Source organism: Streptomyces sp. NPDC050658 (genome assembly GCF_044457025.1).
In the GTDB taxonomy this organism is placed as follows: Bacteria; Actinomycetota; Actinomycetes; order Streptomycetales; family Streptomycetaceae; genus Streptomyces.
In genome coordinates this window covers 1,530,811-1,581,502 of the sequence record NZ_JBITGM010000001.1, presented here as the reverse complement: position 1 = coordinate 1,581,502, position 50,692 = coordinate 1,530,811, and the positions used below count along the sequence as shown (strand labels likewise).

Genomic DNA, 50,692 nt, shown 5'->3' with positions numbered 1-50,692 from the left:
AGATCTGGAAGCCCGGTAACGGGTGGAGGTGACTGGTACTAATAGGCCGAGGGCTTGTCCTCAGTTGCTCGCGTCCACTGTGTTGGTTCTGAAACCACGAACAACCCCATGCAAGGTCACGCATGGTGCGGTTGACAGTTTCATAGTGTTTCGGTGGTCATAGCGTGAGGGAAACGCCCGGTTACATTCCGAACCCGGAAGCTAAGCCTCACAGCGCCGATGGTACTGCAGGGGGGACCCTGTGGGAGAGTAGGACGCCGCCGAACTATTTTTGAATGGAGACCCCCGCACCGGGATACGGTGCGGGGGTTTTCTGCGTTCACGGCCCTTTTTGTAGGGCAGGGCCGGCCACCCTTCTTTCTTCTTTTAGAGACGGCCGGCCGCCTTCAATGCGAGATAGGCGTCCGCCAGCGCGGGGGCCAGTTCTGTGGGCGTTGCGTCTACGACTGTGACGCCGTGCCGGGTGAGTTGTTCTGCTGTGCGGTGGCGTTCCGTGTGGGCCTGGGCGGCTGCTGCTGCCTCGTAGACGGCTTCGGTCGTTCCTCGGGCGGTGGCCATCTGCTCGATGTGAGGGTCGGCGACCGATGCCAGTACGACCTTGTGGCGCTGTGTGAGGCGGGAAAGCACCGGGAGCAGCCCCTCCTCGATGGGGGCCGCGTCGAGGCTGGTCAGGAGCACGATCAATGAGCCGCGAGTGGCGGTGCGCAGGGCTGTCGAGGTGAGGCCCCGGGCGTCTGTTTCGACGAGCTCCGGCTCCAGTGTGGCCAGGGCGTTGACGACTGCGGGGAGGACCTCGCCTGCGGCTTTGCCTTGGACCAGGGCGCGTACTCGACGGTCGTACGCGAGAAGGTCTACCCGGTCGCCCGCTCGGGAGGCCAGGGCCGTCAGGAGCAGGGCCGCGTCCATGGAGGCGTCGAGGCGCGGGGCGTCGCCGACCCGGCCTGCGGAGGTGCGGCCGGTGTCGAGGACCAGGAGGATGCGGCGGTCGCGTTCGGGGCGCCAGGTGCGGATGGCGACCGTGGACTGGCGGGCGGTGGCGCGCCAGTCGATGGAGCGGGTGTCGTCGCCGGGGACGTAGTCGCGGAGGCTGTCGAATTCTGTGCCCTGGCCTCGCGTCAGCAGGCTGGTGCGGCCGTCGAGTTCGCGGAGCCTCGCCAGCTTGGAGGGGAGGTGCTTCCGGCTGGCGAAAGGGGGCAGGACGCGCAGGGTCCAGGGGACCTTGTGGCTGCCTTGGCGGGTGAGGAGGCCCAGTGGGCCGTACGAGCGGATCGTGACACGGTCGGCCCTGTGGTCACCGCGGCGGGTGGGGCGCAGGCGCGTGGTGAGGCGGCGGCGCTCGCCGGACGGGATCGTCAGGCGGTGGCGGGATGCCTCGACCTCGGTGCCGGGCTGCCAGCTGCTGGGGGGCCAGGCGTCGCGGAGGTGGGCGCGCAGGGGTCGGCCGGAGGGGTTGGTGACGGTCAGCTCGATGTCGGCGGATTCTCCGAGGCGTACGGAGGTGTCGCCCGAGCGGGTCAGGCCGAGCCGGCGGACGGGGGCGGCCAGCGCGAAGTCGCAGGCGCAGGCGAGGGCCAGCGGGGCGTTCACGGCGAGGATGCCGGTCCAGCTCGGGTCCCAGAGGCCTACGGGGAGGCTGCCGAGGGCCGCGAGGAGGGCGGTTCGTCCGGTGAGGGCCATCAGCGGGGGACCGGGACGTGGGCAAGGATCGCGGTGATGACGGAGTCGGCGGTGACGCCCTCCATCTCGGCCTCAGGGCGCAGTTGGACGCGGTGGCGGAGGGTGGGGAGGGCGAGGGCCTTTACGTCGTCGGGGATGACGTAGTCGCGGCCGGTCAGCCAGGCCCAGGCGCGGGCCGTGGAGAGCAGGGCGGTCGCGCCGCGGGGGGAGACGCCGAGGGTGAGGGACGGGGAGTCGCGGGTGGCGCGGCAGATGTCCACCACGTACGCGGTGATCTCGGGGGAGACGGTCGTCTTGGCGACGGCGGCGCGGGCGGCTTCCAGGTCGGCGGGGCCCGCCACGGGGCGTACGCCGGCGGCGCGCAGGTCGCGGGGGTTGAAGCCCTCGGCGTGCCGGGTGAGGACGTCGATCTCGTCTTGGCGTGAGGGGAGCGGGACCGTCAGCTTGAGGAGGAAACGGTCCAGCTGGGCCTCGGGGAGCGGGTACGTGCCCTCGTACTCGACCGGGTTCTGGGTGGCCGCGACGAGGAACGGCTCGGGGAGCGGGCGGGGGGTGCCGTCGACGGTGACCTGGCGTTCCTCCATCGCTTCGAGGAGGGAGGACTGGGTCTTGGGCGGGGTGCGGTTGATCTCGTCGGCGAGCAGGAGATTGGTGAAGACGGGGCCCGGCTGGAAGGAGAACTCGGTGGTGCGGGCGTCGTAGATGAGGGAGCCGGTGACGTCGCTCGGCATCAGGTCCGGGGTGAACTGGACGCGCTTGGTGTCGAGTTCCAGGGATGCGGCCAAGGCGCGGACGAGCAACGTTTTGGCTACCCCAGGGACTCCTTCTAGTAGGACGTGGCCGCGACAGAGGAGGGCGACGACGAGGCCGGTGACGGCGGGGTCCTGGCCGACCACGGCCTTGGAGATCTCGGTGCGCAGGGACTCCAGGGAGGAGCGGGCGCTGCCGGAGGTCCCGGCGTTGTCAGTGGTCGGGTCCGTCATGAAGAACGTACCTCTCTTTCGAGGGCGTCGAGTTGGTCGGCGAGGGCGATCAGGGCCGCGTCGTTGCCGGGAGGTGGGCCGAAGAGGAGGGGGAGCAGGTCCTGGCCGGGGCTGTGGAGCCGGGTGGTCAGGGCGGGGAGCAGGGACTCGGGTGCGTGCGCCTGGGCGGGGGATACGCCGATGAGGGGGGCCAGGCGGGTGCGGGTGGCCGAGCGGAGGGCTGCGGCCGCGCGGTCCCGGGCGTTCGCCTTGCGGTAGAGGCGGGCGCGGCCTTCGACGGTTTCGGAGGCGCGGATGGCGACGGGGAGGCGTTCGGGGACGAGAGGGCCGAGGCGGCGGGCTCGCCACAGGGCGGCGAGGGCTGCGGCGAGGGTGAGTTGCAGGGTGGCCCAGAGCCAGCCGGAGGGGATCAGTTCGAAGAAGCCGCGGTCTTCGGTGTCGGTCGCGGAGTCGTCGGAGAGCGAGGGGAGGTACCACACCAAGTGCGGGCGGGAACCGAGGAGTTGAAGGGCGAGCGAGGCGTTGCCCTGCTGGTCGAGACGGTTGTTGAGGAGGATGTCGGGGGCGCCGAGTACGACGGTGTCGCCGTCCCCGTCGGCGGCCGGGAGCTGCAGGAGGCTGGGCAGGCCGTCGCTGAGGTAGCAGGCCTCGGCGTCCGGGGCGAGGGTGTCGTAGCGGAGGCCGCCGACGTCGGCGGAGCCGGCGCGTTGGGCTGCGGGCAGGGAGCAGCGGGGGGAGAGCGTGGAGTCGAGGCTGGGGGTGGCGTCCGCGGTGACTCCGGGGGCGAGGGTGCCGATCGAGGAGGGGCCGGGGGTGAGGAGGACGGTGCGGCCTCCGGAGTCCTTGGTGGCCGCGTGGAGGCGGGACTGCTGGCGGTCGGTCAGCAGGTCGGGGGAGGTCACAAGGAGCGTGGTGTCCGGTCCCGCGGCGGAGCGGGCCTCTTCGGAGGTGGTGACGACGCGGGTGGACACGCCCCGGTCGGCGAGGAGTTCGGCGACGGCGCGGCTGCCGTAGGGGTCGGCGGAGCGCGGGTCGAGCCGGCCGTGCTGGGCTCCGGAGCGGACCGCGGCGATGGCGATGGCGGCTGCCAGGAGGACGAACAGGGCGAGCAGGATGCCGCGGGTTCGGGTCCAGAGCTGGCGGGGGGTGGCAGCGGCGGAGGTGGTTGTTCGGGTGGTCGTGGCTGGGGTGGTCGCCGGAGGCGCGGTGGCCTTGGTGCCGGTGGTGGGGTCCGGGGAGCGGGTCACTTGAGGGCTCCCTCGGGGGTGGTGAGGGTGGGGCGGGTGTGGGCGAGGGCGTTGTCCAGGGTGGACATGGCCTCGTACGTCGGCTCCGTGGCCGTGCGTCCGCCGTATGTGACGGCGTCGAAGTCCTGGGCCGCCGTGCGCAGTTGCGTGGCGTGGGTCGGGAGGGTGCGGGAGGCCTCGGCTGCCGCCTCATCGGCGGTGCGGCCGGGGCGGGGGTCGAGGAGGGCCCGCTCCTCCAGGGCGCGGACGATGGCGCGCATGCGCTCCTGGACGGCCTGGTTCCAGTGGCCCTGGGCGGCGTGTGCCTCGGCGGCGGCGCGGTGTTCCGCCGCGCTGCGGGGGCGGTCGTCGAAGAGGGCGGGGGTCGAGGAGGGGGCACGGCGCGGGGTGCCGAGGTGCCACCAGAGGGCCGCGACGACGGCGGCCAGCGCGAGCACGATGACGAGGAGGCCGAAGCCGCCGCCCGGGGTCGCCCCCGAGGCGGCGGTGAACAGGTCGTCGACCCAGTCCCAGAAGCGGTTCAGGGCCCGCTGCAGAAGGCTGGGGTCGTTCTCGTGGTACCTCGGCTCGGAGAGTTCGCGCTCGGCGGCCTCCCGCGCGGGGTCGCGCGGGATCGTCACCGGTGGGTCGTCGCCGGTGCGCCGCAGGAGCGATGCTCCTGCCCTGACTCCGTGCAGCACCTCCCCCCTCACCGCATCAGCTCCCGGGTGTGCCGGGGGCGTCGGGGCCACCGGCCTGGAGGCCGGCGGCGCGCGCGAGTTCGAGGTCGAGGGCCTCGCGGCGGATCCGCTGGTCGATGTAGAGGAGCACGGTGACTCCGGCGGTGATCGGGAAGGTGAGCATGGAGCCGATCACCGAGCCGATGCCGCTGACGATCAGGAAGGTCCAGCCGAGTTCGCCGGTGCCGCTGTCGAGGAAGCCGGTGACGCCGTCGCCGCTGACCGCGCCCGCGATGAGGGTGAAAGGGATCACGATGATCGAGGCCACCACGTTGGCGATGATCGCGGCGAGCAGCTGGATGCCGAAGACCCGCCACCAGGAGCCGCGCACCAGCTTGATGGAGCGGGCCATCGACTTCTTGACGCCCTGCTTCTCGAGCATCAGGGCGGGCGAGGCCAGCGAGAGCCGGACGAGCAGCCAGATGGCGACGATCAGCGCGCCGAATCCGCCGAGGACGGCGAGGCTGACGCCGGCGTCGGACGCCCCGGCCACCGCGATCAGCACGCCGGGCGCGATGCCGATGGCGACGACGGCGCTGCCGATGAGCGGGAGCAGCAGGGTCAGGCCGATCAGCCGCGGCAGTTGCGGCTTGGCGTCACGCCAGGCCTCCGCCGTGGTCACCGACTTGCCGAGCACCGCGCGGCTGGTGACCATCGTGAGCAGGGCGGTGGCGACGATCGTGCCGAGCAGAGTGATCAGCAGGACCACGCCGGAGCTGAGCAGGGTGTCGCCGAGCGCGCGGCTCAGTTCGCCGACGGTGGCGCTGGGGTCGTTGAGGGCGTCGGTGCTCGCACTGTCGTTGAGGACGAGCCCCTGGAGCAGGATGACGACGATCTCCGTGAAGACGGCCACGGCGAGGGAGATGCCGAGGACCGTCCGCCAGTACGTGCGCATCGTGGAGACCGCGCCGTCCAGGATCTCGCCGACGCCGAGCGGCCGCAGCGGGATGACACCGGGCTTCGCGGCGGGCGGCGGGCCCTGCCACGCACCCCAGCCGGGGTAGCCGCCGGGGCCGCCAGGGGCCCCAGGACCACCGGGGCCGCCGGGGCGTCCGCCGCCCCATCCTCCGCCGGGCGGGGGCGGTGGTGGTGGCGGGGTCTGGCCGGGGGCCGGTGGGCTCGGCGCGGACCACTGGGCGGGTGGCGGCTGCTCCTTGGACCACTTGGAGCCCGGACCGGTCGGCTGGTCCGCGGGCTCGGCGGGTTCCTTGCCGGAGTCCTGTCCGTCGTCGGAGGGGGCAGATCCGGGCGAGGCCCAGCCCGGAGTGTCGTTCATCGTCGCTCCTTCACGGTGCCCGTCCGCGGTCGCGGCGGCAGGTTGCCAGCCATCGTGCCACGGCGTGCCCCGGTGGTGACCGGGTGCCGTAGTGGCTGCACACCTTCAATTGTCCGACGGGTACGGGGCAGACTGGGCGGATGGCTGATCAGTACGCGCAATCCGGCGAGGACGTACGGCCCACCGAGACCCCCAAGACCCCCGAGACCGCCGCGGCGCGCGCGACTCGCGCGATCCGCTGGGACGAGCCACCGGAGGGCCCTGTGCTGGTCCTCCTCGACCAGACCAGGCTGCCGGGCGAGGAGATCGAGCTGGTGTGCACGGACGCGCCCGCTCTGGTGGAGGCGATCCGGACGCTCGCCGTGCGCGGGGCGCCGCTGCTCGGGATCGCCGGTGCGTACGGCGTCGCGCTCGCCGCCGTGCGTGGCTTCGACGTGGACGTGGCGGCGGACGCGCTCGCGGGGGCCAGGCCCACCGCGGTCAATCTCGGCTACGGCGTGCGCAGGGCTCAGGCGGCGTACCGGTCGGCGCTGGTGGGCGGGGCCGGGCAGCGGCAGGCGGCCGAGGCGGCGCTCGCGGAGGCGAAGGCCGTGCACCGGGAGGACGCCGAGGCGAGCGCGGCCATGGCGGTGCACGGCCTGGCGCTGCTCGACGAGCTGTTGCCGGGCGGCGGGCACCGGATCCTGACCCACTGCAACACGGGCGCACTCGTGTCCGGGGGTGAGGGGACGGCGTTCGCGGTGGCGCTGGCCGCGCACCGGGAGGGGCGGCTGCGGCGGCTGTGGGTGGACGAGACGCGTCCGTTGCTGCAGGGTTCGCGGCTCACGGCGTACGAGGCGGCGCGCAGCGGGATGGCGTACACCCTGCTCACGGACAACGCGGCGGGGTCGCTGTTCGCGGCGGGTGAGGTGGATGCCGTGCTGATCGGTGCCGACCGGATCGCCGCCGACGGTTCGGTGGCCAACAAGGTGGGGAGCTATCCGCTCGCCGTGCTGGCCCGCTATCACCACGTGCCGTTCATCGTGGTGGCGCCGGTCACGACCGTGGACCCGGACACCCCGGACGGGGCGTCCATCGAGGTGGAGCAGCGGGCCGGGCATGAGGTGACGGAGGTCGCGGTGCCGGTGGCCGGGGCGGAAGGAGGAGGGGGGATCGCGGTGGCGCCGCTGGGGACGCAGGCGTACAACCCGGCGTTCGACGTGACGCCGCCGGAGCTGCTGACGGCGATTGTCACCGAGGCGGGTGTGGTGTCGCCGGTGACGGCGGTGGGCCTCGCGGAGCTGTGTGCCAGGTCGCGTGAGGTGACGATCGGATAGGGGGAGGCGCTGAGGCGTTCTGCCGGCCGCGGGGTACGGTGCGGCCGGCGGAGGGGGAGCGGGTGCGGGACTGGGATGACGACGACGATGCCGAGTACCGCAAGGCGGCCGGGTGTGGTGGCTGATGATCGTGGTCGCGCTGGTCTGCGGGGTGGTGGTGGCCGGTCTGGTGATCGCCGCGTTGTCCGGTGTGCTGGGGTTGGCCGGAATGTTGTCCGTCGTCTCGGACTGAATCGGGCGGGGGCCGGAGGCCGGTGCGGCCGATAGGTGCGGGCTGCCGGTGGGCGGTCCCGTGCGGGCCGTGCCCGGTGTCGGCGGCACCGACGGCGGATCACCGCAGACAGTGATGGCCTCGTACGACTATCGTCACAGGCCAGTGACCTCTCTCACCAGCAGCCCAGTCACTGTTACGAGAATGGGATGATGTCAGGCATGAAGGGACGAGTCCTTGTCGTCGACGACGACACCGCACTGGCCGAGATGCTCGGGATTGTGCTGCGTGGTGAAGGTTTTGAGCCGTCGTTCGTAGCTGATGGCGACAAGGCGCTGGCTGCTTTCCGGGAGGCCAAGCCGGATCTTGTGCTGCTCGACTTGATGCTTCCCGGTCGGGACGGCATCGAGGTGTGCCGCCTGATCAGGGCGGAGTCCGGGGTGCCGATCGTGATGCTCACGGCCAAGAGCGACACCGTGGATGTGGTGGTCGGTCTGGAGTCGGGGGCGGACGACTACATCGTCAAGCCGTTCAAGCCGAAGGAGCTGGTGGCCCGGATCAGGGCGCGGCTGCGGAGGTCGGAGGAGCCCGCGCCGGAGCAGCTGGCCATCGGTGACCTGGTCATCGACGTGGCGGGGCACTCCGTGAAGCGGGACGGCCAGTCCATCGCGCTGACGCCGCTCGAGTTCGACCTGCTTGTGGCGCTCGCGCGCAAGCCGTGGCAGGTGTTCACGCGTGAGGTGCTGCTCGAGCAGGTCTGGGGCTATCGGCACGCGGCGGACACCCGTCTGGTGAACGTGCACGTCCAGCGACTGCGGTCGAAGGTCGAGCGGGACCCGGAGCGGCCGGAGATCGTGGTGACCGTCCGCGGTGTCGGTTACAAGGCCGGACCGAGCTGACGTGTCCCGGGACAGTTCCCCCGTACCGCCCGGGGCTCCGGGTGGCCGCTCGGGGCGGACTGGAGGGCCGCCGCGGCGCGGCTCGACGTTCGGGCGGCTCCTCGACGGCGGTCTGCTGTTGCAGGGCGGGGTGCAGGGCAGCCCCGTCCTGAGGCTCTTCGCGCGCTGGGTGCGGCGTCCGCTGCTGCCCGCCGTGCGGCTGTGGCGGCGCAACATCCAGCTGAAGGTCGTCGTCACGACCCTGCTGATGTCGCTCGGTGTGGTGCTCATGCTCGGTTTCGCCGTCATGAGCTCCGTGAACAACGGCCTGCTCAAGGCCAAGGTGAAGGCCTCGCAGAGCCAGGCCGACGGTGGTTTCCGGGCGGCGCAGGACGAGGCGAACTCAGCCCGGCCCAGCTCGGGCCAGGAAAGTGGCACGGCGGACGGCCGGACCACGCCGCCGACGGCCGTGTGGATGTCCGACCTGGTGGAGCAGCTCTCCAGTGGCGGCCAGAGCGCCTTCAACGTGGTGACGCTGAGCCCCACGTCCACGGGCAGCGGCAGCGGCAGCGGCAGTGTGCGCGGACCGCGTGCCTCCGGAGGCGTGGACCCGATCCAGAGCGTGCCGGAGGAGCTGCGCGAGAGCGTCGACAAGGGCACCAGGGCGTATCAGAGCAATACCCGGATCGTCTTCAACGACGGGCGTGAGGCGCAGCCCGGCCTGGTGATCGGCAAGCGGCTCAACGACCTCAACGGCGCCCCTTACCAGCTGTACTACCTCTTCCCGCTGACGCAGGAGGAGGAGTCCCTGGGCGTGGTGCGGACGACGCTCGCCACGGCCGGGCTCTTCGTCGTGGTGCTGCTCGGTGCCATCGCCTGGCTGGTGGTGCGCCAGGTGGTCACGCCGGTTCGGATGGCGGCCGGTGTCGCCGAGCGGTTGTCCGCGGGGCGCCTTCAGGAACGTATGAAGGTCACCGGAGAGGACGACATCGCGCGGCTCGGTGAGGCCTTCAACAAGATGGCGCAGAATCTCCAGCTGAAGATCCAGCAGCTGGAGGAGCTGTCGCGGATGCAGCGACGGTTCGTCTCCGACGTCTCGCATGAGCTGCGTACGCCGCTGACCACGGTGCGGATGGCCGCCGATGTGATTCACGAGGCGCGGGTGGACTTTGATCCGGTTACCGCGCGGTCGGCGGAGCTGCTGGCCGATCAGCTCGACCGGTTCGAGTCGCTGCTGGCTGATCTTCTTGAGATCAGCCGGTTCGACGCGGGTGCGGCGGCGCTGGAGGCGGAGCCGATAGATCTGCGGGAGGTCGTACGCCGGGTGGTGGGCGGCGCGGAGCCGCTGGCCGAGCGCAAGGGGACGCGCGTCCGGATCGTCGGCGACCATCAGCCGGTCATCGCCGAGGCCGATGCCCGGCGGGTGGAGCGGGTGCTGCGGAACCTGGTGGTCAACGCCGTGGAGCACGGCGAGGGCCAGGACGTGGTGGTGCGGCTCGCGGCGGCGGGCGGCGCGGTGGCCGTCGCGGTGCGTGACTACGGAGTGGGGCTCAAGCCCGGCGAGGCGACGCGGGTGTTCAGCCGCTTCTGGCGGGCGGACCCGGCACGCGCGCGTACCACCGGAGGTACGGGGCTCGGGCTTTCCATCGCGCTGGAGGACGCGCGGCTGCATGGCGGCTGGCTCCAGGCATGGGGCGAGCCGGGCGGGGGTTCGCAGTTCCGGCTGACCCTGCCGCGTACGGCGGACGAGCCGCTGCGGGGGTCGCCGATACCGCTGGAGCCCGAGGATTCGCGCCGCCACCGTGGCCTGAACGACGCGGGCCTTCCGCTCGGCGGCCTGAACAAGCTCGCCACGGTGCCGGCCCAGCCGTCGGCTGCGGAGCGGGTGGCGCCGCCCGTGCCGCCCAGGGCACCGCTGGCGCCGAGGCTCGCCCAGGCGGCCGCGACGGTGGACCCGACGGCGCTGCCCGGCAGCGGCGCGCGCGTGGTGCCGCGGCGGCCTCTGGACGACGAGATGGCGCGGGGCGACGAGACGAGGCGGGGCGGCGGAGAGCCGGGCCCGGAGGCGGATCCCGCTGGGGAGGCCGCCGGGGAATCCGCCGAGGAATCCGCCGGGGAAGGCGTTGACGAAGCGGCCGGGGGAACCGGCGAATCCACCAGGGAAGGGGAGGCCTCTCGTGGGCGCTGACCACGATCGGCGCGGTCATCGGCGTCCGCTGCGGGCCGGAGTGCTGTTCGGTTCCTGCGGTGTGCTGCTCGCGGGCTGCGCCTCGATGCCCGACAGCGGCAACCTGAAGGCGGTCGACGCGTCCCAGCGGCCCGACTCGCAGTCGCAGGTGCGCGTCTACGCGATGCCGCCGGGCGAGAACGCGGGGCCCACGGAGATCGTCTCGGGCTTCCTTGAGGCGCTGACCAGCGACGATCCGCAGTTCGCGATGGCGCGCAAGTATCTGACCAAGGACGCCTCCAGGAGCTGGCGGCCGGATCTGCGGACCACGGTGCTCGCGGACGGACCGAGCACGGGTACGGGGAACCCCGGCGACAGCGACGCGAACGGCCGTTCGTTCCCGCTGACCGGGCGCAAGGTCGCGACGGTGGACAAGCAGCACGCGTACCAGCTGGACAACGACGCGTACCGCGAGACGGTCCATCTCACCCGGCAGGACGGTCCGAGCGGCAAGCAGTGGCGGATCGACCGGGTGCCGCAGGGCGTCGTGCTCGGCCAGTCCGACTTCCAGCGGATCTACTGGTCCGTCAACAAGTACTACTACGCGTCGAGTTCGTCGAAGACGGGCGCGGGCGGCGGTCAGGACGCGCTGGTCGCCGACCCCGTCTACATACGTCAGCGAATAGATCCGCTGACGGAGACGGTCAAGGCCCTGCTCGAAGGGCCCACCAACTGGCTCAAGCCGGTCGTCACCACGATCTTCCCCGGAGGTACGCGGCTCAAGGAGGGCACCAAGACGCTGGCGCCCGACGACCAGAACAAGCTGACCGTGCCGCTGAACGGGGAGGCCGACAGCTATGACCAGGGGCAGTGCACCAAGATGGCGGCGCAACTGCTCTTCACGCTCCAGGACTTGAAGTCCTCGAACGTGAAGGAGGTCGAGCTGCAGCGCTCCAACGGCTCCCAGCTCTGTGTCCTGAGCGAGGACCGGGCCGAGACCGTGGCGCCACACCGCACCGCCGACCACCCCGACTACCAGTACCTCATCGACGACAAGAAGCGCCTGGTGCGGATGCCCGCGGGAGCGAGCGGCAAGGCCGAACCGGCGCAGGTGCCGGGGCCGTTGGGCGAGGGCGCGAAGCCGCTGCGTACGGCTGCCGTGTCGCGCGACGAGGAGCGCGCTGCCGGAGTGTCGCTCGACGGGCGCTCGCTGTACATGGGGTCGCTGGTCGAGGCGAGCCCGCTGGGCAAGCCGGAGGCGCGCAGCAAGGCGAAGTCGGAGGACGACGGTTTCTCCACGCCGAGTTGGGACGGCAGGGGCGACCTGTGGGTGGCCGACCGCGACCCGAAGCGGCCGCGGCTGCTCTGGCTCGACCAGGGCGCGGGCGAGCCGACGCCGGTGAAGATCGCGGGCCTCGACGGACGGATCGAGGCGGTGCGGGTGTCGGCCGACGGCGTGCGGATCGCGCTCCTGGTGAAGAAGGACGGCAAGACGTCCCTGCGGGTCGGCCGCGTCGAGCGGACCGGCACCAAGGGGGAGCAGCCCGGTATCGCGGTCGTCGAACTGCGCCGCGCGGCACCGCAGATGGAGGAGGTCACCGCCATGTCCTGGGCGGGCGGCAGCCGTCTCGTGGTGGTCGGGCGCGAGTCCGGCGGCGTGCAGCAGATCGGGTATGTGCAGAGCGACGGCTCGGTGCTGCCCGGCGCGACGCTGCCCGGTCTGACCGGCGTGGCGGAGGTCGCGGCCTCGGAGGACGAGCGGCAGCCGCTGGTGGCGCACTCGGACGACGGGATCGTGCGGCTGCCGACGGGTGCGCAGTGGCAGACGGTGGTCAAGGAAGGGACGGCTCCGGTCTATCCGGGGTGACGGATTCCGGCGGCGTGGGGTGCTGGATCCGGCGGCGTGGCGTGCTGGATTCCTGCGGTGCTGGGCGATGGATTCCGACGGCGCGGGGTGGCGCCGGTACAGGCTGTGCCCCGATCGGGTGTAACGCTGTTCGTACGCGGCGGAGTTGTCCACAGGCGGTTGTCCACAGGGGTGGCAGTGCTGCCCGTGCCTTGGCACAGTGGAGGACATGCGGGGGTGGTGGCAGGACCTCACGGATCTGGTGCTGCCGGCCGATTGCGGAGGCTGCGGGAGGCCTCGTACGGCGCTCTGCGTGCGATGCCGTGATGCCCTGTGCGGTGCCGTGCCGCGCCGGGTGTGTCCGGACCCGCGGCCGCCGGGCCTGCCGGTGGTGCACGCGACGGCTCGTTACGAGGACGCCGTGCGGGCCGTGCTGCTCGCGCACAAGGAGCGGGGCGCGCTGGCGCTCGCGGGGCCGCTGGGCGTAGGGCTCGCGGGAGCGGTGCGGTCCGGGCTGCGGGGTGCCGGGCGGGATGAGCCGCGGGGTGCCCCGGGGGCCGGGGCGCCGGGTGGTGACGCTGAGGTACTGCTGGTGCCCGTGCCGTCGGCGCCGCGTGCCGTGCGGGCGCGGGGCCACGATCCGGTGCGGCGGATCGCGCTGGCCGCCGCGGCCGAGCTGCGGCGGGGCGGGACGCGGGCCCGTGTGCTGTGCGTGCTGCGTCAGCGGCGTGCCGTGGCCGACCAGTCGGGGCTCAACTCCCGTCAGCGGCAGGCGAATCTGGCGGGTGCCCTGGAGGTGACCGCGGGGGGTGGCCGGCTGCTCGGGGCGGGCCGGGTGGTGATCGTGGACGACCTCATGACCACGGGTGCGTCCCTGGCCGAGGCCGCCCGCGCAATACGTGACGTACGCATGGAATCGATAGGGCGGGCCGCGCCGGTAACAGCCCGTGAAATGTCCGGAGAGAACCGGGGCGAGAACGCGATCAGCGCGGCCGTTGTCGCCGCCTCACCGGATTCCTTCGAAATAAACCGGAACTGACTGGGAACTTGCATCGTTGCAGGTAGTGAGAGGGCCAATGCACCTGAATGGAGGTACGGGTCAGTAGAGGGTGACGACATCCGTCCGGGCGAGATATGTTCGGTTGTGAGGAATGGCGGACGCCGACCCTCGCATATCGGAATGCCGGTTGCCGGGTTTTTCGCAATCACCCGGACCGGTCGGGGTGGAGATCTTGTTCGCGGGGGAGGAGGAGGTGGAAGTCACCGAGTCCGAGGCTCCGGGAGTCACCGGGGCCTGGTGCAAAAGGGAGATGCTCCGCCGCCGAAGCGGAGCGATCCGGGAACGGAGTTCTGCGTGGACATCGTCGTCAAGGGCCGCAAGACCGAGGTGCCCGAGCGGTTCCGCAAGCACGTGGCCGAGAAGCTGAAGCTGGAGAAGATCCAGAAGCTCGACGGCAAGGTGATCAGCCTCGACGTCGAGGTGTCCAAGGAAACCAACCCGCGTCAGGCCGACCGTTCCGACCGCGTGGAGATCACCCTCCGCGGGCGTGGACCCGTGATCCGCGCGGAAGCCTCGGCCACCGACCCGTACGCGGCGCTCGACCTGGCCACGGCCAAGCTGGACGCCCGGCTGCGCAAGCAGCACGAGAAGCGTCACAACCGGCGCGGGACCGGCAGGCTCTCCGCCGCGGAGGTCGCCGAGCGCGTCCCGGACGCGGCGACGCTCAACGGAGACGGCACCGTCGCGCGCGACGAAGAGCCGGGCGGCGTGCCGGTCAAGCGGATCGGCTCACTGGAGATCCAGGGCGAAGGCCCCCTCGTGGTCCGCGAGAAGACCCACGTGGCGGCCCCCATGTCGCTCGACCAGGCGCTCTACGAGATGGAGCTGGTCGGACACGACTTCTACCTGTTCGTCGACTCGGAGACGAAGGAACCGAGTGTCGTCTACCGGCGACACGCCTACGACTACGGCGTCATCCGCCTGAACACCGACCCGATGGTCACCCAGGCCCAGTCGGCCGACGGCGGCGGTGCGCTCGGCGGCTGACCACAGCCGTCCGAGAGCAGAGCAGGTGCCCCTGGAGCGCGCGTGCGCCCCCAGGGGCACCATCGTGCGACCCCTGCGCGCACCGCACTGTCGCCCGGGCATGAAATCATGGGCGAGCCGGTCAACCGGCGGACTGTCGCCTCGGGTTGGCGCAGCCGACGCACAACGGGCCATGGCCTTCAGGGGGAGGAACGATGGCGGACAGCTTCGGACCGATGCAGGACCAGGACGTCGACGACGGCGTCGGCATCGGCACGGACGCGGGCGCGGGCGCTCCGCGCAAGGAACCGATCAGGGTCCTTGTGGTGGACGACCACGCGCTCTTCCGTCGCGGCCTGGAGATCGTCCTCGCCGCCGAGGAGGACATCCAGGTGGTCGGCGAGGCGGGGGACGGCGCCGAGGCGGTGGACAAGGCCGCGGACCTGCTGCCGGACATCGTGCTGATGGACGTACGCATGCCCAAGCGCGGAGGCATCGAGGCGTGCACCTCCATCAAGGAAGTGGCGCCCAGCGCGAAGATCATCATGCTGACGATCAGCGATGAAGAGGCCGATCTCTACGACGCGATCAAGGCGGGCGCCACCGGATATCTCCTCAAGGAGATTTCGACGGACGAGGTGGCCACGGCCATTCGCGCGGTGGCCGACGGGCAGTCGCAGATCAGCCCGTCCATGGCGTCCAAGCTGCTCACCGAGTTCAAGTCGATGATCCAGCGCACCGACGAGCGCCGACTCGTTCCCGCGCCGCGACTGACCGACCGCGAGCTGGAAGTGCTGAAGCTGGTGGCCACGGGGATGAACAACCGCGATATCGCGAAAGAGCTGTTCATCTCCGAGAACACCGTGAAGAACCACGTGCGCAACATCCTGGAGAAGCTTCAGCTGCACTCCAGGATGGAGGCCGTCGTCTACGCGATGCGGGAGAAGATCCTCGAGATCCGGTGAAGTCCGGGTCCGCCGGCTCCGGACCGGGGATCAAGCAAGGGCGCGGACGAGGTCCGCGGTCAGCTCGGGCCTGTCCACCCGCTCCACCCGCACCGCGTCGCAATTGACCCAGGACGCCGCCTCACGGAGCGCCTGCGCCACCGCGGGCACGGACTTGGGGCCGTCCAGCGACACCTGCTTGGCGACCAGCGTGCCGCCCTCACGGGCGGGGTCGACGCGGCCGACCAGATGCCCGCCGGCCAGGACCGGCATCGCGAAGTAGCCGTGGATCCGCTTCGGCTTGGGGACATACGCCTCAAGGCGGTGCGTGAAGCCGAAGATCCGCTCCGTCCGGGCCCGCTCCCAGATCAGGGAGTCGAACGGGGAGAGCAGTGTCGTACGGTGCCGGCCGCGCGGCGGGGTCTCCAGGGCCGCAGGATCGGCCCAGGCGGGCTTGTCCCAGCCCTCCACCGTCACCGGGACCAGTCCCGAGTCGGCGACCACCGCGTCGAACTGCTCGCCCTTGAGCCGGTGGTAGTCCGCGATGTCCGCGCGGGTGCCGACGCCCAGCGCCTGGCCCGCGAGCCGCACCAGGCGGCGCAGGCACTCCGCGTCGTCCAGGTCGTCATGGAGCAGCGGGTCCGGGATGGCGCGCTCCGCCAGGTCGTACACCCGCTTCCAGCTGCGCCGCTCGGTGCAGACCACCTCGCCGTACATCAGCGCGCGCTCGACGGCGACCTTCGCGTCCGACCAGTCCCACCACTCGCCCTTGTTCTTCGCGCCGCCCAACTCCGTGGCCGTCAGGGGGCCTTCGGCGGTGAGCTGCTTGATGACCGTGTCGTACGCACCGTCCGGCAGGTCGTGGTGCCAGTGCGGGCGCTTGCGGTACGCGCGGCGGCGGAAGGCGAAGTGCGGCCACTCCTCGATGGGCAGGATGCAGGCGGCATGCGACCAGTACTCGAACGCGTGCGGCCGGGCGGGGCCCGTGCCGGACGTGCCGTCCCAGTAGGCCGCCTCGATCCTGTCGCGGCCCACGGCGCCAAGACGCGCGTACGGAACGAGCTCGTGGGAGCGGGCGAGCACCGAGATCGTGTCGAGCTGGACCGCGCCCAGGTGCCGCAGCACGCCCCGCACACCGGATCTGCGGTCCGGGGCGCCCAGGAAGCCCTGGGCGCGGAGCACGATGCGGCGGGCCTCGTCGGCGGACAGGTCGATGGCGGGACTCGGCAGGCTCGTCATGACCCGAACGATAGGCGGCGGCACTGACAACGCCCGCGGAGCCTGCCGTCAGAACGCCTCCGGAGCCGGCAGATACGGCTGGCGCGACGGAATGCCCAGGTCGCTGGGGAGCAGGGCGCCCACCCAGCAGTCCCGGAGGGTGCCCTTGTTCGGGAGGCCCGCGCGCAGGGTGCCCTCGACGGTGAAGCCGGCCTTCTCGGCCACCGCGCGGGAGCCCGTGTTGCCGACCTCCGCGCGCCACTCCAGGCGATTGCAGCCCAGGTCGGTGAAGGCCCAGTCGGCAAGGGCGCGCACGGCCTCCGTCATATAGCCGCGGCCCCGGTGCGGCTTCGCCGTCCAGAAGCCGACCTCCCAGGCGCCCGAGCGCGGGTGGTGCAGGCTGGCGGCGGCGATCAGCGGGCCGCCCGTACGGGGGCGTACGGCGAAGGTGTACTCCGTGTCGTAGCGCCAGCCGTCCGGGACCAGGGTGCCGACGAAGCCCTCGGCGTCCGCGCGCGCGTACGGCGAGGGGATCGTGGTCCAGCGCTGGATGTCGGCGTCCTGGCAGGCTTCGTACGTCTCGTCGGTGTCGGCCGGCGTGAAGGTGCGCAGGCTCAGCCGCTCGGTGGTGAGGGTGACGGGCTCCATCCGGTGATTCTGCGGGGGCGCGGGACCGGGAGCCAGTGGTTTTCACCGGGTCGTCGCCGTGTTTCGCCGACGCATTTCGCCGAGCGCTGATCGCCACAACCCGGCACCTTCCAGGCCCCCCGTCCGTTGACGTACCGGCAGACCTCCCGGCGCGGCCCGCTCCTCGCTTACGATGGCCGTTGCCCAACGAGTAAACCGACCATGCCAGGCCCGACCGGCAAGGAGACCAACCCCCGTGTCCGTCCTCTCGAAGATCATGCGTGCAGGCGAAGGCAAGATCCTGCGCAAGCTGCACCGCATCGCGGACCAGGTCAACTCCATCGAAGAGGACTTCGTCAGCCTCTCCGACGCCGAGCTGCGCGCGCTGACCGAGGAGTACAAGGAGCGTTACGCCGACGGCGAGACCCTTGACGACCTCCTCCCCGAAGCCTTTGCCACGGTGCGTGAGGCCGCCAAGCGCGTCCTCGGCCAGCGGCACTACGACGTCCAGATGATGGGCGGCGCCGCGCTGCACCTCGGTTATGTGGCGGAGATGAAGACCGGTGAGGGCAAGACGCTCGTCGGCACCCTCCCGGCGTACCTCAACGCCCTGTCGGGCAAGGGCGTGCACCTGATCACGGTCAACGACTACCTGGCCGAGCGCGACTCCGAGATGATGGGCCGCGTCCACAAGTTCCTCGGCCTGTCCGTCGGCTGCATCATCGCCAACATGACGCCGGCGCAGCGCCGCGAGCAGTACAACTGCGACATCACGTACGGCACGAACAACGAGTTCGGCTTCGACTACCTGCGCGACAACATGGCGTGGTCGAAGGACGAACTGGTGCAGCGCGGCCACAACTTCGCGATCGTCGACGAGGTCGACTCGATCCTGGTCGACGAGGCCCGTACGCCGCTGATCATCTCCGGCCCGGCCGACCAGGCCACCAAGTGGTACGGAGACTTCGCCAAGTTGGTCACCCGCCTCACCAAGGGCGAGCCCGGCAACCCCCTCAAGGGCATCGAGGAGACCGGGGACTACGAGGTCGACGAGAAGAAGCGCACCGTCGGCATCCACGAGTCGGGTGTCAGCAAGGTCGAGGACTGGCTCGGGATCGACAACCTCTACGAGTCGGTCAACACGCCGCTCGTGGGTTACCTGAACAACGCCATCAAGGCCAAGGAACTCTTCAAGAAGGACAAGGACTACGTCGTCATCGACGGCGAAGTCATGATCGTCGACGAGCACACCGGCCGTATCCTCGCCGGCCGCCGCTACAACGAGGGCATGCACCAGGCGATCGAGGCGAAGGAAGGGGTGGACATCAAGGACGAGAACCAGACGCTCGCCACGATCACCCTGCAGAACTTCTTCCGCCTCTACAAGCGCCACGACCACCAGGGCAAGGAAACCCCCGGCCTCTGCGGCATGACCGGTACGGCCATGACCGAGGCCGCCGAGTTCCACCAGATCTACAAGCTGGGCGTCGTGCCGATCCCGACGAACCGGCCGATGGTCCGCGCCGACCAGTCGGACCTGATCTACCGCACCGAGGTCGCCAAGTTCGCCGCCGTCGTCGACGACATCGCGGAGAAGCACGAGAAGGGGCAGCCGATCCTGGTCGGCACCACTTCCGTGGAGAAGTCGGAGTACCTCTCGCAGCAGCTGTCGAAGCGCGGCGTCCAGCACGAAGTGCTGAACGCGAAGCAGCACGACCGCGAGGCGACCATCGTCGCCCAGGCCGGCCGCAAGGGTGCCGTCACCGTCGCCACGAACATGGCCGGACGAGGCACCGACATCAAGCTCGGCGGCAACCCGGACGACCTCGCCGAGGCGGAGCTGCGCCAGCGCGGCCTCGACCCCGTCGAGCACGTCGAGGAGTGGGCCGCGGCGCTGCCCGCCGCCCTGGAGAAGGCCGAGCGCTCCGTGAAGGCGGAGTTCGAGGAGGTCAAGGACCTCGGCGGGCTCTACGTCCTTGGTACGGAGCGGCACGAGTCGCGGCGCATCGACAACCAGCTGCGTGGCCGTTCCGGCCGTCAGGGCGACCCGGGCGAGTCCCGCTTCTACCTGTCGCTCGGCGACGACCTGATGCGGCTGTTCAAGGCGCAGATGGTCGAGCGCGTGATGGCCATGGCGAACGTCCCGGACGACGTGCCGATCGAGAACAAGATGGTGACGCGCGCCATCGCGTCGGCGCAGTCGCAGGTCGAGCAGCAGAACTTCGAGACGCGTAAGAACGTCCTCAAGTACGACGAGGTCCTCAACCGGCAGCGCGAGGTCATCTACGGAGAGCGCCGTCGCGTCCTGGAGGGCGAGGACCTGCAGGAGCAGGTCACGCACTTCATGGACGACACGATCGACGCCTACATCGCGGCCGAGACCGCCGAGGGCTTCGCCGAGGAGTGGGACCTGGACCGGCTGTGGGGCGCCTTCAAGCAGCTCTACCCGGTGAAGGTCACCATCGACGAGCTGGAGGAGGAGGTCGGTGACCGCGCGGGTCTGACCGCCGAGTTCGTCTCCGAGGCCATCAGGGAAGACGTCCACCAGCAGTACGAGGCGCGGGAGACGCAGCTCGGCTCCGACATCATGCGGGAGCTGGAGCGCCGCGTCGTGCTCTCCGTGCTCGACCGCAAGTGGCGCGAGCACCTCTACGAGATGGACTACCTCCAGGAGGGCATCGGCCTCCGTGCCATGGCGCAGAAGGACCCGCTGGTCGAGTACCAGCGGGAGGGCTTCGACATGTTCAACGCCATGATGGACGGCATCAAGGAGGAGTCCGTCGGCTACCTGTTCAACCTGGAGGTCCAGGTCGAGCAGCAGGTCGAGGAGGTCCCGGTGTCGGACGAGGCGCCCACGTCCCTGGACAAGAAGGACGCCGTCCCGGCCGGGGGCGGCCGTCCGGAGATCCGCGCCAAGGGGCTCGACGCCCCGCAGCGGCCGGACCGGCTGCACTTCCAGGCGCCGAACGCGGAGGGCGGTGTCGACGAGGGCGACTTCGAGACCGAGGACTCCGGAGTGCGGTCCGAGGCCGACGGCCTGACGCGCGCCGAGCGCCGCAAGGCCCAGAAGGGCGGCCGACGCCGCAAGAAGTAGCGTGACGGCTTCGCCGTAGCTCTGTGCTGAGGGACCGGGTGCTTTCGGGCGCCCGGTCCCTTTCGCCTTGCCCGGGGCTCCGTAGTACGGCACAGCAGGGGGCTCCGTAGTACGGCACGGTCCGGGGCCTCCGTAGTACGGCACAGCCAGGGCCTCCGTAGTACGGCACCTCGCCGTACGTCGGTACGTCACATCGCCGTACGTCCCGGAGCCGCCACTTCCACCGCCGTGCAGCGCCAGCGCTGGTCCGCGCCCAGGTGCAGGCGGAACGCCAGGGCGCGCAGGGCGGGGCCCGCGCCGATGCGGGCGAAGACCTCGTAGACGCCGGGGCAGGGTTCGTAGTGGCCGATGCGGTGGACCGTGGGGCGCCTGCCGGCCACGTTCAGGGGCGTCTGCTCGGCGAGCCGGACCAGGTCGTCGAAGGCCGTGTGGGCGATGTGGCGGGCCGCCCAGTGCACGGGCTTCTGGCCGCTGAGCACCAGGAGCAGGCGCTCGGTGAAGAGCTCGGTGGGGTGCGGCGGCGGCTGCGGTGCGGTCCTGCGGGGGCGGGACTGGGCGCTGGGGCGGCGCGGGTCGGTGCGGCCCGGTGGGCGGGTGGTCGCCGGGCGTGAGCGGGGCCTCGTCATCACCTTCTGCATGCCGACCTACCTCCGTACCAGGGAGTAACTTCCGTCGGGGATCTTGTACGGCGACGGGAGCGAGGGCCGCAAGGGGCGCCGGGCCCGGGGCCGGCCGGTGGCAGAGTCCCCTATCCGGGTGGTCGGGGGTGCGTCAGGCCGTACGGTTGCCGGGGAGCGCCGGGTGAGGGGGTGGTGCTCCGGGTGACGCGGGGGGCCGGTGCGGGGCGCACCTCGAAGGGGGACTCCCGGACGTATTCTGGTGCCTGTTCTCGCCCAGCCCCTGCTACTGAAAGCGGATCGTCATGCGCGTCTACGTTCCCCTGACCCTGCCCCGTCTCGCTGAGGCGTACAAGGCGGGCGAGCTGGGGCCCGGACCGCTGACCGCGTACGCCGTGACGCCCGCGCTGCGCGAGTGGTATGTCTCGGACGACATCGAGGAGCTGGAGTACGCCGCCCTGAACCGGGCCGCGCTCGCTTCGCTGCGGCTGGTCGCCGGTGACCCCGAGGCGGCCCGGCGGCGCGTCGTCCTCGCGGCGGACGTACCCGACGGGGCGGCCGTGGCGGAGCCCGGCCTCGGGCTCGACCAGGGGGCGCGGACGGCCCTCGGCGAGGTGCGGATCGACGGCGTTCTGGCGCTGCGGAAGGTGGCCGCCGTGCACGTCGACTCGGGGGACGCCGAGGCGGACGTGACGGCGGCTGTGGGGGTGCTGGGGGCCGCGGACCAGGGGGACGACGACGCGCGGTTCGTCGTGGACGGCGTCGAGGACCACGAGCTGCTGTGGTTCGCGACCCAGGAGATTCCCGGGCTGATCGCGTAGCCGCGGCATGGCCGGGGTTGTCTCGGGGCGGGATCTCGCGGGTACCGTTTCTGCATGGGGAAGCTGCAGCGCGGGGCGCACATCGTGTGGGACTGGAACGGGACACTCCTGCATGACATTCATGCCGTGATCGAGGCGACCAACGCCTCATTCGCGGAGATCGGGCTCGAGTCGATCACGCTCGAGCGGTATCGCGAGCTCTACTGCGTGCCCGTGCCCAAGTTCTACGAGCGGCTGATGGGGCGGCTGCCGACCGAGGCCGAGTGGCAGGTCATGGACGCCGTGTTCCACAAGCACTACTGGGCGCGGGCCGAGGGCTGCGGGCTCGCGGACGGGGCCGCCGAGCTGCTCGCCGAGCGGCGCGCCGCCGGGCGTACGCAGTCGCTGCTCTCGCTCGCGCCGCACGAGCATCTGGTGCCGATCGTGCGGCGGCACGGGATCGAGGAGCACTTCGTGCGGATCGACGGGCGGATGGACTCGTCGCACGCCGGCAAGGCCGACCGGATGGTGCGGCACCTGGCCGCGCTCGAAGGGGTGGCCGCCGAGAACACCGTGGTCATCGGGGATGCCGTCGACGACGCGCTGGCCGCCGCTCATGTGGGGGCCCGGGCCGTGCTCTACACCGGGGGGTCGCACAGCCGGGGGAGTCTGGCGGAGGCCGGGGTTCCGGTGGTCGACAGTCTGGCGGAGGCCGTCGAGGTCGCCGAGCGCCTGGCCGCCTAGAGCGCCTTATGTGAAGCGGCCTACTGTGTGCTGTCGGATGCGTACGCTGGGTGGAATGGTTCCGGTGCGGGCGTAACGGGGGCGATATGGGGTTCGGCTTCGGCTTCGGACAGCGCAGGAGCGGCCGGTTGCCCGCGGAGACGACGAGCTTCGTGGGGCGCGGCGAGGACGTCACCGCGCTGGAGCGGGCCTTCGCGCAGGCACGGCTCGTCACGGTCGTGGGGCCCGGCGGCGTCGGCAAGACGCGGGTGGCCCTGCGGGTCGCGGCGAGTGCCGCCGAGCGGTTTCCCGACGGGGTCTGGCTCGCCGAGCTGTCCGCGCTGCGGGACCCGGAGCTGCTGCCGGGGACACTCGCGGCCGTGCTCGGACTGCCCGAGCAGACCGGGGTGCAGCCGCTGGACGCCGTGGTGGAGTTTCTGCACCAGCGGCGGGCGCTGATCGTCATCGACACCTGTGAGCATCTGGTCGACGCCTGCGCCATGCTCGCCGACGTGCTGCTGCGCGAGGCACCGGGGACGAGTGTCCTCGCCACCAGCCGGCAGCCGCTCGACGTGCCGGGCGAGAGCTGCTGGCCGTTGGCGCCCCTGGGGTCGGCCGAGGCCGTGGAGCTGTTCGTGCAGCGGGCCGCCTCCGTCGTGCCGGGGTTCGCCGTGAGCGAGGGCAACCGGGAGCTGCTCGACGCCCTCGTGCGGCGGCTCGACGGGATTCCGCTCGCCCTGGAGCTGGCCGCCGTGCGGCTGCGCGCGGTGCCCCTGGAACAGCTCGCGGCGCGGCTCGACGCCCGGTTCCGGGTGCTCACCGGCGGGCGGCGGACCGCGCTGACCCGGCACCAGACACTGCGTACGGCCATCGACTGGTCGCACGAGTTGTGCACCCCTCAGGAGCGGGTGGTGTGGGGCAGGCTCTCGGTGTTCGCCGGGGCCTTCGATCTCGCCGCCGCCGAACAGGTCTGCGCGGGCGGCGAGTTGAGCGCCTGCGATGTCATGGAGCATCTGATCGGGCTCGTCGACAAGTCCGTCGTACAGCGGCTCGGCGGGGCCGGCGACAGCTATCGGCTGCTCGACACCATCCGGGAGTACGGCGCCGAACGGCTCGCCGAGACGGGCGGCACGGAGGCGGCGCGGCGCAGGCACTTCACGTACCACCAGGAACTGGTCCGGCGCTTCGAGGAGAGGTTCCTCAGCGCCGAGCAGGTCGCGCTGCACGCGGCGGTGCGCGGGGCCGAGGACGATGTGCGGGCCGCGCTCGAGTACGCGTACGCGACACCGGGCCACGAGGCGGAGGGGCTGCTGCTCGCCGCCCGGCTGTGGCCGCACTGGCGGGCGGTCGCCGCGATGTCCCAGGGCGAGTACTGGATCGACAAGGGGCTGCGTGCGGTGCCCGGCGACGGGCCCGCGCGGGCGGCCGGGCTGCACCGGACCGGCGAGTTCTGCCTCTGGCTCGGTGACCCGGTGGCCGCGCTCGGGCGGCTCGTCGAGGCGGAGCAGGTCGCGCGCCGCATCGGGGACGAGGCCGCCGCGGCGATGGCCGAGACGGAGGTGGCGGGGACCCGGGCCGTGCTGGCGGGCGGTGCCGGTGACCTGGACGGCCTCGTCGAGGCCGTGGCTGCGATGGAAGTGGCCAGGAAGCGGCTCGTCGAGATCGGTGATCCGGCGAGGGTGGCGCTGGTCTGCCACGAGGAGGCGGTCGTCAGGGTGGCGATCGGGCAGGTGGAGTGCGCCCTCGAACTCTGCGAGGTGGCGCTGGCCCATCTCGAGCCGTACGAGGGCGAGTGCTGGCTGCGGGGCGCGGCTCTGATGGTCAAGGGCGTCTGCCTGTGGGTGGCGGGGCACTCCAAGGAGAGTGTGCGGACGTTGCGGCAGGCGCTGGACGCCATCGGGCGGATCGGCGAGGCGCTCGCCGCGAGGCTGTGCTGCGCCGGGCTCGCCTGGGCGGCGGCCGGGGAGGAGCGCTGGACGCGGGCCGCCTGGCTGCTCGGGTACGTGGACGCGGCGAAGAGCGCCAGCGGGGATACGTTCGGGATGTTCCCGGCGCTGCGCGAGCTGCACGGGGACGTGCGGGAGCGGGTCGCTCAGGCGCTCGGTGAGCGGGGGTTCGCCCGCTGGTACCAGGAGGGCGAGCAGCTGACCCTGCGGGAGGTGGTGGCCGCGGCCGTCGCCGACGCGGAGCGGCCCGCCGCCGTGCCGGGGCCGCGGGGCGGGGGCGGGCTCGATGTGCTGACCCGGCGGGAGCGGGAGGTCGCCGCGCTGGTGGCGCAGGGGCTCTCCAATCGGGAGATCGCCGAGCGGCTGGTGATCTCCAAGAGGACCGCCGATGCGCATGTCGAGCACATTCTGGCGAAGCTGGGGGTTGCTTCTCGGACGGAGATCGCGGCGGTTGCCGCCGGCGGTTAGCGGGGGGTTCTTTCCCCTGCGGGGGGCTCCCACGTCGGGTGCGGGTCGGATCCGCTTTGCGCCGCCGTTCCGCGGCGGATGTCTCCCACCCACCCACCCGTCACCCCGCGGTGCGGGGGCTCGGCTACCGGGGGGATCGGGTGGGTGGGCGGCGCCTCGGCTGGGGGGGGAGCCCAGGCCGTGCCCCGCTGGGGTTGCCCCGGCCGGAGGCCCGGGCAACCCCAGGCGGCAGTGCCACCCGCTGGCATTGCTCCGGCCGGACAGGCCCAGGCAGGGCGGAACGGACCGCCTGCCCTCGCCGACGAGGGCAGCCGACCGTCTCGTGCCGCTTCCGGGGGGTTCCGGGGGAGCGCCGTTAGCCACGACAGATGTGGGGGAGTTGACCACTTCACTGTCCGGCGCCCACGGCCCGGTCCGTCCGGGAAGCGGCACAGGACCAGCATGGCGATGCGGACCGGGGGCCCGCATCGGTACTTGCTCGTACCGGTATACGGATTTCCGGGCCGCCGGCCTTGATCGGTATACGTACTCCCTCAGGGGCTCCCTCAGGGCACCCTCAGGAGCTCCCCAGGGCTCCCTCAGGTCACCGGCGCCTTCGCCCGCAGCACCGTCAGGAACTCCCTCATCCAACCGGAGTGATCCGGCCATGCCCTGGCCGACACCAGTGTGCCGTCGACCACGGCCTCCGCGTCCTGGAACGTCGCGCCCGCCGCCTGCATGTCCATCTCCAGGGCCGGGTACGCCGTGACCCTGCGGCCGGTGAGGCTGCCGATCGCCGCCGTCAGGAGCGGGCCGTGGCAGATCTGGGCCACCGGCTTGTCGGAGTCGAAGAAGGACTTGAGGATCTTGCGCAGCTCCGGGTCGTTGCGCAGATACTCCGGGGCCCGGCCGCCCGGGATCACCAGGGCGACGTACTGGCCGGGATCCACCTCGGAGAAGGCGAGGTCCGCGGGCCAGGTGTAGCCCGGCTTCTCGGTGTAGGTGTCGAAGCCCGGCTCGAAGTCGTGCACCACGAACTGCAGCTTCTTGCGGGCGGGGGCGGCGATGTGGACGTCGTATCCCTCCTCGCGCAGTCGCTGGTAGGGGTAGAGGACTTCGAGCGACTCCGCCGCGTCGCCCGTCACGATCAGGATCTTGGCTGCCATCGGTACTCGCTCCCCAGGTCGGTCTGGACTTCGCCGTCACTTCAACGGTCCGTCCGTCCCGCACAACGTGCATCCCTCCGTCCGGTTTGCCAAGAGGGCCCACGCTCCGGCGGGAAGACCGACAGCCGACAGATGGCCGGAAGTCTCTGTGCAGACTGTCAAAGTTCGCCCCCCTCTTTTGTACACATACGGCTCATGACGGGGGGCGGGTACGGGGCGATAGCCTTGACCCGTGATCAGCGCGATATCCCGCGGGGGCGCAAGCGCCCCCGTCCTGCGCCCGGAGCACACGGAGGACATCCGTGCCCGGGCGGTCGCTGACGCTTCCCCGCGGTGCGGTCAGGCCGGTCATCCCGGCCACCGGTCGGGTATCCCCGGCCATCGGTCGGTGAAACCACCGACAATGCGGACAATGGCGCATAACCGCCCGCTCATCTCTCACCACGGCATAACGTCGACCTCGACCGGAGACCCCGCGTCGCGGCGCTACGTCGGATCACTTCCTTCTACGTCACGCAACGGCGCGCGACAGGAGTCAGAGGACAATGCAGACCAAGCTGGACGAAGCCAAGGCCGAGCTGCTCACGCGGGCCGCCCGGGTAGCTGAGAACAGCCCGGTTGGGGGGCGCCTACCGAACGGGGCACCCACCGGGTCGAAGGGCGACGAGGCCACTCCCGACCAGGACACCGCCCTCGCGTTCCTCCAGCGCTACTACCTGCACACCGCCCCGGAGGACCTGGCCGACCGCGACCCGGTCGACGTCTTCGGAGCCGCCTTCTCGCACTACCGGCTGGCCGAGAACCGCCCCCAGGGCACGGCCAACGTCCGGGTGCACACCCCGACCGTCGAGGAGAACGGCTGGACGTGCAGCCACTCCGTCGTCGAGGTGGTCACGGACGACATGCCCTTCCTCGTCGACTCCGTCACCAATGAGCTCTCCCGGCAGGGGCGCGGCATCCATGTCGTCATCCACCCCCAGGTCGTGGTGCGCCGTGACCTCACCGGCAAGCTGCTCGAGGTTCTGACGACGGACCCCGGCACCGAGCGGCCGCACGACGCGGTCACCGAGTCGTGGATCCACGTCGAGATGGACCGCGAGACCGACCGCGCGGACCTGAAGCAGATCAGCGCCGATCTGCTCCGGATCCTGTCCGACGTACGCGAGACGGTCGAGGACTGGGAGAAGATGCGCGACGCCGCGCTGCGCATCGCCGATGAGCTGCCCAGCGAGCCGGCCGCCGCCGATCTGCGCGACCAGGAGGTCGACGAGGCCCGCGAGCTGCTGCGCTGGCTCGCCGACAACCACTTCACCTTCCTGGGCTTCCGCGAGTACGACCTCACGGAGGACGACTCCCTCTCCGCTGTCCCCGGCACCGGCCTCGGCATCCTGCGGGCCGACCCGCAGCACGGCGGCGACGACCACCACCCGGTCAGCCCGTCCTTCAACCGGCTGCCCGCCGACGCCCGCGCCAAGGCCCGCGAGCACAAGCTCCTCGTGCTGACCAAGGCCAACAGCCGCGCGACGGTGCACCGGCCCAGCTACCTCGACTACGTCGGCGTGAAGAAGTTCGACGCCGAGGGCAACGTCATCGGTGAGCGGCGCTTCCTCGGGCTCTTCTCCTCCGCCGCGTACACCGAGTCGGTGCGCCGCGTGCCGGTCATCCGCCGCAAGGTGGAGGAGGTGCTCAAGGGCGCCGGCTTCTCCGCCAACAGCCACGACGGGCGCGACCTGCTCCAGATCCTGGAGACGTACCCGCGCGACGAGCTCTTCCAGACGCCCGCCGATGAGCTGCGGTCCATCGTCACGTCCGTGCTGTACCTCCAGGAGCGGCGCCGGCTCCGGCTCTACCTGCGCAAGGACGAGTACGGGCGCTACTACTCCGCCCTCGTCTACCTGCCGCGCGACCGCTACACCACCGGCGTCCGGCTGCGGATCATCGACATCCTCAAGGAGGAGCTGAACGGCGCGAGCGTCGACTTCACCGCCTGGAACACCGAGTCGATCCTCTCCCGTATTCACTTCGTCGTCAGGGTGCCGAAGGGTGCCGAGGTCCCCGACCTCTCCGACGCCGACATCGAGCGCATCGAGGGACGGCTCGTCGAGGCCGCCCGCTCCTGGGCCGACGGCTTCGCCGAGGCGCTGACCGCCGAGTGCGGCGAGGAGCGCGCCGCCGAGCTGCTCCGCCGTTACGCGGGCGCCTTCCCCGAGGGGTACAAGGCGGACCACACGCCGCGCGCCGCCGTGGCCGACCTGGTGCACCTGGAGGCGCTGAAGCACGGGCGCGAGGACTTCGCGCTCAGCCTGTACGAGCCGGTGGGCGCCGCCCCCGGCGAGCGCCGCTTCAAGATCTACCGCTCCGGCGCGCAGGTCTCCCTCTCCGCCGTCCTTCCGGTGCTCCAGCGCCTGGGCGTCGAGGTCACCGACGAGCGTCCCTACGAGCTGCGCTGCTCGGACCGGTCGAACGCGTGGATCTACGACTTCGGGCTGCGCCTGCCCAAGTCGCAGAACGGCAACGGCGACTACCTGGGAGACGACGGCCGCGACCGCTTCCAGGACGCGTTCGCCGCCGCCTGGACGGGCGAGGCCGAGGTCGACGGCTTCAACTCGCTGGTCCTGAGCGCCGGGCTCAGCTGGCGCCAGGCGATGGTGCTTCGGGCCTACGCCAAGTACCTGCGCCAGGCCGGTGCCACGTTCAGCCAGGACTACATGGAGGACACCCTCCGCAACAACGTCCACACCACCCGGCTGCTCGTCTCGCTCTTCGAGGCGCGGATGTCGCCGGAGCGGCAGAGCGCCGGGACCGAGCTGATCGACGGGCTCCTGGAGGAGCTGGACGGCGCGCTCGACCAGGTGGTCAGCCTCGACGAGGACCGGATCCTGCGGTCCTTCCTCACCGTCATCAAGGCGACGCTGCGGACCAACTTCTTCCAGGAGGCGGCGGGCGGCAAGCCGCACAACTACGTCTCCATGAAGTTCGACCCGCAGGCCATCCCCGATCTTCCGGCGCCCCGTCCGGCGTACGAGATCTGGGTGTACTCGCCGCGTGTCGAGGGCGTGCACCTGCGCTTCGGCAAGGTCGCGCGCGGCGGGCTCCGCTGGTCGGACCGGAAGGAAGACTTCCGGACCGAGATCCTGGGTCTCGTGAAGGCGCAGATGGTGAAGAACACCGTCATCGTGCCCGTCGGCGCCAAGGGCGGCTTCGTCGCCAAGCAGCTGCCCGACCCGTCCGTGGACCGCGACGCGTGGCTCGCCGAGGGCGTGGCCTGCTACAAGACCTTCATCTCGGCGCTGCTCGACATCACCGACAACCTCGTCGCGGGCGAGGTCGTGCCCCCGGCGGACGTCGTGCGGCACGACGAGGACGACACGTACCTGGTGGTCGCCGCCGACAAGGGCACCGCGACGTTCTCGGACATCGCCAACGAGGTCGCCGAGTCGTACAACTTCTGGCTCGGTGACGCCTTCGCCTCCGGCGGCTCCGCCGGATACGACCACAAGGGCATGGGCATCACCGCCCGCGGCGCCTGGGAGTCCGTCAAGCGGCACTTCCGGGAGCTGGGCACCGACACCCAGACCGAGGACTTCACGGTCGTCGGCGTCGGCGACATGTCCGGTGACGTGTTCGGCAACGGAATGCTGCTCTCCGAGCACATCCGCCTGGTCGCCGCCTTCGACCACCGGCACATCTTCATCGACCCGCGTCCGGACGCCGCGACCTCGTACGCGGAGCGCCGCCGGCTCTTCGAGCTGCCGCGCAGCTCCTGGGCCGACTACAACAAGGAGCTGCTCTCGGCGGGCGGCGGGATCTTCCCGCGCAGCGCCAAGGCGATCCAGCTCAACGCGCACATCCGCGAGGCGCTCGGCATCGAGTCGGGCGTCGCCAAGATGACCCCGGCCGACCTGATGAAGACGATCCTGCAGGCGCCGGTCGACCTGCTGTGGAACGGCGGCATCGGTACGTACGTGAAGTCGTCGGCCGAGGCGAACACGGACGTCGGCGACAAGGCGAACGACGCGATCCGCGTCGACGGCGCCGACCTGCGGGTCAAGGTCGTCGGCGAGGGCGGCAACCTCGGGCTCACGCAGCTGGGGCGCATCGAGTTCGCGCGCACCGGTGGCCGCATCAACACCGACGCCATCGACAACAGCGCGGGCGTGGACACCTCCGACCACGAGGTGAACATCAAGATCCTGCTCAACGCGGTCGTCGCCAACGGCGACATGACCGTCAAGCAGCGCAACACCTTCCTCGCCGCGATGACCGACGAGGTCGGCCGGCTCGTCCTGCGCAACAACTACGCGCAGAACACCGCCCTCGCCAACGCGGTCGCCCAGTCGCCGTCCCTGCTCCACGCCCACCAGCGCTTCATGCGCCGGCTCGGCAAGCAGGGCCACCTCGACCGGGGCCTGGAGTTCCTGCCGAACGACCGGCAGATCCGCGAGCTGCTCAACTCGAGCCGCGGTCTTTCGCAGCCCGAGCTGGCCGTCCTCCTCGCGTACACGAAGATCACGGCCGCCGACGAGCTGATCCAGACGTCGCTGCCGGACGACGAGTACCTGCGCCGCCTGCTGCACGCGTACTTCCCGCAGGCGCTGCGCGAGAAGTTCCCCGAGCAGGTCGACGGGCACGCGCTGCGCCGCGAGATCATCACGACGGTGCTCGTCAACGACACGGTGAACACGGGCGGTTCGACGTTCCTGCACCGGCTGCGCGAGGAGACCGGGGCCTCCCTGGAGGAGATCGTCAGGGCGCAGCTCGCGGCCCGTGAGATCTTCGGTCTGAGCGCGGTCTGGGACGCCGTCGAGGCGCTCGACAACGTGGTGGCCGCCGATGTGCAGACCCGCGTCCGGCTGCACTCGCGCCGGCTCGTCGAGCGCGGCACGCGCTGGCTGCTCAACAACCGGCCGCAGCCGCTGCAGCTCGCCGAGACCATCGAGTTCTTCAGCAAGGGCGTCGCCCAGGTCTGGTCCGAGCTGCCGACGCTGCTGCGCGGCTCCGACCTGGAGTGGTACGAGTCCATCCGCGACGAGCTGACGGGCGCGGGCGTCCCCGACGAACTCGCTCAGCGCGTCGCCGGCTTCTCCTCGGCCTTCCCGTCGCTCGACATCGTCGCGATCGCCGACCGCACGGGCAAGGAGCCGATGGCCGTCGCCGAGGTGTACTACGACCTCGCCGACCGGCTGCGGATCACCCAGCTGATGGACCGCATCATCGAGCTGCCGCGGGCCGACCGCTGGCAGTCGATGGCCCGCGCGTCGATCCGCGAGGACCTGTACGCGGCGCACGCCGCCCTGACGGCGGACGTGCTCGCCGCAGGGAACGGCGAGGCCACTCCCGAGCAGCGCTTCAAGGACTGGGAGGAGAAGAACGCGGCGATCCTGAGCCGGTCGCGGACGACGCTGGACGAGATCCAGAGCTCGGACGCGTTCGACCTGGCGAACCTGTCGGTCGCGATGCGGACGATGCGGACGCTGCTGCGCACGCACTCGTAGTCCGCCGGACGGTTCTTTCCGTCGTACGCCGATGAGGGCGCCCCGAGCCGAGAGGCTCGGGGCGCCCTTTCGCGTTTTCGGGCGCCCTTTCGCGTATCGGGACTAGGCCAATCACACCCCCCTGAAGGGCGCCAATCGGGCATTAGCGATACTTAATGGGATGAGCCGGTATCTGAGTGGAGGGACGCATGGGAGCGATAGCTGAGCGGGGGGCGCAGGGGGCGGCTCCCGATGTGTCCGTGGTCGTGATCGTCTACAACGACGCCGAGCGGCTGCCGACCGCCGTCCGGTCGGTGCTCGACCAGACGCTGCACTCCGTGGAGGTGGTCGTCGTCGACGACTGCAGCACGGACAGCTCGTACGAGACCGCACAGCGGCTGGCAGCCGAGCACCCCGGGCGGGTGCGCGCCTACCAGCTCCCCGAGAACAGCGGCGCGGGCGGCGAGCCCCGCAACGTGGGCATCGGCCACACCACCGGCAAGCACGTGATGTTCCTCGACAGCGACGACGTCCTGGAGCGCAACGCCTGCCGCAACCTCCTGGAGGCCGCCGAGCGCGACGGCTCCGACATCGTCTCCGGGCTCTGCGTACGCCTTTCCATGGACACCCGCAACAAGAAGCGCGACCAGTGGTACCCCTGGCTCTACGCCACGACCCGCACCCTGGAGTCCGTCACCGAGCTGCCCGACCTGTTCGTCTGGGACACGCTCTCCACGAACAAGCTCTACCGCCGGGACTTCCTCGTCGAGAACGCCCTGCGCTTCCCCAAGGGCATGTTCTACGAGGACCTGATGTTCATCGCCGAGGCCTATCTCGCGGCCGAGCGCATCACCCTCATACCGAACCAGGTCTACTTCTGGCACGTCCACGAGCGCGCCGCCGAGAAGTCGGTGACCAACCGCCGCCACGAGATGACCAACTTCCGGCACCGCATGGAGATCCACCGCCGGATCGACGCGCTGCTCGCCGAGCGCGGACTCGACGAGCTGCGGCTCGCCAAGGACATCAAGTTCCTCAAGCACGACCTGGTGCTCCACCTGCGCGACCTGCCGTTCCGCGACGCCTCCTACCGCCAGGAGTTCGCGGCGCTCGCCCGCGACTATCTCGCCGGGCTCGACCGCGCCGCCTACGACGAGGTGCAGCCCGTCCAGGCGATCTGCGCCTACCTCCTGGAGCGCGGCGACTGGGAGAACCTGCTGCCCGCCGTCGACACCCTCACCAACCGCGACAAGATCTCCTCGCCGCTGGCCGAGCGGGACGGGCGCGTGTACTGGTGCGCCGAGCACCTCGACGACCCGTTCGGCCGCCGGGTCCTCGACGTGACCGAGCTGGGCTATCACGGCAAGCGGCTCGACCAGATGTTCCTGCGGAACGTCCTGACGCGGTACGAGGAGTCGGCGGGGGCCGTGCACCTGGCGGGCCGCGTCACCAACCCGCTCGGCATCATCGGCCCCGACGCGGAGCTCACCGCCGAGCTCGAGTTCAGCGCACGGCGCCGCAGCCTGCAGTCCTTCCGCTTCCCCGTGTCCGAGCTGCGCCACGAGGGCGAGGCGCTCGCCTGGGAGGCCACCGCCGATCTCGCCCGTCGCCTGCGGCCGCTCGGCGTGGTCGACGCGGTGTGGGACGTACGCCTCCGTCTCACGGCGGACGGCGTGCGCACGACCAGCCGGCTCACCGCGAGCACCCCCGGAGTGGCCGAAGGGCTCCTCCCGGTGCGGCCACGCCTTGGCAGGCTCGTCGCCGATCATCTGGAGACCGAGGTCTCGCAGCGCGGGCACCTCGCCTTCCGGCTCGTCACCACGCAGGCGGCGGGCGGCAAGGTCCAGGAACTCGTGGAGCGCGGCACGCACGGCCTGCCGGGGCGGCTCGCCAAGTCCGGGTACCGCAGGGCGAAGAAGCTGCGCAAGAACCTCACGTCCGGGCAGAGCAGGCTGCGGGTGTACGACGAGGTGTTCAGCCGCCTTCCGGTGAAGAAGGGCACCGTCGTCTTCGAGAGTCACCTGGGCAAGCAGTACAGCGACAGCCCCCGCGCCATCTACGAGGAGATGCGCCGCCAGGGCCTCGACTTCGACGCCGTGTGGTCCTACGCCGGCAGCCCCGAGGGCTTCCCCGAGGACGCCACGCTGGTGCGGCGCTGGTCGCTGCCTTATCTGCGGGCCCTGGCACAGGCCGAGTTCTGGGTCGACAACCAGAGCTATCCGCTCAAGCTCACCAAGCGGCCCGAGACGACGTACATCCAGACCTGGCACGGCTCCGCGCTCAAGCGCATGGGCTTCGACGAACCCGCATGGAAGCTGCGCAGCAAGCCGAGACAGGACGAGCAGCAGCGCGTCCTGGACCGCTTCGACCGCTTCCTGATCCGCTCCGAGCACGACGTACGCACCCTCGCCAAGGCGCTGCGGCTCAAGGAGAAGGTGCTGCTGCGGGTCGGCTACCCCCGCAACGACGCGCTGGTGCGCGCCAAGCGGGCCGAGGACGCGTCCGGAGTGCGCGAACGGGGGCCGCTGGCCGCCGAGCTGGGCATCCCCGACGACAAGCGGGTGCTGCTCTACGCGCCGACCTTCCGGCGGCACGGCGGCCGGCACGGACGCTTTGAACTGCCCTTCGACGTCGAGCGGTTCACCGAGCAGTTCGGCGACCGGTACGTGCTGCTCGTGCGCTCGCACTACCTCAACCACGTGGTGCTCCCGCCGTCCGTGAAGGGGCACGTCATCGACGTATCGGCGCATCACGACGTCACACCGCTCTACGAGCTGGCCGACGCGATGATCACCGACTACTCGTCCGTGATGTTCGACTACGCGCTCCTCGACCGGCCGATGCTCTTCTTCACGTACGACTACGAGGAGTACGTCCACGAGGGGCGAGGCACCTACTTCGACCTGCGCGAACGAGCCCCCGGACCGATGGTCGACACCGAGGAGGAGCTGTTCGGGGCGCTGAAGGCGCTCGACGAGCAGGCCCTGGAGTACGCGGCGGCGCGGGAGCGGTTCGTCGCCGAATTCGGTGAGTACGACAAGGGCGACGCGGCGAAGAGCGTCGTCGACCAGTTCTTCTCGCACTGGAGCACCAAGTGACTGAGACAGCGACAGCGGAACAGACGGCGCGGCCGACGCGGACGCGGGACATCTTCTTCGTCTCCAACAGCGTCAACGAGCTGGGCGGGATCACCAGTTGGTCCCACCAGATGGCCCGCCTCTTCGCCGGGCGCGGCCACCGGGTGCACGTCATCGGCATCACCGAACCCGGCGTACCGCAGGACATCGGCACCGGTCTGCCGTACCCGACCACGACCCTGTACGACGAGCACCCGCCGCGCGTCGGCCCGGCGCGCGGCATCAAGGGGCGGCTCAACGTGGCCGAGCACCGGCTGCGGGCGCGCCGTCAGGAGGGCATGCACGAGCAGGCCGCCAAGCTGACCGCGCTGTTCGCGCAGGCCGGGCCCGGAGCCGTCGTGATCGTCACGCAGGTGTGGGCGATGGAGTGGGTCGAACTGGCCGACACCCATGGCCTGTTGGTCATCGGGATGAGCCATGAGTCGTTCGCGTACTCGCGGGCCTGCTCGCGCTTCGGGCGGGTGAGGAAGCACTACAAGGACGTCGACCGGATGCTCGCGCTGACCCGCGAGGACGCCGACCTGTGGATCCGGCAGGGCATGGACAACGCGTCCTTCATGCCGAACCCGCTGCCCTTCATGCCCGAGGTGCCCTCGAAGCGCACCGAGAAGGTCGTCACCAGCATCGGCCGCCTGCACGACCAGAAGGGCATCGACATGCTCCTCGACACCTGGGCGGAGGTCGCGCCGCTGCACCCGGACTGGACGCTGCGGATCTACGGCTCCGGCGAGGACGAGGAGATGCTCAAGGAGCAGTGCACGGAGCTGGGCCTGGACGGTTCCGTGGAGTGGATGGGGCGCACCAGCGATGTGCCGGGGGCGCTGCGCGGCGGCTCGGTGTTCGTGCAGTCGTCACGGGGCGAGGGCTTCCCGCTCGCCCTGATGGAGGCGATGGCGACCGCCGTGCCGTGCGCCGCGTTCGACTGCGCGCCCGGCGTGCACGAGATCATCGACGACGGCGTCGACGGACTGCTCGCCCGGCTCGGCAACACCGCCGAACTCGCCCGCAGGCTGGACACGTTGATGTCCGACAAGGAGCTGCGGGACCGGATGGGCGAGCTGGCCAGGGAGAACATCCGGCGCTATACGACGGACGAGATCGTGCGCCGCTGGGAGGAGCTGTTCGGGTTCCTGGAGCGGTGATTCCTGGACGGCGGTCGGTGCGCGGGCGGCGAGTTACTTCTTGCCGCCCGTGAACCGCTCGTACTCCTTGAGGACGTCCTCCGTCGGGCCGTCCATCCGCAGCTCGCCGTGTTCCAGCCAGAGCACGCGCTCACACGTGTCGCGGATCGACTTGTTGTTGTGGCTGACCAGGAAGACCGTGCCCGCGCGCTTGCGCAGCTCGCGGATGCGGGCCTCCGAGCGCTTCTGGAAGGAGCGGTCGCCGGTCGCCAGGGCCTCGTCGATGAGGAGTACGTCGTGGTCCTTGGCGGAGCCGATGGAGAAGCGGAGGCGGGCCGCCATGCCGGAGGAGTACGTACGCATGGGGAGCGTGATGAAGTCGCCCTTCTCGTTGATCCCGGAGAAGTCGACGATGTCCTGGTAGCGCTCCTGGATCTGCTCGCGGGACATGCCCATCGCGAGCCCGCCGAGATGTACGTTGCGCTCGCCGGTCAGGTCGTTCATCAGGGCCGCGTTGACGCCGAGCAGCGAGGGCTGGCCGTCGGTGAAGATGCGGCCGCGCTCGACGGGGAGCAGCCCGGCGACCGCTTTGAGCAGCGTCGACTTGCCCGAGCCGTTCGTGCCGATCAGGCCGATGGCCTCGCCCTTGTACGCGGTGAAGGAGACCTTCTTGACGGCGTGCACCTTGCGGGTGCCGGGGGACTCGCCCCGCTTCAGGATGCGGCCGAGCGCGGCGGTCGCGCTGCCGCGGCCCGCCGTGGCACCGGTGCCGTGGACGCGGTAGACGATGTCGACCTGGTCGACGATGACGGTGGGGGCGGTGTCGTTCCTGATGCCGGTGTCGTTCCTGGCGCCCGTCTCGTTCCTGGTGCCGGTCTCGTTCCTGGTGTCAGCCACGGCCGTACGTCTCCTCTGCCTTCCAGAAGTAGATGAACCCGCCGATCCCGGCGGCCAGCGCCCAGCCGAGCGCCCAGGCCCAGATGTGCGGCGGGAGCTGGTCGCCCCGGAAGCTGTCGATCAGCGCGAACCGCATCAGGTCGATGTAGACGGCGGCGGGGTTGCACTCCAGGAGGACCTTCACGAAGTGCGGCAGGTGCTGGTCCTTGAGGACCGCGTCGATGCTCCACATCACGCCGGACGTGTACATCCACGTACGCAGCACGAACGGCATAAGCTGCGCGATGTCGGGGTTCTTGCTGCCGAGCCTCGCCATGATCAGGGCCAGGCCCGTGTTGAAGGTGAACTGCAGGACCAGGACCGGGACCACCAGGAACCAGGACGCGGTGGGCGGGACGCCGAAGCAGAGCAGGATCACCACAAGCGCGGCCATGGAGAACAGCAGCTGCTGGAGCTGTTGCAGGCAGTACGAGATGGGCAGCGCCGCCCGCGGGAAGTGCAGGGCGCGGACCAGGCCCAGGCTGCCGGAGATGGCCTTGGTGCCCGCCATCACCGAGCTCTGCGTGAAGGTGAAGATGAAGACGCCGGTGACCAGGAAGGGGACGTAGTCCTCCACGTCCCGCTTGGTGTTCATCAGGACGCCGAAGATGAAGTAGTAGACCGCCGCGTTCAGGAGCGGGGTCATCACCTGCCAGAGCTGGCCGAGCTTCGCCTGGCTGTACTGCGCGGTCAGCTTGGCGGTCGCGAAGGCGGTGATGAAGTGGCGGCGCTGCCAGAGCTGACGCACGTACGCGGGCAGCGTGGGGCGGGCGCCGCTGACGGTCAGGCCGTACTGCGCGGCGAGCGCGGCGGGGTCGGGGGTGCCGGCCGCCGTGCGGGGTGGTGCGTCGAGGACCTGACTCACTGCCGCTGCTCCTTCTCGTGACGTCTTGCGTCGGGACGGACCCGTATCGTCGCAACGCCGAGAGTAGGACGTCGTTACGTCGGAACGCAACCGTATCGTCGTCACGCTCTATGCTGTCCGTATGACGACGAGCAGGCCAGGAGATGAACAGCCGCGCCGCAGGGCGCCCGCGGGGGCGGCCGTGCTCAGGGAGGACGTGACCGAGGCGATCAGGGCCGCCGTCTTCGCGGAACTGGCGGCGGTCGGGTACGCGCGGATGTCCATCGAGGGCATCGCGCGCCGCGCGGGGGTCGGCAAGACGGCCGTCTACCGGCGCTGGCGCTCCAAGCTGCACCTGGTGCTCGACCTGGTGTCGGCGATAGCGGTGCAGGGGCTTCCGGCGCCGGACACCGGCTCGCTCGAAGGCGATCTGCGGCTGCTGTACGAGGTGACGTCACGGGCGCTGCGGCACCCGGTGGCCTCGCAGATCATCCCCGATCTGCAGGCGGAGGCGGCGCGCAATCCGGAGATCGCGAAAGCCCTCCAGAAGGCACTGCGGGAGGGGCAGCACGGGGTGGCGAGCGGCATCGTCCAAGCGGCCGTGGCGCGCGGCGAGGTGCGGGACGGCGTCGACGAGGACCTCGCCCTCGACCTGGTGTCGGGGCCGCTGTACTGGCGCTCCGTGGTGGTGCGGGCCGAGCTGCCCAAGGGCTATCTGGGCAGCCTCGTCACGGCGACGGCGGCGGGGCTCAGGGCGCTCTGACCGCGCCCCGCCGCGTTCAGTTCTGCGGGGTGCGCTCCCGCATCAGGAACAGGGCAACGCCCGAGCCGATGGTGGCGACGCCGGTGCCCACGCTGATCAGGACCTGCTGTACGCCGTCGAAGGCGAAGCTGGTGGAGACGTTGACGACGAGGGCGACGGCGAGGACGAGCCAGAGCAGGGCCTTCATGACGGGACCTTTCACATCGGGTGCCGGGCGGTCGGGTGGTGCTTGGTTCGTGGTCAACTCTGCCGGAGCGCGGGCGGCGTGACGATGGTGTGCTCTCCCGGACCGGGGGTGTAGCGCGCTACACCCCCGGTCCGGGAGCCCGCTCGCCCGCGCGTAAGAGCGCGGTCGCATAGCCTCAGGGCCATGCGGGAGACACTGCGGCGCACGGAGCGTGCCCTGGAGCAACTGGGCGCGGCGGCGCTGCTGTCCCTGGCGTCGTACCTGTTCATCGGCGTCATCCTGCTCACCCTCGTGACCACGCTCATCGTCGTCGGCGCGGGTGCCATGCCCGAGACGGTCCTGATGCTGCGGCGGATGGCGGGCTTCAAGCGGCGCCGCGTCGCGCGGTGGACGGGCCGGGAGATCCCCGAGGCTTACGTCCCGCTGACCGGCACGCTCACCGAGCGGGTCCGGGCGGCGGTCACGGACCCGGCGACCTACCGGGATCTGCGCTGGCTGGCCGCGCACTTCTTCTACGGCTGGCTCCTGCTCTACATCGCGCTGCCGGTGTTCATCCTCGGGATGCTGGTCGACGGCGTGTGGTGCGGTCTCCTCGGCCGCCGGGCGGTGGTCCTGCCGGTCGTGGCGCGCATCGCCGACCTGGAGGCGTCCTGGTCGGGCGCGCTGCTCAAGGCCTCCCCGGAGGCGGAACGGGCGGCGCGGCTCGCCGAGCGGGTGGAGGAGCTGACCGTCACGCGGGCCGGCGCGGTCGCCGCGCACGGAGCCGAACTGCGGCGCATCGAGCGGGACCTGCACGACGGGACGCAGGCGCGCCTCGTCTCCCTGTCGATGCGGGTGGGGCTCGCCCGGCGGGCCTTCGACAAGGACCCCGAAGCGGCGCGGAAACTGCTCGCCGATGCCCAGGACCAGGCCGAGGAGGCGCTGACCGAGCTGCGGCACGTCGTCCGCGGCATCCATCCGCCGATCCTCACCGACCGCGGCCTCGTGGGCGCCGTGCGGGCGCTCGCCGCCGGCAGCGGGCTCGACGTGACGGTGCGCGAGGACGGCGTCGACGAGGGGCCGCGGGCACCGGCCGCCGTGGAGGCCGCCGCGTACTTCGTCGTGGCGGAGGCGCTGACGAACGCGGCGAAGCACAGCGGCGCGGAGCGGGCCGCGGTGGAACTTTCGCGGGCGGCCGGGGTGTTGAGCCTTTCGGTACGCGACGAGGGGCGGGGCGGGGCCGACGACGCGGGCGGCAGCGGGCTGCTCGGCATGCGGCGCCGGGTCGCCGCGCTCGACGGGACCATGGCTGTGGCGAGCCCTGCCGGAGGGCCGACCGTGATCGAAGTGGAGCTGCCGTGCGCGTGGTGATCGCCGAGGACAACGCCCTGTTGCGGGAGGGCATGGTGCTGCTGCTGTCGTCCGCGGGGCACGAGGTGGCGGCCGTCGCCTCCACCGGCCCGGAGGTGCTGCCCGCCCTGCTCGAACACCGCCCGGACGCGGCGGTTTTGGACGTGCGCATGCCGCCGGGGTTCCGCGACGAGGGCCTACGGGCGGCGCTCGCGGCACGCGCGGAGATTCCCGGCCTTCCGGTGCTGGTCCTCTCCCAGTACGTGGAGGAGACATACGCGGCGGAGCTGCTCGGCGGCGGTGCGAGCGGCGTCGGCTATCTCCTGAAGGACCGCGTGGGCCGGGTCGACGAGTTCCTGGACGCGCTGGAGCGGGTGGCCGGCGGCGGCACCGCGCTGGACCCGGAGGTGGTGACGGAGCTGCTCACGCGGCGCCGCGACGATCCACTGGACTCGCTGACGCCGCGTGAGCGGGAGGTGCTGCACCTGATGGCGGAGGGCCGCGACAACGCGACGATCGCCGCGCAGCTGACGGTCTCGGACCGCGCGGTGAGCAAGCACATCGGCAACGTCTTCACGAAGCTGGGGCTGCCGCCGAGCGACACGGGGCACCGGCGGGTGCTCGCGGTCCTCGCCTATCTGAACAAGGGCTAGGGGCGGGCCGCTGGGCGCGCGGCCGGCTGATCCACCTCACCAACCTCACCCCGCCCGCCCCGGATACCGCCCCCGGAGCGTCCGCCACGCCGGGGGCAGCGTGCCCGCCGCCGTTGTCGCGGTGATCAGCAGCGTGAGCAGTGCCGTCAGCGGCGCCGGTATGTGCGGCAGCGTGTGGGCCAGGGCCAGGCTGAACGCGAGCAACGGGACCAGCGCCACCGCCCCGCCGACCACGAGGCCCGTCACCGCCGTCGCCGCCGCCTCCAGGCCCAGCATGCGCCGGAGTTGGCCCCGGCCCGCCCCGGCGAGGCGGAGCAGCGACAGCTCGGGGCGGCGGCCGATCGTGATCAGCGACAGGGTGCTCAGGACGGCGATGAGGGTGAAGCCGCCGATCGCGCCCACCGCCGTCACGGTCAGGACCTCGCCCAGCGCCTGGTCCTCCGGTTCGAGCAGCTCCGGGGCGGGGGACGCCGTCACATGGGCGCCGGGGGCGGCCTCGCGCAGGGCCGCCGCGCCGCCGTCCGACGCGACCAGGACGCGGTCCTTCGACGACGGTGACGACATATGCCTGAGCAGTTCCGTACGAGACAACAGGAAGCCGCCCAGGGCCAGTTCGCGGTCGTACGTAGCCACCACTTCAAGGCGTGACTCCACCCCGTCGCCGAACCGCAGCGTCACCGTCGAGCCGACCTCCGCGTCCAGCGACCGCGCCTGGTCGCGGCCCACCGCCACCGTGCCGGGGCGCAGACCGCCGATGTCTCCGTCCCGGACGCCGGGGTCCAGCGTCCGCGCCAGGCCCTCCGGGGTCACTCCGAGCACCGGCAGCCGGTCCAGGCGGGGCGAGCCGGTCTCGCGGCGGGCGAGTACCACGGTGCTGCGCACGACAGCCGTCGCCGCCCGTACGCCGGGGGCCTTCCGGATCCGCTCCGGCGTGCCCGGCGGCAGCCCGCCCGGCGCGCTCACGGCGAAGTCCGCCCGCGCGGCCTCCCGCGACTGCTCACCGGCGGCATGCGTCATCGTCGTACCGGCACAGAGCTGCACGAGGATGAACGCCGTCACCAGGATCACCGGGGTGATCGCCGCTCCCAGACGGCGTGCCGACGCCGTGCAGTTGGCCGCCGCGAGACGGCCGGCCGGGCCGCCGTACCGGCGCATCGGCGCCCCGAGCACCCGCATCGCGCCCTCGGCGATCCACGGGCCGAGCAGTGCGCAGGCGATGACGAGGACCACCGCCGCCGCACCGGCGGCCGCCGCCGCGGCCTGACCGTGCTGGAGCGTCGCCGTGCCCGCCGAACCGGCGCCGATGAACAGCAGCACCAGACCGGTGATCCGGCGGGCCGTGCCCGGTGCCGCCTCCCGGAGTGCCTCCGCCGGGCGCACCTTCGCCGTACGGGCGCAGGCGATCAGCGCGGCCAGGCGGGCGACCAGGAGCGTGAGCCCGGCGGTGACCAGCGGGGCGGGCAACAGCCAGAAGGGCAGCGGGAGTTCGAAGCCCCGCGGCAGCGCGCCCCGCGCGTCGAGGAGCGAGCGCAGGCCGAGCGAGGCGGGAATCGCCGCCGCCGCTCCCACCAGCGCCGCGGCCGTCGCGACCCGCCCGACCTCCCGGCCCACCGCGCCCCGCAGCTGCCGCGGCGTCGCGCCCACCGCCCGCAACAGGCCCAGCTCGCGCGAGCGTTGCTGCAACGCCTGCACGACCGTCGACGAGACGACGAGCAGCGCGATGAGTACGACGGTCGCGGCGACGGAGGCCAGCAGCGCCAGCATGCCCGCGCGGGCCGGTGCCACGTCGAGGAACTCGGCGCCCCCGCGCCCGTCCCCGGTGAGTACACGCAGCCCGGCCGCGTCGCCGTCCGCCCGGTGTCCCGAGCTGCGGAGCCCCGCCGAGTCCAGCGCGTCCCGCACGCGCGCGTGCAGGGCGGACGCGCTCGTCCCCTGGTCCGCCATGACGCCGATCGCGGCCACCGAACCGGGCCGGCCCGCGAGGCGTTCGGCCTCGCCCGCCGTGAAGTACACGGCGCCGCGCGGCCCTTCGGCGACCCCGCTGACCTCGTACGCCGTGTCGGTGCCCGCCGCGCGGACGGTGATCCGCCCGCCGACGCGTGCCGTTCCCTCGCCCACGACGACCTCGGACGCGCGCTGCGGGGCGGCCCCGGAACGCAGGCCGTAGGAGCCCAACCGGGCGGCGCCCCAAGGGCGTCCGGTGGCCTCCGTGCCGTCGACGCCCACCGCAAGGACCTCGTCGGCGACCGCCGCGCGCACTCCGGGGACCTCCCGCACGACCCGCAGCGCCGCCCGGGGCACCCGCACGCGTTCGGTCAGGCCCGCCTCCGCCGTCTCCGGCTCGCTGCCCCACGGCTTGGCGGTGTAGCGGGTGCTCTGGTCGCCGGTGACGACCACATCGGCGGCTCCGTAGCGCTCCACGCGCGCGTGCCCGAGCCCGGCCGACGCGAGGGTCAGGGCGAAGCAGCCGAGCAGGAGCGAGGTCAGGGCGAGCGCGGTGAAGACCGCCGCCCACGCCTTGCGGTGCATCCGCGCGGCCCGCGAGGCGAGCAGCCGGGTGACGTTCACGGTCTTCGCGCTCATGCCGCCCGCCGCCCCAAGTCCCGCATGATGCCGTGCACTTGGGCCTGGTCCGGGCGGTGCAGCCGGGTGACGATCCGGCCTCCGGCCAGGAACAGCGCCTCGTCCGCCCAGGCGGCCGCCGCCGGGTCGTGGGTCACCATCACCACCGTGTGACCGTCCCCGTCGACCGCCTGCCGCAGCAGCGCCAGCACGTCCTGCGCGGTCGCCGGGTCGAGCGCGCCCGTCGGCTCGTCGGCGAAGACCACCTCTGGTGCCGTCACCAGCGCGCGGGCGACGGCCACGCGCTGCTGCTGGCCGCCGGAGAGTTCGGTGGGCCGGTCGCCCCCGCGCTCGCCGAGCCCCACGGAGGCGAGTGCCGCGAGGGCCCGCTCCTCGTCGGAGGTGCCCGCGAGCAGCAGCGGCAGCGACACGTTCTCCAGGACGCTCAGCGACGGCACGAGATTGTGCGCCTGGAAGACGAAGCCGACGCGCTCGCGCCGCAGCCGGGTCAGCGCCGCCTCGCCGAGCGAGCCGATGTCGACGCCGCCGATGAGTACGCTCCCGGACGTCGGCCGGTCGAGCCCCGCCGCGCACTGCAGCAGCGTCGACTTCCCGGAACCGGACGGCCCCATGACGGCGAGGAACCGGCCGCGCGGCACGGTGAGATGCACCGGTTCGAGGGCGGTCACCCCGCGCCGGTAGGACCGGGACACCCCGTCGAGCGCCAGCGCGTCGAGCCCGGTCACCCGCTCCCCGGCCGCCGTCCCCGAACCCCGTCGCCTGAACATGCCTGCGCCCTCCCAGCGGTCGCCGGACCCGCGCCGGCTGTCCCTGAGAACGCTAGAAACGCCTGGCCTGCGGGGCGAGAGAGCACGGTCCCGGACCGGGGGTGCAGCCTGCTACACCCCCGCCGGGCGACTCAGCCGCGTGCCGCCCCCGGATGCAGCCGGACCCAGCCGGCCCACGCCGACGCGATCATGTCGCGTACGTCGTGCTTGGCGGACCAGCCGAGCTCCGCGGCGATACGGTCCGCCGACGCCACCACGCGCGCCGGATCGCCGGGGCGGCGTCCGGTGACCTCGGCGGCGATGTCGTACCCCGTGACCTCGTTGATCAGATCCGTCATCTCGCGCACCGAAACACCCTCGCCACGCCCGATGTTGAGCGTCAGGTCCGTCCCGGCGGCCGACGCCGCCAGCCTGCGGGCCGTCGCCACATGGGCCTCGGCCAGGTCGACGACGTGGATGTAGTCGCGTACGCAGGTGCCGTCCGGGGTGGCGTAGTCCGCGCCGAAGATACGCGGGGCCGCGCCGTCCGTGAGCTTCTCGAAGACCATGGGGACCAGGTTGAAGACGCCCGTGTCGGCAAGATCGGGCGTGGCCGCGCCCGCCACGTTGAAGTAGCGCAGGGACGCCGTCGCCAGGCCGTGCGCCCGGCCCGTCGCCCGTACCAGCCACTCGCCCGCGAGCTTCGTCTCGCCGTACGGGCTCATCGGGAGGCAGGGGGTCTCCTCCGTCACCAGCCCGTTCTTGGTGGAGGGCATGCCGTAGACGGCCGCCGACGACGAGAAGACGAAGGACGCGACGCCGGCGTCGGTCACGGCCTGCAGCAGGGTCCGCAGCCCCTCCACGTTCTCGCGGTAGTAGCGCAGCGGCTGCTCGACCGACTCGCCGACCTGCTTCTTCGCCGCCAGGTGCACGACGCCGGTGACTTCGTGATCGGCGAGCGTACGGGCGAGCAGGTCGCCGTCCAGCGTCGATCCGACGACCAGCGGCACGCCCTCCGGGACCCGCTCGGTGATGCCCGACGACAGGTCGTCGTAGACCACCGCCCGCTCGCCCGCCTCCGTCATGGCGCGGACGACGTGTGCCCCGATGTAGCCGGCGCCGCCGGTGATCAGCCAGGTCATGGTCCGTCCCGTCCTGTCGTCGTGTCGTCTTCCCGTATGGGGTTTCGTGTTCCCGTATGGGGTTTCGTGGGGGTGCAGTCTCGCAGAGGCGGTGTACGCGGAGTGTCAGCGGCCCGAGCCGCCGCTCAGGTCGCGCACCAGCCGCGCCAGGCGCCGCTTGGCCACCCCCGCGACGCCCCGCATCCCCGGGGCGAGCCGCACCGCCAGATTCCCGGCCTGTGTTGCGTACGGCTGGGCGAGCAGGACCCCGCGGCGGCCCGGCAGGACCGTGCGGCGCAGCAGACCGGGGCCCGCGACCGCGCGGGCCGTGCTGTCGCGCGTCGTCCCGTCGTCGAAGTGCAGCCGCAGCCGCAGGTCCCAGACGCCGCCGCCGAGCGCGCCCAGGTCGAGCACCGCCTCGGAGACCCACGTACCGGCGGCGTCCGGGCTGAACGCCGCCGTCCGGCGCAGGCTCGGCCCCACGCCGTCACGGGCGACGAGCTCCACGTCGACCGTGGCGGGGCCCGCGGCGGCCACCCGTCCGTACAGCTCGTGCAGCCGCAGCGTGAGCCGGCTGCCGCGCGCGTGGGGGCGCAGTTCGGCGTCGACCGCGAGGGGCAGCAGCCGGACGGGACGTACGAGGAGATGCTCCAGGGTCACCTGGGGGAGATCGGCCGACCAGATCGGCGTGGCGTCGGACGCCCGTGCGTACGGCGGCGAGAGGCGCGCGGGGCGGGCCGCCACCTCGGTCAGCCGGGTCAGGTCGCGGGGCTCGGGGGAGGCCAGGATCAGCCGGGCGATGACGCGGCCCGGCGCGGGCGCCGCGTTCAGGTCGGCGGCGTCGAAGCCCGCGAGGTACGCGCGCGTGGCCGACCACCACTCCTGCCGGTACTCGGGGCTCCGCGCGGTCAGCTCCCGCGCGTACATCCGCAGCCCGTGGTCGATGAACTTCGCGCGGGCCGCCCGCGCGAGCCGCTTGCCCGCCGTGCCGGTCGGGCTCGGCGCGTCCCGCAGGATCTCCACGGACTGGCGGTGGGCCTCCATGCGGGCCCGCCAGTTGGCGATGCCGGTGCGGTCCAGGGAGATCGACAGCTTGGCCGCCGAGCGGCGCACGTGCCATACGTAGACGGGGTCGGGGATCAGCGCGATGCGCGGGCCCGCGGCCAGGACGCGGGCCGTGAAGACGAAGTCCTCGTACGTGAAGCGGCCCTCGGGGAAGCGGATCGCGTGCCGCCGCAGGAAGTCGGTGCGGTAGAGCTTGTTGACGCACAGCGTGTCGTGCACGAGCCGGGTGCGCAGCTCCGGGCGGGGGACGAGGCGCGCCTTCTTGTAGAGGACGGGCTGCCAGGGGATCTCACGTCCGGAGGGCAGCTCGCGGCGCACGCACAGTCCGCTCGCCACCTCGGCGTCGTGCGCGGCGGCGGCCGTCAGGAGGGCGTCGACCGCGCCGGGCGGCAGCACGTCGTCGCTGTCGAGGAACATCACGTACGCCGATGTCGTGGCCTCGATCCCGTCGTTGCGGGGAGTGCCGCAGCCGCTGCTGTTCGTGGCGCGGCGGATGGTCTTCAGGCGCGGCTCCCGCGCGGCGAGCTCCGCGAGCACCTCGCCGGTGCCGTCCGTCGAGCAGTCGTCCACGGCGATGACCTCGCGGACCGCGGGGCCCTGGGCGAGGGCCGAGCGCACGGCGTCCGCGATGTGCGCGGCGTCGTTGTAGCCGATCACGACGACGCAGACCTGGGGGTGTGACGGAGAAGCTTCCACGGAGGGAAATAGTAGAGGTTGCCGGTAATTATCGGATAAGGGGGGCGTCTCTGGTCGGTCGGGCTCTTTTCTGGGCGACTCGCCCTATCCGGACACCCGCGCAAGAACCTCGCCGGTCTGCGCGCCCCACGCCACCACCACCGCCTCGGGGGGCAGCTTCTGGTCCTTCGAGAGCAGCAGCCAGCGGACGTGGTGGCGGCGGACGACGGCCTCGCGGTCGGCGCGGGTCGACTCCGGGGCGAGGTAGTCGCGTACTTCCTGGCGGCGGTGGTTGCGTTCGTCCTCGTCGAGCGCGGGGTCCGGCCAGGCCGGGGCGACGAGATTGGCCCCGTACGCGGGGATCGTGCGGGTGGGGCCGTAACCGTCGGTGAGGACGACGTCGCCCTTGCGCATATGGCTCGCCGCCCAGGCGTAGCTGGGCCAGCGCGGGGGCTGGTCGAAGCCGATGGGGTCGAGGGTGCGGGGGACGACCGCGCCCGCCTGGATCTGGAAGAAGCCGACGCAGGCGCCGAGGGCCGTCGCTCCCGCGAGGGCGGCGCGGCGGGCGCCCCACGGCCGTGGGGCGGCCAGTTCGACGGCGAGGGCGAACTGGAGGGGGACGAGGGCGAGGCCGAGGATGCGGCCGTAGGTGTAGTGGCCGCTGAGCCAGCCGTACGCGACGACCGCGCACTCCAGGGCGAACATCAGGACCAGGGGGTCCCAGCGGTTTCGGCGCCAGCGGAGCCAGAGGGCGGGCAGGCCGAGGAACGCCAGCCAGAAGCGCTGGGGCATCTCCGTGTAGAGCTGCCGGTGGATCCAGTCGACGGAGGTGTCGCCCGCGAGGGAGAACACGGAGTAGTAGGGCCAGGCCGCGGCCAGTACCGCCGCGGCCAGCGCGGTGACCGCCCAGCCGATCAGCGCGGAGGGCCGCCGGAACCGCAGACTCGGCAGCGCGAACGCCACCACCCCGATCACTGCCGCGACCGAGGAGATCGGATGGACGAGCAGGATCACTCCGCACAGGGCGCCGAGCCCGGCGTACGCCCCGAGCCCGCCGCGCCCCGCGGCCGGCGAGCCCGCCCACGCCCAGGCCCAGAACGCGAGCCCGATCGCGAACGTCGACGGATACGCCAGATTCCCCGTCATCGACATCAGCCCGAGGTACCCGCTCCACCACGCCATCCGCGTGCCCCACAGCACCACCATCGCGAACAGCGCGAGCACCGGAGCCCATTGGCGAGGCGTCAGGACCTTCACGAACCGCCCGATGCCGGTAAGCAGCACCAGCAGATTCAGCGGCCCCGCCAGCTTCACGACCTCCCAGCCCGCGAGCCCCGTCAGCCTGGCGAAGACGCCCTGCGCCACCGCGTACGGCGAGTAGTACGGGCTGCCCGCGCCCGGCAGGTCCGCCATCGGATGCCGGGGGTGCAGCAGATCCGCCTTGAGCCGCTCCACGACCGCCGCGTGCTGGCCGAAGTCGCAGCACATCGGCACCCGCCAGAAGGCCAGCGACATGATCAGCCAGAACAGCCCGCCGAAGACCACATACGGGCTCGGCCGCCAGCGCCTGCCGCCGTACAGGGCCGTCGCGCCGCTCAGCCGCCGGCGGGGGCGGACCTCCGTCGTGGCCGTCATCGCATGAGCCTCTCCGCGACACGGGCGGCGGCCCGGCCGTCGTCGAGGTCGCAGTAGGCCTCGCGGAACGCCGCGTACGCGTCCGCGTGCCGGGCCGTGATGGCGTCCAGGTCGCGCAGCGCCTCGACGACCTCCGCGGTGGAGGCGAGCAGCGGTCCCGGCGCGCTGGTCTCGAAGTCGAGGTAGAAGCCGCGGACCGTGTCGCGGTAGTGCTCCAGGTCGTAGGCGTGGAACAGCATCGGGCGGCCCGTGTGCGCGAAGTCGAACATCAGGGAGGAGTAGTCCGTGACCAACACGTCCGAGACGAGCAGGAGTTCGGCGGTCCGCGGGTAGGACGACACATCGCGTACGAAGGGTGCCCGGGCCCCCGTCAGCCGGCCCGCCGTCAGCGGATGCTTCCGTACGAGAAGGACGTGGTCGTCGCCGAGCACGTCCCGCGCCGCGCGCAGGTCGAGCGCGGGCTCGTGCCGGAACCGGCCGGGGGCGCAGGCGAGATGGTCCCGGTAGGTCGGCGCGTACAACACGATCCGCTTGTCCGGATCGATGCCGAGATCGCGCCGGACGCGCTCGGCGGTCTTGTCGCGGTCCTCGGCGAACAGGACGTCGTTGCGCGGCGAACCCGCCTCCAGGATCTCCCCCTCGTACGCGAGCGCGCGGCCCAGATGCGGGGTCGAGAAGCGGTTGGGGGAGACGAGGACGTCCCACTGGCGGGAGAGCGCGGGCAGCGCGTCGAGGTGGCCGTGGTCGGCGTAGAGCGTGTCGGTCAGATCGGTGCCGATGCGCTTGAGGGGCGCGCCGTTCCAGGTCTGCACGACGGTCTGGCCGTCCCTGCGCTCGAAGAAGTCCGGCAGATGGCCCGCCGTCACGATGCGGCGGCAGCGGGCGAGCGCCTCGTACCAGGCCGCGCTGTGCTCCTCGACGCCGGTCGCCCCGAGCGGAACGCGGGTCTGCTGGTCGTGCGTCACCCAGAGGTGCTCGACGCCGGCCCCGCGCCGCACCAGCTCCTCGTGGACCGCGCGGGGCGAGTCCCCGTCGAAGTAGAGGACCGCGTCCCGCAGGCCTTGGGCGCGCTGCCGGGGATAGTGCCCCGTGCGCAGCCGGTGCTGCCGGTAGGCGCCGCGTTCGGCGCGGTCTAGCACCGACCCGGCCTCGACGAGCAGCCGGTCGCCGAAGCGACGGTCGACGGTGAACTCCCGCCCCTCGACGGTCCGATGGAGCGGGAAGGCGGCGGAGACGGAGGCGAGGAGCCGCACCGGCATGCCGTCCTCGGCGTGTGCGTCGCCGTGTGTGCCGGCCGCCTCCCGGAGGAACGCGTACCACCTCCCCTCCCGGAGCGCCCCGCCGCCGGGTGCCACCGTCGCCAGGAACCGCCCGGCGGCGCGTTCCACCGGCACCGTCAGCTCCTCTTCGCGGCCGCTGTGCCGAAGGACCAGTTCGGCCTCGCCCCAGCTGGCGTCGGTGAGCGTGCCCTCGACGGTCAGCGTGCCGTCCGCGCGCCAGGCGATCCGGTCGGCGATGGGCTGCCGGGAGAGCTCGATGACCAGCTGTCCCTGGTCGTTGGAGGAGGCGCACAGCTCGCGGCCGGGGCGCGAGGCGTATCGCCCCGGCGGCAGGGCGAGCGCCGCGGCGAGGGACTTCAACTTGCCGTCCGGGAGCACCAGGTTGGCCTGCCAGCGGTCGCCGTGCGGGGGCTCGACCTCCTTGGGGGCGAGGTGCGGGGTGGGCGCGACGCCCTCCAGGTCGGCGAGGCGGACGCGTACGTCGAATTGGTCGTCGCCAAAGAGCGTGACCGGGTAGTCGAACTCCGTGGCGGAGTGCTTGTGCGTCAGGCGCAGGGCTGTGGGCCGCAGTCGGCTCGGCAGCCGGCCGCTGAGGACCATGTCGTCCCCGTCCTGCCGATGGGCGTCGACGCGTGCCACGTACTCCTGGATCCGCAGCACCAGCCGCCCCTTGCTGAAGCGGAGCACGAGCCGCAGCCCGTCGCCCAGTTCCCGCAGGACGGACTGGGCGGCCGACCCGTCGAGCGGACGCACGGCGGCCCGCCGCACGGAGCCGTGGCCCGCGACGACCACGCCGAGCAGCCAGTTGCCGGGCCGCCACTTGCCGCCGGTCTTCAACTGCTCGGGGTCGATGGTCAGCTCGAAGCCGGAGAGGTCGTAGCAGTGCAGCTGCTGCCGGGAGTTCTCGGTGGCCTGCGGCGCGGCGACGGTCCGCGTGGCGACCTTCCTGAACTGCCCTTTGCTGTGGGCCGACTTGAGGATCGCGGCCTTGACGGAGTGCCCGGGCCGGGTCGCCTCCAGGTTGCGCACATACGCGTACCCGCTGATCCGCAGCAGCCCGTCGTCGCCCCAACTCGCCTCCCGCACCCGCGAGATGACCGGCAACTCGCGCCGCCCGAGCCGGGAAAGCTCCTGCGGCACCCGGATGTGCCCACCCGAGCTCTTGGGATACACGGCACTGCGCCGCAGCGTGCCCCGGACCTGGAAGGCGGTGTT

At 71.7% G+C, this 50,692-nt stretch carries 35 protein-coding genes and 1 rRNA gene (1 of these 36 cut by a window edge); 18 read left to right on the top strand and 18 right to left on the bottom strand.

Annotation, left to right across the window (positions count from 1 at the left end):
- Nucleotides 1-149: 149 nt before the first annotated feature.
- A 5S ribosomal RNA gene (gene rrf, locus ACIBKX_RS06980) occupies nucleotides 150-266 on the top strand.
- Nucleotides 267-366: 100 nt separating this feature from the next.
- Here the strand turns inward: rrf and ACIBKX_RS06975 are convergent.
- From ACIBKX_RS06975 to ACIBKX_RS06955, 5 genes are read right to left on the bottom strand one after another with little or no spacing between them, the layout of a single operon-like run.
- On the bottom strand, nucleotides 367-1,677 hold the full coding sequence (locus tag ACIBKX_RS06975) for a DUF58 domain-containing protein (protein ID WP_363276697.1): 1,311 nt from the start codon (nucleotides 1,675-1,677) through the stop codon (nucleotides 367-369).
- Complete coding sequence (locus ACIBKX_RS06970) at nucleotides 1,677-2,660, bottom strand: MoxR family ATPase (RefSeq protein WP_363276698.1); 984 nt, start codon at nucleotides 2,658-2,660, stop codon at nucleotides 1,677-1,679. Before ACIBKX_RS06970 ends, ACIBKX_RS06975 begins: the two co-directional genes overlap by 1 nt.
- Nucleotides 2,657-3,907, bottom strand: a complete 1,251-nt coding sequence (locus ACIBKX_RS06965; protein ID WP_363276699.1) for a DUF4350 domain-containing protein — start codon at nucleotides 3,905-3,907, stop codon at nucleotides 2,657-2,659. Before ACIBKX_RS06965 ends, ACIBKX_RS06970 begins: the two co-directional genes overlap by 4 nt.
- Nucleotides 3,904-4,599, bottom strand: coding sequence for a DUF4129 domain-containing protein (locus ACIBKX_RS06960; protein WP_363276700.1), 696 nt, complete (start codon nucleotides 4,597-4,599; stop codon nucleotides 3,904-3,906). Before ACIBKX_RS06960 ends, ACIBKX_RS06965 begins: the two co-directional genes overlap by 4 nt.
- A 4-nt stretch (nucleotides 4,600-4,603) precedes the next feature.
- The gene (locus ACIBKX_RS06955; protein WP_363276701.1) at nucleotides 4,604-5,902 is read right to left on the bottom strand and encodes a glycerophosphoryl diester phosphodiesterase membrane domain-containing protein; all 1,299 of its coding nucleotides are present in this window, start codon (nucleotides 5,900-5,902) and stop codon (nucleotides 4,604-4,606) included.
- 140 nt (nucleotides 5,903-6,042) lie between these two features.
- Here ACIBKX_RS06955 and mtnA point away from each other — a divergent pair, with 140 nt between their 5' ends.
- The 7 genes from mtnA to ACIBKX_RS06920 all read left to right on the top strand — a co-directional run bounded on the left by mtnA (nucleotide 6,043) and on the right by ACIBKX_RS06920 (nucleotide 15,311).
- Entirely contained in the window at nucleotides 6,043-7,218 is a 1,176-nt protein-coding gene (gene mtnA / locus ACIBKX_RS06950) for an S-methyl-5-thioribose-1-phosphate isomerase (protein WP_363276702.1), read from the top strand.
- Nucleotides 7,219-7,638: 420 nt separating this feature from the next.
- Nucleotides 7,639-8,328 (top strand): two-component system response regulator MtrA, encoded by a 690-nt coding sequence (mtrA, locus tag ACIBKX_RS06945; RefSeq protein ID WP_189176211.1) that lies wholly within the window; start codon nucleotides 7,639-7,641, stop codon nucleotides 8,326-8,328.
- A 1-nt stretch (nucleotide 8,329) separates the two neighbouring features.
- Nucleotides 8,330-10,495, top strand: a complete 2,166-nt coding sequence (gene mtrB, locus ACIBKX_RS06940; protein WP_363276703.1) for an MtrAB system histidine kinase MtrB — start codon at nucleotides 8,330-8,332, stop codon at nucleotides 10,493-10,495.
- Nucleotides 10,485-12,341: an LpqB family beta-propeller domain-containing protein gene (locus ACIBKX_RS06935; protein WP_399375658.1), complete on the top strand. Its 1,857-nt coding sequence runs from the start codon at nucleotides 10,485-10,487 to the stop codon at nucleotides 12,339-12,341. Before mtrB ends, ACIBKX_RS06935 begins: the two co-directional genes overlap by 11 nt.
- Before the next feature lie 208 nt (nucleotides 12,342-12,549).
- On the top strand, nucleotides 12,550-13,359 hold the full coding sequence (locus ACIBKX_RS06930; protein WP_363276704.1) for a phosphoribosyltransferase family protein: 810 nt from the start codon (nucleotides 12,550-12,552) through the stop codon (nucleotides 13,357-13,359).
- Nucleotides 13,360-13,674: 315 nt separating this feature from the next.
- On the top strand, nucleotides 13,675-14,367 hold the full coding sequence (gene hpf / locus ACIBKX_RS06925) for a ribosome hibernation-promoting factor, HPF/YfiA family (RefSeq protein WP_399375657.1): 693 nt from the start codon (nucleotides 13,675-13,677) through the stop codon (nucleotides 14,365-14,367).
- A 194-nt stretch (nucleotides 14,368-14,561) separates the two neighbouring features.
- A complete protein-coding gene (locus tag ACIBKX_RS06920; protein ID WP_363276706.1) occupies nucleotides 14,562-15,311 on the top strand; it encodes a response regulator transcription factor in 750 nt (249 codons plus the stop codon).
- A gap of 30 nt (nucleotides 15,312-15,341) precedes the next feature.
- On the opposite strand, the gene ACIBKX_RS06915 is transcribed toward ACIBKX_RS06920, so the two are convergent.
- Both ACIBKX_RS06915 and ACIBKX_RS06910 read right to left on the bottom strand, forming a co-directional pair.
- Nucleotides 15,342-16,529, bottom strand: coding sequence for a DNA glycosylase AlkZ-like family protein (locus tag ACIBKX_RS06915; RefSeq protein ID WP_363276707.1), 1,188 nt, complete (start codon nucleotides 16,527-16,529; stop codon nucleotides 15,342-15,344).
- A 48-nt stretch (nucleotides 16,530-16,577) separates the two neighbouring features.
- Complete coding sequence (locus ACIBKX_RS06910; protein WP_363276708.1) at nucleotides 16,578-17,156, bottom strand: GNAT family N-acetyltransferase; 579 nt, start codon at nucleotides 17,154-17,156, stop codon at nucleotides 16,578-16,580.
- Nucleotides 17,157-17,391: 235 nt separating this feature from the next.
- Here ACIBKX_RS06910 and secA point away from each other — a divergent pair, with 235 nt between their 5' ends.
- On the top strand, nucleotides 17,392-20,229 hold the full coding sequence (gene secA, locus ACIBKX_RS06905) for a preprotein translocase subunit SecA (protein ID WP_363276709.1): 2,838 nt from the start codon (nucleotides 17,392-17,394) through the stop codon (nucleotides 20,227-20,229).
- A gap of 188 nt (nucleotides 20,230-20,417) precedes the next feature.
- On the opposite strand, the gene ACIBKX_RS06900 is transcribed toward secA, so the two are convergent.
- Nucleotides 20,418-20,867 (bottom strand): Rv3235 family protein, encoded by a 450-nt coding sequence (locus ACIBKX_RS06900; RefSeq protein ID WP_363276710.1) that lies wholly within the window; start codon nucleotides 20,865-20,867, stop codon nucleotides 20,418-20,420.
- Between the two features lie 284 nt (nucleotides 20,868-21,151).
- Between ACIBKX_RS06900 and ACIBKX_RS06895 the strand changes: the two genes are divergently transcribed.
- The 3 genes from ACIBKX_RS06895 to ACIBKX_RS06885 all read left to right on the top strand — a co-directional run bounded on the left by ACIBKX_RS06895 (nucleotide 21,152) and on the right by ACIBKX_RS06885 (nucleotide 24,783).
- Nucleotides 21,152-21,667 carry a DUF6912 family protein gene (locus tag ACIBKX_RS06895; protein WP_363276711.1) on the top strand — a complete coding sequence of 172 codons (516 nt, stop codon included), beginning with the start codon at nucleotides 21,152-21,154 and terminating at the stop codon, nucleotides 21,665-21,667.
- Nucleotides 21,668-21,721: 54 nt separating this feature from the next.
- Nucleotides 21,722-22,390 carry an HAD family hydrolase gene (locus tag ACIBKX_RS06890; RefSeq protein WP_363276712.1) on the top strand — a complete coding sequence of 223 codons (669 nt, stop codon included), beginning with the start codon at nucleotides 21,722-21,724 and terminating at the stop codon, nucleotides 22,388-22,390.
- A gap of 86 nt (nucleotides 22,391-22,476) precedes the next feature.
- Complete coding sequence (locus ACIBKX_RS06885; RefSeq protein ID WP_363276713.1) at nucleotides 22,477-24,783, top strand: LuxR C-terminal-related transcriptional regulator; 2,307 nt, start codon at nucleotides 22,477-22,479, stop codon at nucleotides 24,781-24,783.
- 578 nt (nucleotides 24,784-25,361) lie between these two features.
- Here the strand turns inward: ACIBKX_RS06885 and ACIBKX_RS06880 are convergent.
- Nucleotides 25,362-25,928 carry a DJ-1/PfpI family protein gene (locus tag ACIBKX_RS06880; protein WP_363276714.1) on the bottom strand — a complete coding sequence of 189 codons (567 nt, stop codon included), beginning with the start codon at nucleotides 25,926-25,928 and terminating at the stop codon, nucleotides 25,362-25,364.
- 545 nt (nucleotides 25,929-26,473) lie between these two features.
- On the opposite strand from ACIBKX_RS06880, the gene ACIBKX_RS06875 reads away from it, so the two are divergent.
- From ACIBKX_RS06875 to ACIBKX_RS06865, 3 genes are all read left to right on the top strand, one after another.
- Complete coding sequence (locus tag ACIBKX_RS06875; RefSeq protein WP_363276715.1) at nucleotides 26,474-31,423, top strand: NAD-glutamate dehydrogenase; 4,950 nt, start codon at nucleotides 26,474-26,476, stop codon at nucleotides 31,421-31,423.
- Nucleotides 31,424-31,611: 188 nt separating this feature from the next.
- On the top strand, nucleotides 31,612-34,500 hold the full coding sequence (locus tag ACIBKX_RS06870) for a bifunctional glycosyltransferase family 2 protein/CDP-glycerol:glycerophosphate glycerophosphotransferase (protein WP_363276716.1): 2,889 nt from the start codon (nucleotides 31,612-31,614) through the stop codon (nucleotides 34,498-34,500).
- Nucleotides 34,497-35,681 (top strand): glycosyltransferase, encoded by a 1,185-nt coding sequence (locus ACIBKX_RS06865; protein WP_363276717.1) that lies wholly within the window; start codon nucleotides 34,497-34,499, stop codon nucleotides 35,679-35,681. The genes ACIBKX_RS06870 and ACIBKX_RS06865 overlap by 4 nt, the downstream gene beginning before the upstream one ends.
- Nucleotides 35,682-35,714: 33 nt before the next feature.
- Here ACIBKX_RS06865 and ACIBKX_RS06860 read toward each other — a convergent pair whose 3' ends face one another.
- Together ACIBKX_RS06860 and ACIBKX_RS06855 are read right to left on the bottom strand one after the other, a co-directional pair.
- Nucleotides 35,715-36,494 carry an ABC transporter ATP-binding protein gene (locus ACIBKX_RS06860; protein WP_363276741.1) on the bottom strand — a complete coding sequence of 260 codons (780 nt, stop codon included), beginning with the start codon at nucleotides 36,492-36,494 and terminating at the stop codon, nucleotides 35,715-35,717.
- A 55-nt stretch (nucleotides 36,495-36,549) separates the two neighbouring features.
- Nucleotides 36,550-37,461 carry an ABC transporter permease gene (locus tag ACIBKX_RS06855; RefSeq protein WP_363276718.1) on the bottom strand — a complete coding sequence of 304 codons (912 nt, stop codon included), beginning with the start codon at nucleotides 37,459-37,461 and terminating at the stop codon, nucleotides 36,550-36,552.
- 121 nt (nucleotides 37,462-37,582) lie between these two features.
- Between ACIBKX_RS06855 and ACIBKX_RS06850 the strand changes: the two genes are divergently transcribed.
- On the top strand, nucleotides 37,583-38,203 hold the full coding sequence (locus tag ACIBKX_RS06850) for a TetR/AcrR family transcriptional regulator (RefSeq protein WP_363276719.1): 621 nt from the start codon (nucleotides 37,583-37,585) through the stop codon (nucleotides 38,201-38,203).
- 16 nt (nucleotides 38,204-38,219) lie between these two features.
- Here ACIBKX_RS06850 and ACIBKX_RS06845 read toward each other — a convergent pair whose 3' ends face one another.
- Nucleotides 38,220-38,390, bottom strand: coding sequence for a hypothetical protein (locus ACIBKX_RS06845; RefSeq protein WP_363276720.1), 171 nt, complete (start codon nucleotides 38,388-38,390; stop codon nucleotides 38,220-38,222).
- Nucleotides 38,391-38,573: 183 nt separating this feature from the next.
- Here ACIBKX_RS06845 and ACIBKX_RS06840 point away from each other — a divergent pair, with 183 nt between their 5' ends.
- Together ACIBKX_RS06840 and ACIBKX_RS06835 are read left to right on the top strand one after the other, a co-directional pair.
- Nucleotides 38,574-39,740 carry a histidine kinase gene (locus tag ACIBKX_RS06840; RefSeq protein ID WP_363276721.1) on the top strand — a complete coding sequence of 389 codons (1,167 nt, stop codon included), beginning with the start codon at nucleotides 38,574-38,576 and terminating at the stop codon, nucleotides 39,738-39,740.
- Complete coding sequence (locus ACIBKX_RS06835; RefSeq protein ID WP_363276722.1) at nucleotides 39,728-40,372, top strand: response regulator transcription factor; 645 nt, start codon at nucleotides 39,728-39,730, stop codon at nucleotides 40,370-40,372. Before ACIBKX_RS06840 ends, ACIBKX_RS06835 begins: the two co-directional genes overlap by 13 nt.
- Before the next feature lie 45 nt (nucleotides 40,373-40,417).
- Here ACIBKX_RS06835 and ACIBKX_RS06830 read toward each other — a convergent pair whose 3' ends face one another.
- The 6 genes from ACIBKX_RS06830 to ACIBKX_RS06805 form a co-directional block, all read right to left on the bottom strand.
- Nucleotides 40,418-42,955, bottom strand: coding sequence for an ABC transporter permease (locus ACIBKX_RS06830; protein ID WP_363276723.1), 2,538 nt, complete (start codon nucleotides 42,953-42,955; stop codon nucleotides 40,418-40,420).
- Nucleotides 42,952-43,722 carry an ABC transporter ATP-binding protein gene (locus tag ACIBKX_RS06825; protein ID WP_363276724.1) on the bottom strand — a complete coding sequence of 257 codons (771 nt, stop codon included), beginning with the start codon at nucleotides 43,720-43,722 and terminating at the stop codon, nucleotides 42,952-42,954. The genes ACIBKX_RS06830 and ACIBKX_RS06825 overlap by 4 nt, the downstream gene beginning before the upstream one ends.
- Before the next feature lie 131 nt (nucleotides 43,723-43,853).
- Entirely contained in the window at nucleotides 43,854-44,843 is a 990-nt protein-coding gene (galE, locus tag ACIBKX_RS06820; RefSeq protein WP_363276725.1) for a UDP-glucose 4-epimerase GalE, read from the bottom strand.
- A gap of 105 nt (nucleotides 44,844-44,948) precedes the next feature.
- Complete coding sequence (locus ACIBKX_RS06815; RefSeq protein WP_363276726.1) at nucleotides 44,949-46,583, bottom strand: glycosyltransferase; 1,635 nt, start codon at nucleotides 46,581-46,583, stop codon at nucleotides 44,949-44,951.
- A gap of 84 nt (nucleotides 46,584-46,667) precedes the next feature.
- Nucleotides 46,668-48,197 (bottom strand): hypothetical protein, encoded by a 1,530-nt coding sequence (locus ACIBKX_RS06810; RefSeq protein ID WP_363276727.1) that lies wholly within the window; start codon nucleotides 48,195-48,197, stop codon nucleotides 46,668-46,670.
- Nucleotides 48,194-50,692: the 3' portion of a CDP-glycerol glycerophosphotransferase family protein gene (locus ACIBKX_RS06805; protein ID WP_363276728.1), read on the bottom strand. 978 nt of this gene lie beyond the right edge of the window; the window shows 2,499 of its 3,477 coding nt (coding positions 979-3,477); the start codon falls outside the window, past its right edge — the gene reads right to left on this strand; the stop codon is at nucleotides 48,194-48,196. Before ACIBKX_RS06805 ends, ACIBKX_RS06810 begins: the two co-directional genes overlap by 4 nt.

Coding starts and splice junctions, on each gene's coding strand:
- ACIBKX_RS06975 (WP_363276697.1), bottom strand. CDS start 1,677: ATGGCCCTCACCGGACGAACCGCCCTCCTCGCGGCCCTCGGCAGCCTC.
- ACIBKX_RS06970 (WP_363276698.1), bottom strand. CDS start 2,660: ATGACGGACCCGACCACTGACAACGCCGGGACCTCCGGCAGCGCCCGC.
- ACIBKX_RS06955 (WP_363276701.1), bottom strand. CDS start 5,902: ATGAACGACACTCCGGGCTGGGCCTCGCCCGGATCTGCCCCCTCCGAC.
- mtnA (WP_363276702.1), top strand. CDS start 6,043: ATGGCTGATCAGTACGCGCAATCCGGCGAGGACGTACGGCCCACCGAG.
- mtrA (WP_189176211.1), top strand. CDS start 7,639: ATGATGTCAGGCATGAAGGGACGAGTCCTTGTCGTCGACGACGACACC.
- ACIBKX_RS06930 (WP_363276704.1), top strand. CDS start 12,550: ATGCGGGGGTGGTGGCAGGACCTCACGGATCTGGTGCTGCCGGCCGAT.
- ACIBKX_RS06920 (WP_363276706.1), top strand. CDS start 14,562: ATGGCGGACAGCTTCGGACCGATGCAGGACCAGGACGTCGACGACGGC.
- ACIBKX_RS06915 (WP_363276707.1), bottom strand. CDS start 16,529: ATGACGAGCCTGCCGAGTCCCGCCATCGACCTGTCCGCCGACGAGGCC.
- ACIBKX_RS06910 (WP_363276708.1), bottom strand. CDS start 17,156: ATGGAGCCCGTCACCCTCACCACCGAGCGGCTGAGCCTGCGCACCTTC.
- ACIBKX_RS06900 (WP_363276710.1), bottom strand. CDS start 20,867: ATGCAGAAGGTGATGACGAGGCCCCGCTCACGCCCGGCGACCACCCGC.
- ACIBKX_RS06895 (WP_363276711.1), top strand. CDS start 21,152: ATGCGCGTCTACGTTCCCCTGACCCTGCCCCGTCTCGCTGAGGCGTAC.
- ACIBKX_RS06890 (WP_363276712.1), top strand. CDS start 21,722: ATGGGGAAGCTGCAGCGCGGGGCGCACATCGTGTGGGACTGGAACGGG.
- ACIBKX_RS06885 (WP_363276713.1), top strand. CDS start 22,477: ATGGGGTTCGGCTTCGGCTTCGGACAGCGCAGGAGCGGCCGGTTGCCC.
- ACIBKX_RS06880 (WP_363276714.1), bottom strand. CDS start 25,928: ATGGCAGCCAAGATCCTGATCGTGACGGGCGACGCGGCGGAGTCGCTC.
- ACIBKX_RS06875 (WP_363276715.1), top strand. CDS start 26,474: ATGCAGACCAAGCTGGACGAAGCCAAGGCCGAGCTGCTCACGCGGGCC.
- ACIBKX_RS06870 (WP_363276716.1), top strand. CDS start 31,612: ATGGGAGCGATAGCTGAGCGGGGGGCGCAGGGGGCGGCTCCCGATGTG.
- ACIBKX_RS06850 (WP_363276719.1), top strand. CDS start 37,583: ATGACGACGAGCAGGCCAGGAGATGAACAGCCGCGCCGCAGGGCGCCC.
- ACIBKX_RS06845 (WP_363276720.1), bottom strand. CDS start 38,390: ATGAAGGCCCTGCTCTGGCTCGTCCTCGCCGTCGCCCTCGTCGTCAAC.
- ACIBKX_RS06840 (WP_363276721.1), top strand. CDS start 38,574: ATGCGGGAGACACTGCGGCGCACGGAGCGTGCCCTGGAGCAACTGGGC.
- ACIBKX_RS06830 (WP_363276723.1), bottom strand. CDS start 42,955: ATGAGCGCGAAGACCGTGAACGTCACCCGGCTGCTCGCCTCGCGGGCC.
- ACIBKX_RS06825 (WP_363276724.1), bottom strand. CDS start 43,722: ATGTTCAGGCGACGGGGTTCGGGGACGGCGGCCGGGGAGCGGGTGACC.
- galE (WP_363276725.1), bottom strand. CDS start 44,843: ATGACCTGGCTGATCACCGGCGGCGCCGGCTACATCGGGGCACACGTC.
- ACIBKX_RS06810 (WP_363276727.1), bottom strand. CDS start 48,197: ATGACGGCCACGACGGAGGTCCGCCCCCGCCGGCGGCTGAGCGGCGCG.